Origin of the sequence: Methylobacterium sp. WL8, from assembly GCF_008040045.1 — a bacterium.
GTDB lineage: Bacteria > Pseudomonadota > Alphaproteobacteria > Rhizobiales > Beijerinckiaceae > Methylobacterium > Methylobacterium cerastii.
This window is the reverse complement of the sequence record NZ_VRVF01000001.1, coordinates 54,305-109,298: the sequence shown is the minus strand read 5'-3', so window position 1 is coordinate 109,298 and position 54,994 is coordinate 54,305. Positions and strand designations below refer to the sequence as shown.

The window sequence follows — 54,994 nt, the reverse complement described above, 5'->3', positions numbered from 1 at the left end:
GCACGGCACGCGGGGTCTCAGGGCCGGCGCCGGAGCACGGCGTAGGGAAGCGCGGAAAACAGCGCCCCGAAATCCGCGGACCCCTCGTAGTCGGCCCCCGTGACGATGTCGTGCCAGCGGGTGCCGGCGCCGAGGTCGACGGTCGTGCCGGCGAAGCCTGCGCCGGACCACGTTTCGTCCGTCACCAATCCGGCGACCAGACGCGGGACGGCGACGAACAGGTCGCCCTCCGTGCTCGCGTCGGACCGCAGGTAGGCGATCACGTTCTCGGCCCGCGGGCCGGCGGCCTCGATCGCGCGATAGTCGGCCTCGGCGTAGAAGGCCGGCCGCGCGGCGCGGTCGGCGAGCAGTCGCGCCAGGGTGGCCTGCTTGACGCGCCCGTCCGGCCAACGCGAAAGCAGCCCGAGCACGGCGTCCTCATCGGAGAGGGCGCGTTCGAGGGCCGCGTAGTCCACCGGCCGGCGGTTGTCGGGGTCGACGAACGAGAAGTCCCAGAACTCGGTGCCCTGGTACACGTCGGGAAGACCCGGCAGCGTGCATTTGAGGACCGTGCGGCCGAGGCCGGCAATCATGCCGAGATGGGCGAGGCGGCGGGCGAACGGCCGGAGCTGGGCCAGGAACGCGGAGCCCGGTGCGATCAGCGCCTCGAACAGCTTGGCGACCGCGCCCTCGTAGGCCTCGTCGACGTTGACCCAGCTCGACCGGCGCTTGCCCTCGCGCATCGCCTTCTCGCTGTAGGCGGTCAGGCGCTTGCGGAAGTCCTCGATCGCGTCTGGCGCGTCGGCGTCGAGTAACTCGAGCGGCCACGCCCCTAGGATCGCCTGGAAGAACATCCACTGGTCGTTGGCGTCCGGCGCTGGCTCGTCGTCGATGCTCGCGAGATGCGGGCCGGCGACCGTGCGCCAGAGGTCCCAGGCGCGGGCCCACTCCTCCGGCAGCTCGGACAAGGCGAGCAGGCGCGTCCGTGCATCCTCGCCGCGCTTGGTGTCGTGCGTCGCCGTGGTGATCATGGCGTTCGGCCAGTCGCGGGCGCGCGCCGCCTGCAGGCCGTGGAAGTGCTCGGCGTCCAGCCCGTACTCGCCCGGGTCGCCGCCGACCTCGTTGAGGCCGAGCAGCATCGCGTAGCGGTAGAACAGCGTGTCCTCCAGGCTCTTGGCCATCACCGGGCCGGTGAGCTGCTGGAAGCGGCGGCGGAAGCGCAGGATGACGCCCGGGTCTGGCCTGCCGGGACCCGCGGTCTCGATCCGTCCGATCAGGGCGGCGGCGGCGAAGTCGTGCACCGAGCGGTCCGGCAACGCAGACCAGCGCTTGGCCTTGGCGACCGCGCCCTCGATCAACCGGATGTCCTCGGCCTCGACGTCGCTTTCGTCGAGGTCCGGCGGCAGGTAGCTGCGATAGGTCGGGAAGCGGGCGATGATCTCGATCAGCGCCCGGCGGATCGCGTTGACCGAGAAGTCGCGCGTGCGCCGGTCGGCGTCGGCGATCTCCTTGAGGTCGCTGGTCAGCACCTCGAGCTCGCTCGCGAAGCTGATCTCAAGGATCTCGGCCTTCGCGGCGCGGAGCTGGAAGCCGTAGGGCTCGTCGTAGCCGGTGGCCCACTCGTAGAGACGCTTGATCTTCCCGCGCTTGCCCTGATCGACCAGAATGCCGTCGAGGTGGTTCAGCACGTCGTAGCCGGTGGTGCCGGCCACAGGCCAGGGCCGAAGCTTCTCGCCCGGCTCCAAAATCTTCTCTACGACGACGTAGAAGCCCGGCCCAACGGCGGCCTGCAGCGCCCGCGCGTAGCCCTGCGGGTCGGCCAGCCCGTCGATGTGGTCGATGCGCAGGCCGTCGATCCGCCCCTCGCGGACGTGCCGGAACACGGTCTCGTGCGAGCGGTGGAAGATGTCGTTCAGCTCGACGCGAAGGCCCGCAAGGGAGTTCACGTCGAAAAAGCGCCGATAGTTGATGTCGCTCGACGCGACGCGCCAATGCGCCAAGCGGTAGGCTTGACTTTCGAGCAGCCGATGGAGCGGGCCGAAGCTGTCGGGGCGGTCCTTGAAGCCGTTGAGCAGCTTCAAGCTGCGGTCGATGGCGGCGCGGATTTCAGGCGACACCGCGCAGACGGCGGCGAGACGCCGCTTCAGCCCCTCGGCCTCCTCGGGGAAGGCGTGACGCCGTTTCGGGTCGGTCTCGGCACCCATGGCGCGCAGGCGCTCGGAGATGGCGAGCAGCTCGCCCTGCGCCTCCTCGTCCACGTCGCCGAGCGCCGCGAGCACCCGGTTGAGGATCGTCGGGTAGTTGAGCGGGCGAATGGGGAACTGGTGTTCGTGGTGCCAGACGCTGAAGGCGCCGGCCTCCGCATCGAACTTGAGTTCGAGGTTACCGTTCTCCAGCGCCTCGCCGTAGCGCTCGCCGAGGAAGGGGATGACGAGGTTGCGGTTGGCGCCCAGGCGCTCCCAGTCGATGTCGAAGGCGTGGCCGAAGGGCGAGAGCGCGCCCCATTCGAGCACCGATAGCCACCACGGGTTGTCGGCGCCGCCGACGCCCATGTGGTTCGGGACGATGTCGAGGAGGAGCTTCAGCCCGTGCGCCCGCAGGGCGTCCGACAGGCGGACGAAGCCGGCCTCGCCGCCGAGTTCCGGGTTGATCGCCCCGTGGTCGACGATGTCGTAGCCGTGAGTCGAGCCGGGCCGCGCCTTCTGCAGCGGCGAGGCGTAGACGTGGCTGATGCCGAGCTTGGCGAGATACGGGACGATCCTCTCCGCGTCGGCGAAGGTGAAGTCCTTGTGGAATTGGAGCCGATAGGTCGCCCGCGGCGGCGCCGTCGCGAGACGCGCAGCGCCCGAGCGCGGGCCACGATCCTCGGCAGACAGCGAAGCGGCGAGCTTCGCCAGCGGGCCGCCGGGGGCGGCGATGGCGTTCAGGTCGCGGTCGAGCTTGCGCCGCCAGTTCGGATAGCCCTCGGTCGAGCCCGGAACGTTGGCCTGGCTCAGCTCGGACACCACGTCCTCGTACTGCACCGCCGTCAACATCGACGGGGCGCGGGCGAGGTAGCGCGCCGCGGCCTCGAACGGCGCGACGTCCGGCGGCTCGGCGCCGACGATGAGCTGCTGGCCGGCCAGCGCCTCCAACAGCCGGCGGCGCTCGGTGACCCGCTCGGTCCGCTCGGCCTCCGCCCGCTCGGCGTCGTAGAGGCCGAGCGACTGGCGGGTGTCGGTGTCGACCCCGCGCCACCAGCCGACGAAGGTCGGCAGGTCGTGGGTGGTGATCGCTGTGAGCGCGTCACGCGGGTAGGCGTCGGGGGCCTTGAACCGCCCATCCTGCTCGCGTTCGAAGGCGAGGATGCGGTAGCTCAGGATGCCGGCCTGCATCAGCGCGTCGGAGAAGCCCTCCGGCGCGGTGCCGAGATCCTCGGCGATGACGAGGCACTTGTTGCGATGGCTCTCCAGCCGCAGCACCGCGATCATCGGTTCGAACGGCATCGCCACGTAGGCGCCGTCCTTAGCGCCGCCGCCCAGCGGGATCAGGAACAGGCGAGCGAGCTGGAAGGCGTGGTCGATGCGGATCGCGCCGGCATGGCGCATGTTAGCGCGCACGAGCGCCCGGAAGGCGGCGAGGCCGTCGCGCTCCATCTCGAGCGGATCGAACGCCGGTAGGCCCCAATCCTGGCCCTTGGGCGCCAGCAGGTCGGGCGGCGCGCCGATCGAGACGCGGTCGGCGAAACGCTCGGGATGCGACCAAATCTCGGAGCCGCCGCGGTCGGCGCCGACCGCGAGGTCGCGATAGAGGCCGATCCGCATGCCGGTGGCGAGCGCCCGCGCCGACGCGTCGGCGAGTTGCCGGTCGGCGAGGTACTGCAACCACGCGTGATAAGAGACCGCGTCCCGGTGCTCCTCGGCGAAGGCGACGACGGCCTCGGTCCCGGCGCGCCGGTAGGCCTCGGGCCAGTCGCCGAGCCACTGGGCGCCCTGCCCCTTGAAGTGCTCCGACAGGGCCTCGAACGTGGCGTGAGATTGCAGGTCCTCGCCGCCCTCCGCGCGAAACGCCGTGAAGCCGGCATCCGCGCCGCGCTTGGCGTCGGACTCCTCCCACAGCGCCCGAAGCACCGGCGAGAGCACGGCCCACACGCCCTGGTGATCGACGAGCGCCGCGTCGCGAATGGCTTCCACACGGGGCGCCATCTCGAGGAGCAACGCCTCCGCCCGCGAGCCGGCAAAGCCCGGAAGGCTCCGCGGCGCGATGAACAGCGTGTCGAGGAACAGGCGCGAGGACGGCGAATAAGGCGAGATCTTCGTGCGGTCGGCGGAGAACAGCGCGTGGACCGGGCTGAGGCCGAGGAAAGAGGCGCCGCGCAGGCCCGCATCGTGCGCCGCGTGGCCGGCGTCGGCATAGGTGCCGATGCCGAGGTTGTCGTCCGAGCGCAGCCCGTAGAGCTGGGCGGCGAGACCCCAATCGCTCGCACCCTCGTCGGCGTAGGCGCGCGGACGCCAGCAGCGCTGCGGAGCGGAGATGATCCAGGCCTGCGCCGTGCGGTCGCCGAGCGTCACCGTGAGGTGGTGGTAGCCCGGCGTCAGCGGCGGAAGCTCGAAGCCGGCGGCGTCGCCCGACAGGGCGGCCCGGCCCTCGCGGGCGCTGCCGCGCTCGTCGACGAGGCGCCAGTTCACAGTCCCTTCGCCGCGGACCGGCACGCGGGCGGCGCGGCGCGCCTCGACCGGGAGCAACGGCGGGATCGGGCCGTTCCGCAACGCTTCGGCCTCGGCGAGGCTGCGGGCGACGGCGTCGTCGCTCTCGACCGCGAAGCCCAACGCGGCGAGCATGCCGCGGCGAACCTCGAGCGGGGTCTCGACCGGCTTGCCGAAGGCGTCGACGTAGCCGTCGGCGATGCCGGCCAGGTCGGCCAGGCGTTGCAGTGCGCTGCTCATCGGGCCGCTTTCGTCAGGAATACGCCCGTCCAAGCGGGCAAAATTGCACCGGTGCCGTCCGGCGCATTGGTCCAGACCAGCGTGTCGTCGCCGGCCTCGACGGAATACGGCCCGTTGCCGACGTTGGCGACGAAGCGCAGCGTCCCGCCGTCGTAGGACCAGGTGCAGTCTACGACGTCCGCACGGGGCAGGTTCGCCTTGGCCCCGCGATAGCCGGACTTGGCAAGCGGCACCACCACGTCCCGGCGCAGGGCCAGCAGGCGCGTCGTCTCGGCCAGGACCTCGCGATGGGGGGATCGCTCGCGCTCCGCCCAATCGAGCTTCGAGGCTTCGAAGGTCTCGGCCTCGGTCGGGTCGGGGATCACCGAGGTGTCGTCGGCGAAGGCCGCGAAGCTCTTGAACTCCTTGCGGCGTCCCTCGCGCACGGCCTTGTTCAGGTCCTCGTCCGGCGCGAAGTCGACGAAGAACAGGAACGGCGTCGAGGCCGACCACTCCTCGCCCATCCACAGCATCGGGATCTGGGGCGCGAGCAGCAAGCCGGCGCGGGCGAGGTCGAGCCTCGCCGGGTCGGCGAGGTGGCTCAGGCGCTCGCCGAGCGCCCGGTTGCCGACTTGGTCGTGGTTCTGCAGGAAGGTGACGAACGCGGTCGGTGGCAGGTGCGCCGAGGGCTCGCCGCGGGGATGGTCGCCCAGCGTCTTGAAGGGCTCGCCCTGGTAGGCGAAGCCCTCCGACAGGCAGCGGGCCAGACGCTCGACCGGCTTGTCGCTGAAGCTCTCGTAGTAGCCGGAATCCTCGCCCGTCAGCAGAACATGCCAGCAATGGTGCAAGTCGTCCGCCCACTGCGCGTCGTGCTGGACGGGCTTGCCGGCCGCATCGCGCTCGAGCCAGCGCGCTTGGTTGGCCTCGTTCTCCAGCATCAAGTGGATCTGTCGATCAGGGAAGGTCGACCGCACCGTCTCGCCGAGCTCGGCCAGGAAGTGCTTGGGCGAATCGTCGAGGATCGCGTGCACCGCGTCGAAGCGGATGCCGTCGAAATGGTATTCGCCGAGCCAGTACAGCGTGTTCTGGATGAAGAACTGCCGCACGGTGTGGCCGCTCTCCTTGCCGTCGAAGTTGATGCCGGCGCCCCACGGAGTCTGGTGACGTTCGGTGAAGAAGCTCTTGGCGTAGGCGTGGAGGTAGTTCCCGGCCGGCCCGAAGTGGTTGTAGACCGCGTCGAGGTAGACCATCAGCCCGAGGCCGTGGGCCGCGTCGATCAGGCGCTTGAGGTCGTCGGGGCGGCCGTAGGCGGCGTCCGGCGCGTAGGGCAGCACGCCGTCGTAGCCCCAGTTGCGGGTCCCCTTGAAGTCGGCGAGCGGCAGCAGCTCGATCGCTGTGACGCCGAGCGCCTTGAGGTCGGGAAGGCGCGCCTGAAGGCCGGCATAGGTGCCCTCAGGCGTCGCCGTGCCGACATGCGTCTCGTAGATCACCGCCTCCTCGAACGGACGGCCGGTCCAGGCGGCGTCGGTCCAGGCGAATGCCGACGGGTCGACCACCTCGGACAGCCCCGAGACGTCGTCCGGTTGGAAGCGCGAGGCGGGATCGGGCACCACGAGGTCGCCGTCGATTCGGAAGCCATAGCGCGCGCCGGCCGCCACCCCCGGCACGGTCGTCCGGCGCCAGCCCTCGTCGGCGTCGGGGATCGCGTGGTCGGCGCCGTCGACCACCAGGGTGACGTCCTCGGCGGTCGGTGCCCAGAGCGCGAAGCGGACGCCGTCGCCGGCGATCTCGGCGCCGAAGGGCATGTTGTGCGTGCGCCGCATCAGGCCAGCATCCTCATCGTTTCAGGGCTCGTGGCCGGTTCGAATCGCGCAGAGGCGATCCCCGACGCGGAGCCGGGTGTGAACAGCCACATCTGTCACAGAAGCTGCCGGCCCAGCTGTTGTTCCCCGCACCGCACCCAAACCTTGCGGATCGTTCGGCAGCGTTCCGGGGCGAGCTTGGCCGGTCTGTGGAGATGCACGCTCCGGCACGCGATCCTACGGTTGCGAGCGTCGTTGACGCTCTCGAAAAGAGCGCCGGACAGGGGTGGATCAGGTGCTTGCGCCGGTGCCGCGGGAGGAATAATTAACCGTCTGATATCATTCGTCTTCCCCCACGTCGTGCCGCCCGCGGCCTTTCGGCGTGCGCCGCACCAGACACCGGCTCCGGACGCGGGGCCTTCGCCACACGGATAAAGCCCTTGGCCGACAACGACGAGACAGGGGCCGGCACGCCGCCGCCCGCCAGCGACATCAAGCCCGTTTCCATCACCGACGAGATGCGCCGGTCCTACCTCGACTACGCGATGAGCGTGATCGTGAGCCGGGCGCTGCCGGATGCGCGCGACGGCCTCAAGCCGGTGCACCGGCGCATCCTGTTCGCGGCCTACGAGAGCGGGCACCTGCCCGAGCGCAAGTACGTCAAGTCGGCCCGCATCGTCGGCGACGTGATCGGCCTCTACCACCCGCACGGCGACCAATCGATCTACGACGCCTTGGTCCGCATGGCGCAGGACTTCTCGATGCGCCTGATGCTCATCGACGGGCAGGGCAACTTCGGCTCCGTCGACGGCGATCCGGCCGCCGCCATGCGCTACACGGAATCGCGCCTGGCCAAGCCCGCGACCGCGCTGCTCGCCGACATCGACAAGAACACCGTCGATTTCCAGCCGAACTACGACGAGTCGCGCGAAGAGCCCTCGGTGCTGCCGGCGCGCTTCCCGAACCTTCTCGTCAACGGCGCCGGCGGCATCGCCGTCGGCATGGCGACCAACATCCCGCCGCACAACCTCGGCGAACTCATCGACGCCTGCATCGCGCTGATCGACGATCCCAGCCTGACCATCGAGCAGCTGACCGAGATCGTGCCCGGGCCGGACTTCCCCACCGGCGGCTCGATCCTCGGGCGCGCCGGCACGCGGTTGGCCTACGCCACCGGACGCGGTTCGATCATCATGCGGGCCAAGTCCCACGTGGAGGAGCTGCGCAAGGAGCGCGAGGCGCTGATCTTCACCGAGATTCCGTACCAGGTGAACAAGGCCACGCTGGTCGAGAAGATCGCCGAGCTGGTCAAGGAGAAGCGCGTCGAGGGCATCTCGGACCTGCGCGACGAATCCGACCGCGACGGCATGCGCATCGTCGTCGAGATCAAGCGCGACGCGATGGCGGAGGTGGTGCTGAACCAGCTCTACCGGTTCACGCCGCTGCAATCCTCCTTCGGCTGCAACATGGTGGCGCTGAACGGCGGACGCCCCGAGCTGATGAGCCTAAAGGACCTGCTCCAGGCCTTCATCGACTTCCGCGAGGAGGTCGTCTCCCGCCGCACCAAGTTCCTGCTGAACAAGGCCCGCGAGCGCGCCCACGTCCTGTGCGGCCTCGCCATCGCGGTGGCCAACATCGACGAGGTGATCCGCCTGATCCGCACCTCGCCCGATCCGAACTCGGCGCGCGAGGCGCTGATGGCGCGCGACTGGCCGGCCCACGACATCGCCCCCCTGATCGCGCTGGTGGACGACCCGCGCCACCGCGTGAAGGACGACGGCACCTACCGGCTTTCGGAGGTGCAGGCCCGCGCGATCCTCGACCTGCGCCTGCAGCGCCTGACGGCTCTGGGCCGCGACGAGGTCGGCGACGAGCTGAAGTCGCTCGCCGACGAGATCGCCGACTACCTCGACATCCTGCGCTCGCGGTCACGCATCCAGACCATCGTCAAGGACGAGTTCGCCGAGGTGCGCACGCAGTTCGCCACCCCGCGGCGGACGGTGATCCTCGACTACGATTCCAGCGTCGACGACGAGGACCTGATCCAGCGCGAGGACATGGTCGTCACCGTGAGCCACGCCGGCTACGTCAAGCGCGTGCCGCTCTCGACCTATCGGGCCCAGCGCCGCGGCGGCAAGGGCCGCTCCGGCATGTCCACCCGCGAGGAGGATTTCGTCACCCGCCTGTTCGTGGCGAGCACGCACACGCCGGTGCTATTCTTCTCCAGCCAGGGCCAGGCCTACAAGGAGAAGGTCTGGCGCCTGCCGATGGCGGCGCCGAACGCCCGCGGCAAGGCGCTGGTCAACATCCTGCAGCTGCAGGACCAGGCCGAGCGCATCACCACGATCATGCCGTTGCCCGAGGACGAGAGCTCCTGGGAGACGCTGGACGTGATGTTCGCGACCGCCTCGGGCGGCGTCCGACGCAACAAGCTGTCCGACTTCGTGCAGGTGAACCGCAACGGCAAGATCGCGATGAAGCTCGATCCGGGCGACCACATCGTCCACGTCGAGATCTGCCGCCCCGAGCAGAACGTGCTGCTGACCACCGCGCTCGGCCAGTGCATCCGCTTCCCGGTCGAGGACGTCCGCGTGTTCAAGGGCCGCGATTCCACCGGCGTGCGAGGCATCAGCCTCGGCAAGGGCGACCGCGTCATCTCGATGACGATCCTGAACAGCTTCGAGGCGACACCCGAGGAGCGGGTCGGCTTCCTCAAGATGCAGCGCGCCGTCATCGGCGACACCGCGCCCGAAGCGAACGACGCCGACGCCGAGGAGGCCGCCACCGACGCGCCGCTGCTGTCGCAGGAGCGCTACGCCGAGATGGGCGCCAACCAACAGTTCGTGCTGACGCTCGCCGAGCGCGGCTACGGCAAGCGGACCTCGTCGTTCGAGTACCGGACCTCGGGCCGCGGCGGAAAGGGCATCAAGGCGATGGAGGTCAACGCCCGCAACGGCAACCTCGTCGCCTCCTTCCCGGTCGAGACCAGCGACCAGATCATGCTCGTGACCAATGCCGGGCAGCTGATCCGCGTGCCGGTGGACGACATCCGCGTCGTCGGCCGCGCCTCGCAGGGCGTTACGGTGTTCGACACCGCCAAAGACGAGCGCGTCGTCTCGGTCGAGCACATCGCCGGCGAGGACGAGGGCGGCGAGATCGCCGACGAGGCGGTGTGAGCGAGGCGCCCTGCAGGACGGCTCGGTCGTCCTGCAGGGCCGCGCCGCCGCGCGATGCGGTCGCGAAAAAGTTCAGATTCGACGGATGAATTTTCTGTAAGAAACGTAGGGTATTGATCTACGGCATGTCACGGAAATTCAGAAAACGCCTGTTTCCGAGTGTTGCCGTTAAGTCATATCATAGAGGAGGCCGTTGGGGTTACTGGTCGGCAACACCAGACACCAACCCCGGATGCCGCCCGTGCTGAAGTCCATCGCCCTCGCCGCCGTCGCATCGACGGCCCTCGCAGCCGCCGCCGGCGCCGCCGACCTTCCGCGCCGCGCGCCGCCGCCGGTGTTCACGCCCGTCCCGGTCTTCACCTGGACCGGCTTCTACCTCGGCGCGAACGCCGGCTACGCCTTCTCGGAGCGTGACAACGTCCGCACCGCCGGCATCGGCGCTCTGCAGCTCAACGTCGACCGCAACCTGCGCCGCCCGAGCGTGCCGCTGCCGCAGGACGGTTTCACCGGCGGCGGTCAGATCGGCTACAATTTCCAGTTCACGCCGGGCTCCGGCATCGTCGTCGGCGTCGAGGCCGACGCGCAGTACACCGATCTGCAGCGCCGCCGCACCGAGACGATCTTCAACCCCGTCTTCAACGCCAACGTCCTGACCAATAGCTACCGCACAGAGCTCAACTACCTCGGCACGGTGCGCGGCCGCGTCGGCTACGCCTTCGACCGGGTGTTCGTGTACGGCACCGGCGGCTTCGCCTACGGAGACGTGACACAGTCCGTCACCTTCCAGACCGGCGCGCCGGTGACCTATGCCGCCCGCCGCTCCAACATGGAAACCGGCTACGCCTACGGCGGCGGCATCGAGTACGCGCTGCCGACGGAGTCCTTCCTGAACGTCTTCCGAGCCAGCGCCGTGACGATCAAGGGCGAGTACATCCGCTACGACCTCGGAAGCCGCAACCTCGTCGTCGCCAACGTCGGCCCGGCCGGCACCCCGGGGATCGGCTACATCTCGCGCGTCTCGACCGAGGGCAGCCTCGCTCGCGCCGGCATCAACTACAAGTTCGGCACCTACTAGGATCTACCGCCAAGCGCCCAGGCGCCTGCATCGATCGGAACACGCGAGGAGGGCGGAGGCGGAAGCTTCCGCCCTTCTCGCGTTTCGGGCTCCCGGCCCATTCGGCCGGAGCGGCGGTTCCGTTCGTCATGAAAATCCTCTAGGGCGTTGCGGGCATGAACCGCATCGCGCTCTATGCCGGCTCCTTCGATCCGGTCACAAACGGCCATCTCGACGTCGTCCGCCAGGCCTGCCGGCTTGTGCCGCGCCTCGTCATCGCGATCGGCGTCCACCCCGGCAAGGCGCCGCTCTTCACCGCCGAAGAACGAGCCGAGCTGCTGAGCGAGACCTGCCGGCCCCTGGCCGAGGCCGAGGGGACGGAGCTTGAGATCGCCACCTTCGACGACCTCGCGGTGAGCGCGGCCCGCCGCTGCAAGGCTAGCCTGTTCATCCGCGGGCTGCGCGACGGCACCGACCTCGACTACGAGATGCAGCTCGCCGGCATGAACGGCGCGATGGCCCCCGAAATCCAGACCGTGTTCCTGCCGGCCTCGATCCAGGTCCGCCCGATCACCGCGACGCTCGTCCGCCAGATCGCGGCCATGGGCGGCGACGTGTCGCCCTTCGTGCCGCACCAGGTGGCCGAACGCCTCGCGGCCCGCTTCGCAAGCCGAAGCTAGGCCACCACCCCTTCCAAGGAGACGATTCCCCATGAACCGCCGCACCGCATTTTTCGCGCTCGCGATCTCCCTCGCGATGGGCACCTCCGCCGCCCGCGCGGCGGATGCCAACACCGTCTTCCTCGACACGAAGGACGGCCGCGTCACCATCGAGCTGCGCCCCGACATCGCGCCCAAGCACGTCAAGCAGCTCAAGACGCTGATCGCTCAGGGCTTCTACAACGGCCTTAAGTTCCACCGGGTCATGGACGGCTTCATGGCGCAGACCGGCGACCCGAAGGGCAACGGCACCGGCGGATCGAGCCTGCCCGACATCCCGGCCGAGTTCTCCTCGGCGCAGTTCCGCCGCGGCACCGTCGGCATGGCCCGCTCGTCGGACCCGAACTCGGCCAACTCGCAGTTCTTCATCTGCCTCGGCGATGCGTCGTTCCTGAACGGGCAGTACACCGTGGTCGGCCTCGTCTCCGACGGCATGGACGTCGTCGACAAGATCAAGAGGGCCGCCCCCGGCGCGGCCGGCGGCGCGGTCCAGAACCCGGACAAGATCGTCAAGATGCAGCTGGCCGAGAAGGCGAAGTAAGCCGCGATGCGAGGGCGGGGTGCGGCGGCGGCGCTGCTGGCCGCCCTCGCGCCCGCTTCGGCGGGTGCGTGGGACGGCCAGCCGTTCTACGGCTACGCCCTCGACGGCGAGGGGCCCGGCTACCCGCTGAGCCTCCCGCAGACCCTGCGGGCGACGATCGTGGTGCCGCTGGCGGCACGCCCCGTCCCCCGCGCGAACACGCTGGCCGAGTTCTATCCGGCGCTCGCGGCGTGCTGGCGCCCTCCGGCCTCGCTCGAGGACGCGCCCGACATCGAGATCACCGCCCGCCTGTCGCTCCGGCGGGACGGGAGCTTGATCGGGCCGCCGCGGATCACGTATGCGAGGGGCGTCGGGCCCAAGACGCGCCCGACCCTGGTGCATGCGACCCTCGAGGGCCTGAGCCGTTGCCTGCCGGCGCGCATCACGCCCGGCCTCGGCCGAGCGATCGCCGGGCGACCCGTCGCCCTACGTTTCGTCTACCGGAAGGTCGACGCGAACCGACCCGGATGACGGCACCCGAACACCCCGCCGCGCCGCCGACCGGCGCAGCGCCCCTTCCCCGACCAACCCGGAGACCGACATGGCCGACACCGAAAACCTCGTCCTCGAGACCACCAAGGGCCGCGTCGTCGTCGCGCTGCGCTCCGACCTCGCACCGAACCACGTCGAGCGCATCAAGACGCTGGCCGGCCAGGGCTTCTATGACGGCGTGCCGTTCCACCGCGTGATCGACGGCTTCATGGCCCAGACCGGCGACCCGACCGGCACCGGCTCGGGCGGCTCCGACCTGCCCGACCTGAACGCCGAGTTCAACGCCGAGCCGCACACCCGCGGCACCTGCTCGATGGCCCGCACCAACTTCCCGCACTCGGCGAACTCGCAGTTCTTCATCTGCTTCGACGACGCGCGCTTTCTGGACAAGCAGTACACCGTCTGGGGCAAGGTGACCGAAGGCATGGACGTGGTCGACACGATCAACAAGGGCGAGCCGCCGCGCTCCCCCGACAAGATCGTCAAGGCGACCATCGCCGCCGCCTGACCTCAACGAACGCCCGTCGCCTCCAAGCGTGAGGCGACGGGCGATCCCGGCCCCCCGAATGGGTCATCGAGCATTGGGCGTATCCCCGCAGGCGACGATGCGGGTGACGGCTCTCAGCGGACGTTGATCGAGCCGAAAGCGGCGTTTCGGTCGCAGGGTGACGCCACACGCCCGGTACCGCTCACCTAACATATGTTGGTGCTGTGCTGCGACCGCGCACCTAGCCTACAACTTGCGCGGATCATCCATCGGGCACGTGACGGTCCGGCGCGTCCTGCCTCTTCGCCGAAGTCTCTTCGAGTCGACGCCGTGGATCGCTTGGCGATGCGCGGATGGCCAGGATGTCTCCTCCGCCCCGCCTGGATGAGACCTCACCGGATGGCCGAGAAGCGGGATGCGGTCGCGAACGACGCCGAGCCCATCCGCGACGAAGTTTTGCAGCCGGGCGCCGACACCGCTCGCGCCCGAAAGGTGCCGGCGCAAGGGCCGCGCTACCACGCCATCGTCACCGGCGCCGACGGCGCGAAGAGCCTGCACGCACTCCCGGCCTACGGCGACGACGAGGCCATCGCCCATGCCCTCGCCCTGGCCGAAGGTCGCGCGATCGAGATCTGGGACGGCCCGCGATTGATCGACCACTTCGCGGCGGTCGCACGATAGAGGCGACGCCGCGACTGCGATCGATTCATGGGATTTGGGAGGTATGGAGCGGGTACCGGGAATCGAACCCGGGTATTCAGCTTGGAAGGCTGCTGCTCTACCATTGAGCTACACCCGCGATCCGCGCCGGATAGCATGGCGCGGGAGGCTTGAGAAGACCGGATGCGCCGCGCGGGTGGCACGTCCGAGGCTAGCTTTCAGTGCGCAGAGACTTGGCGCGTCGGCACGATGTCGTTGGCCATCACCTCGCCGAACGGGCCGTCGTTGCGGGCGTTGGTCGGTCCGATGCCGGTGGTGGCGCGGAGCGGCAGCTTCGGGAAGACCAGCTCGGCGAAGCGGTAGGCCTCCTCAAGATGCGGGTAGCCCGACAGGATGAAGCGGTCGATCCCGAGGTCGATGTACTCCTTCATCCGGTCGGCGACCTGGTCGGCGGAACCGACGAGCGCCGTGCCGGCGCCGCCGCGCACCAAGCCGACGCCGGCCCAGAGGTTCGGCGAGACCTGCAGCTTGTCGCGGCTGCCGCCGTGCAGCGCCATCATCCGGCTCTGCCCGATGGAATCCTGGCGCTTCAGCGTCGCCTGCGCCTTGGCGATGGTGGCGTCGTCGAGCTTCGAGATCAGGCTGTCGGCCGCCTCCCAGGCGGCGCCCTCGGTCTCCCGCACGATCACGTGCAGGCGGATGCCGTAGGAGAAGGACTTGCCGCGCTTTTCGGCGGCGGCGCGTGCGGTGGCGATCTTCTCGGCCACGCCCGCCGGGGGCTCGCCCCAGGTCAGGTACACGTCGCAATGCTCGGCCGCGACGTCGATGCCGGCCGGCGACGAACCGCCGAAGTAGAGCGGCGGGTAGGGTTTCTGCACCGGCGGGAAGATCAGCCGGCCGTTCTCGGCCGACAGGTGCTTGCCTTCGAACGTCACCGTCTCGCCGGCCATCAGCCCGCGCCAGATGTGAAGGAACTCGTCGGTCACCGCGTAGCGCGCGTCGTGATCGAGGAACACGCCGTCGCCGCGCAGCTCCACCGGGTCGCCGCCGGTGACGACGTTGATCAGCAGGCGCCCGCCGGAGATCCGGTCCAGGGTCGAGGCCATGCGGGCGGCGGCCGAGGGCTCCATCAGACCCGGGCGCACGGCGACGAGGAAGCGCAGGCGCTGCGTCAGCGGGGCGAGCGCGGACGCGACGACCCAGCTGTCCTCGCAGGAGCGGCCGGTCGGCAGCAGCACGCCGTAATAGCCGAGCGCGTCGGCGCCCTGCGCGATCTGGCGAAGGTAGGAGAGCGACACGTCGCGGGCGCCCTCGGACGCACCGAGGTAGCGGCCGTCGCCATGCGTCGGCAGGAACCAGAGGACGTCCGTCTTCCCGTCCTGAATCGTGCTGTCGGTCGAGGCGGTCATCGAAAGATCTCCGTGTCGGCTCAGGCGGCCTGGGGCGCGCCGAGCAGGTGTTCGAGGATGCGGCCTTCGAGGCGCGCGAGGTCGGGGTCGCCGCGGCGGCGCGGCCGGGGCACATCGACCCGCAGGTCGAGGGCGATGCGGCCGGAATCCACCACGAGGATGCGGTCGGCCATCGCCACCGCCTCGCCGACGTCGTGGGTGACGAGGAGCGCGGTGAACCCGTCCGCACGCCAGATCCGCTCGATCAGGTCCTGCATGCCGATGCGGGTGAGCGCATCGAGGGCGCCCAGCGGCTCGTCGAGGGCCAGCAGGCCGGGGCCGCTGACGAGCGCGCGCGCCAACGCCACGCGCTGACGCTGGCCGCCCGACAGGGTCGCGGGCCAAGCGCCGGCCTTGTCCGCGAGCCCGACTTGGTCGAGGGCCACGAGCGCGCGTTCGCGCCGTTCCGGCTTCGTGCCGATGCCCGACAGGCCGACGGCGACGTTGTCGACGACCCGCGCCCAGGGCAGCAGCCGCGGCTCCTGGAACATGATGCGCCGCGGCCGCTCGCTCCGCCGCAGGCCGGGTTCGCCGGCGTCGAGCGCGACGCGGCCGGCGGTCGGCGCCTCGAGCCCGAGGATCAGGCGCAGCAGGGTGCTCTTGCCGCAACCGGACCGGCCGACGACCGCGGTGAAGCCGCCCGCGGGCAGGAACAGGTCGAGCCCGGAGATGACGGCGTTGCCGTCGAAGCTCTTGTGCAGGTCGCGAACGGTGACGGCGATGCCGCGCGCTCCCCTCTCCCGGTCGGGAGAGGAATGGGGTGAGGGATCAAGCGTTTCCGAAGAGGTCACGCCCCTCTCCCTGTCGCCAAGGGCGAGGGCACTCGCGTTCGTGTCGGCGTCCGGCGGCTGCGGGGTGTCGCGAAGGTTGGCGTCGCGCAGCATCAGGCGCTCCTGTAGGCGGGGTTCCAGGCGAGGCAGCTGCGTTCCAGCTGCCGCGTCAGCGCGTCGGCAAGCTTGCCGAGCGCGGCGTAGATCAGGATCGCCAGCACCACGACGTCGACGAGCATGAACTCGCGCGCCTGCATCGCCATGTAGCCGAGACCGGACGAGGCCGAGATGGTCTCGGCGACGATGAGCGTCAGCCACATGATGCCCAGCGCGTAGCGCAGGCCGACGAAGATCGACGGGAGCGCCCCCGGCAGCACCACGCGGCGGAACAGCTCGGCGTTCGACATGCCGTAGACGCGGCCCATCTCGACCAGCGCCGGGTCGACCGAGCGGATGCCGTGCAGGGTGTTGGCGTAGATCGGGAAGAACACCCCGAGCGCCACCAGGAACAGCTTGGCCTCCTCGCCGATGCCGAACCACAGGATCACCAGCGGGATCAGCGACAGGTGGGGCACGTTGCGCACCATCTGCACCGAGGTGTCGGTGAGCCGCTCGGACAGGCGCGACAGGCCGTTGGCGAGGCCGAGGCCGAAGCCGATGCCGCCGCCGACCACGAAGCCGGCGAGCGCGCGCAGCGTGCTGACGCCGAGGTTGGTCCAGAGCTCGCCGGTGCGCCCCGCCTCGATCCCGGCCCGGACCACGTCGAGCGGGGCCGGCATGAAACGGTTCGAGACCAGGCCGGCCGAGACCGCCGCCTGCCAGCCGAGCACGATCGCGACGGGCAAGAGCCAGGGCAGCGCGGCGTCGCGGATGCGGGAGGGGGTGGTGCTCATCGGATCTCCGCCTTCCGTTCCGGATGGGTCCAGACCGCGTCGGCGACCCGGATGGCTTTGGGCAGGAGGCCGAGGGCGTGGAAGGCGTCGGCCACGGCCTGCTGGTCGGCGATCGCCTGCGTGTCGAGGGGGGCGACGCCGTAGGACAGGCGCTCGAGAGCCACCGCCAGCACGGGCGCCGGGATGCCGACCGAAGGCGCAAGCTCGGCCGCGACCGTGGCGCCGTTGCCGGCGGCCCAGGTGTCGACCTCGGCGACCGCCCGCAGGATCGCGACGACGACCTCCGGGCTCGCCTCGGTGAAGCCGCGGCGCGACAGGTAGAACTGCCGGTTCGGTGCGATCCCGCTGCCGTCGGCCAGCACGCGCGCGCCGGTGGAGCGCTCGGCCGCCGCGAGGTACGGGTCCCAGATCGCCCAGGCGTCGACGGCACCGCGCACGAAGGCAGCGTTGGCATCCGCCGGCGACAGGAAGACGAGCTTCACCGCGTCGTAGGGAACGCCGGCCTTCTCCAGGGCGCGCACCACGAGGAAGTGCACGTTGGAGCCCTTGTTGAGCGCGATGGTCTTGCCGCGCAGCTCCGCCACGGACCGGACCGGGCTGTCCTTGGGCACGAGGATCGCCTCGCCGCGCGGGGCCGGCGGCTCGGTGCCGACGTAGCGCAGGTCGGCGCTCGCGGCCTGCGCGAAGATCGGCGGGGCCTCGCCGGCCGAGCCGAGGTCGATCGCCCCGGCGTTCAGCGCCTCCAGCAAGGGCGGACCGGAGGGAAACTCCGACCATGCGACGTCGTAGCCAAGCGGCGCCAACGCCTTCGCGAGGCTGCCGCGGCCCTTCAGCAGGACGAGCGAGCCGTACTTCTGGTAGCCGATCCGCACGGTGGCGGCGGCGCGCGCCGGGCGCAGGGCGAAGGCGGCGGCGAGGCCGAGCCCGGCCGAGAGCACGGTGCGGCGGCGCATCGGCGCGCCGGCCTCCGTCAGGGTGTCGAGTGCGGCGCGCGGCGCGGGGGAAAGGGGGGCGTCGGTCATCGCGGATCAGCCGTTGCGTGCGGGTGGCGTCCAGACCGCGTCGGCGACGCGGATGAACTTCGGGATCAGCTTCAGGGCGTGGAAGCGGTCGGCGATCGCCTGCTGCTCGGCGGCGACGCGGTCGTTCATCGGGCCGATGAGGTAGTCGGTGCGGTCTACCGCGCGGCGCGTGGCGGCGAGCGGCACGCCGGTGCCCTTCGAGAGCAGGTCGGCGACCGCGCCGCGGTTCTCGCCGCACCAGCGCGCGACGCCCCCGAGCACGTCGATCACCTCGGAAAGCACCGCGCCGCGGCCCTCGGCGAAGGCGCGGCTCGCCAGGAAGAAGTTGTTCTGCCGGGCGATCTCCTTGGCGGTCGCGAGCACGCGGACGCCGTCGCCGCCTTCGGCGATGGCATAGTACGGGTCCCAGATCGTCCAAGCGTCGATGCTGCCGCGCGAGAACGCCGCCGCGGCGTCGGCCGGCGCCAACGTCACCGGCTCGATGTCGGCATAGGTGAGGCCGGCCTTCTCCAAGGCGGCGACGGTGAGATTGTGGGCGCTCGACGCCTTGGCGAAGGCGACGCGCTTGCCCTTCAGCTCGGCGAGCGTTTTGATCGCCGAGCCCTTCGGCAGCAGGATGCCCGAGCCGGAGCCGCCGGCCTCCTGCGCCGCGGCGTAGACGAGGCTCGATCGCGCGGCCTGCGCGAAGATCGGCGGGGCGTCGCCGGTCTGCCCGAAATCGATGCCATCGAGGGAGAGCGCCTCCAGCAACGGCGGCCCGAACGAGAACTCGACCCAGCGCACCGAATGGCCGAGTGGCGCCAGCCGCTCCTCGATGACGCCGCGCTGCTTGGCGACGACGAGGATGCCGTTCTTCTGGTAGCCGATGCGCAGGACGCCGGGCTCCGCGGCGCGCGCGGCACGGGACAGGGGCAGCGCCGCGGCGAAAGCCGTGGCGAGCAGGCGGCGACGGTCGAGCATCGCCGGCCTCAGCGTGCGACCGCGCGGGCCGCGGGGGCGGCGGCCTCCGCTGCTCCCGCGGCGCGGACGAGGGCGGCAAGCTGGGCGCCGGCCTGGGCGATGCGGTCGCGCACGCCGGGATCGGTCGGGAGCCCGTCGGTGAAGTCGGGGTCGGAGCCGTAGACGGTGGTCGGCACCTGCAGGGCGCCGAAGAACCCGAACAGCGGCCGGAAGGAATGCTCGACCACCAGCGCGTGGCGGGCGCCGCCGCCTGTGGCGACGATCGCGACCGGCTTGTTGGCCAAGGCCAGCGGGTCGATCAGGTCGAAGAGGTGCTTGAACAAGCCGGTGAAGCTGCCCTTGTAGACCGGCGAGCCGACGACGAGCGCATCCGCCCCCTCGATCGCCTCGACCACGCGGCGGGCCGGCAGCGACAGCGCATCCCGCGACCAGGCCGCGCCGAGGCCTGTGCCGGCGTCGACGAGGTCGAACAGGCGCAGGTCCAAGCCGCCATCCGCCGCGGCGGACTCGCCCACGGCCTCGACCAGGGCGCGGGTCTTGGACGGGCGCTGGAGGTTGGCGCTGAAGCCCACGAGTTTTGGTCGCGTCATCGTCAAGGTCTCGTCTCGAATTTAGGGTGTCGCGGGACAAAGACGGGGCTGGAGGGCGAAGGCCGCCCCCATCGTTCCGGACCCTGCCGCGATGTCCTCCTGAAGGTGAGGCGTACCGCCTGCGCGGTCAATGAAACGTTCTTGCAAAAGAACGCGGCGAACGAGGCGAACGTCTTCTCAAGCGATCGGATCGAGGGGTTTTGTTCTCTCGGACGTGAGTACGAGGCGAAATTTGCAATCATCCCGCGCATCAGCGGACTGAAACGTTCTTTAAGAAGAACGAAGTGGGTGCGATGCCGTTTCTCCACGGGCGGCCCCGCCTCCTGGATGCCCACGATGGAAGGTTTCTCCCGCCGGACCTGCGGCCAGTGGAACGTCCTTGCCTGATCCAGCAAAAATTTGCGCTTTGCTTCCTTTGACCTGGATCAGGACTTTGGAAATACTTTGAAGGTACGCCTACAGGGCGCATCTGTTCGGCCGATCGGCGCGTAACCCATCAGGGACATGCGCTGGACGATCGTATCGCACCGACAAGTGACGACGGACGAGGAGGGGGACATCCGATGACCAACCGCAACGCGACCGAGGAGCCGATCCGCTTCGCCTATTGGGTGCCGAACGTGTCTGGCGGGCTCGTGATCAGCACGATCCCGCAGCGCACGAGCTGGGATGCCGACTACAACCGAAAGCTCGCGCGGATCGCCGAGGAGGCCGGCTTCGACTACGCGCTGACCCAGATCCGCTTCACCGCCGGCTACGGCGCCGAGTTCCAGCACGAATCGGTGGCGTTCAGCCACGCGCTGCTCGCTGCCACCACGAAGTTGAAGGTGATCGCCGCGCTGCTGCCCGGGCCGTGGAACCCGACCATCGCCGCCAAGCAGATCGCCACGATCAGCGAGCTGACCGAGAACCGCATCGCGATCAACCTGGTCTCCGGCTGGTTCTCGGGCGAGTTCCGCGCCATCGGCGAGCCGTGGCTCGACCACGACGAGCGCTATCGCCGCTCCGAGGAGTTCATCACCGCGCTGCGCGGGATCTGGACCCAGGAGAACTATACGTTCCGCGGCGATTTCTATCGCTACACCAACTACAACCTCAAGCCCAAGCCTGCGGTGACGCCGGAGATCTTCCAGGGCGGGTCGTCGCGGGCGGCGCGCGACATGGCGGCCCGCGTCTCCGATTGGTACTTCACCAACGGCAACACGCCGGCGGGCGTCCGCGCGCAGGTGGACGACCTCCAAGCGAAGGCCGCCGCCAACGGCCACACGGTGAAGGTCGGCGTGAACGCCTTCGTCATCGCGCGCGACACCGAGCAAGAGGCGCGCGCTGTGCTGCAGGAGATCATCGACCACGCCAACGCAGACGCGGTGAAGGCGTTCGGCCACGAGGCGAAGAATGCCGGCAAGGCCTCGCCCGAGGGCGAGGGCAACTGGGCGAAGTCCACCTTCGAGGACCTCGTCCAGTACAACGACGGCTTCAAGACCAACCTGATCGGCACCCCGGACCAGATCGCCGAGCGCATCCTCGCCCTGAAGGATGCCGGCACCGACCTGGCGCTCCTCGCCTTCCTGCACTTCCAGGAAGAGGTCGCGTATTTCGGCGAGCACATCATCCCGCGGGTGCGCGCGCTCGAGGCGGCGCGGGCCGAGCGCGCCGAGGCGGCGTAGGCGCCGAGCCGGTCCCTGCCCCCTCCCCTCGCAGTGAGGGGAGGAAAGGCGCGAGCGAGCACTCTCACTCTGGAGACACCGATGAACATCGCCGTCGACACCCGCGCCCTCGCCGGGACCCTGCCCGCGCAGGGCACCCCCGGCCCCGCCCAGCCGTCCGAGCCCGCCCACGTCATCCGCGACGACGCCGAGGCGATCCGAGTCGCGCATGACTTCGCCGCCTCGATCCGCGCCGGCGCGTCCGAACGCGACCTGGCGCATGCCCGGCCGCTGGCGGAGCTCGACCGGTTCTCGCAGAGCGGATTGTGGTCGATCAACGTGCCCAGCGCCTACGGCGGCCCGGAGGTCTCGTACCGGACGCTGGCACAGGTCGTCGCCATCGTCGCGGCGGCCGACCCCTCCATCGCGCAGATCGCGCAGAACCATCTCGGCATCGTCGCGGCGATCCGTACGGTGTCGGACCCGGACCAGCAGGCGCTGCTCTTCGCCGAGGTGCTGCGCGGCACCCGCTTCGGCAACGCGTTCTCGGAGAAGGGTACGCCGCGTGCCGCCGAGTTCGCCACCCACTTCACCGATCACGGCGACCACGTGATCGTGCAGGGCCAGAAGTTCTACGCAACGGGCGCGCTGCTCGCCCACCTCGTGCCGATCGTCGCCGTCGACGATGCCGGCCGCGCCTGGTACGCGATCGCCGACCGCAACGCGCCCGGGCTCACGGTGATCGACGACTGGTCGGCCTTCGGCCAGCGCGGCACGGCGAGCGGCACGGTGCTGATCGAGAATGTGCGCGTCGAGAAGAGCCACCTCGTCCCGGCCTGGAAGGCCTACCAGGAGCTGCCGCGCCTCGACGGGGCGATCTTCCAGATCATCCAGGCGGCGATCGACGCCGGCATCGGCCGCGCGGCGCTCGACGACACCATCGCCTTCGTGCGCGAGAAGGCGCGGCCCTGGATCGACGCCGACCAGGCGCGGGCGTCCGACGACCCCTACACCATCCAGGCGGTCGGCGACCTCACCATCCGCCTGCACGCGGCCGAGGCGATCCTCGACCGGGCCGGCCTCGCGATCGACGCCGCCCTCCCCGACCACGACGCGGCCTTGGTGGACGCGGCCAAGATCGCGGTGGCGGAATCGAAGGTGCTCACCACCGAGATTGCGCTCGCGGCCTCGAACAAGCTGTTCGAGCTCGCCGGCACGCGCTCGACGCTCGCCGAGCACAACCTCGACCGCCACTGGCGCAACGCGCGGACGCACACGCTGCACGACCCCGTCCGCTGGAAGGTGGCGATCGTTGGCAACCACGCGCTGAACGGCGTAGCGCCGCCGTCGCACGCCTGGAGCTGAGCGGTTTGTTCGACGCCATCTCTGCCGGAGCGATCGATCGCCACGTCGCCCTGGACGATTGTTGAGCGCGCATCCCCTCTCCCGACCTGCGGGGAGAGGGGGACTCAGGCTGCGCGGATCGCCTCGGCGATTTCGTCCGGGTATTCCTCGTGCGGGCTCAGGGCACCCGGCACCGGTCGGCCCTCGACGCGGCCGGAGGCGACGAGCGCGTCCATCTCGGCAGCGGACCGGCGCGGGGCGCGGCTCGGGCGCAGCACCCGGACCGGCGGCAGGCCGTCGCCGAACAGGCCGAGGAACGCGTCGCGCGTCGGCACCGGATCGAGCCCGCCGGTGACGAAGGCCGCCGTGCCGAAGCGCGCGCCCCGCTGCCGGGTGATCGCGGTCTTCTCCGCGATCAGCGAATCGGTGACATGCGCGGCGTCGCCGTAGACGTGGGCGCGCATCATCCGGCCGATCACCTTCGGGCGGATATTGAGGCCGTAGAGGGCGTCGCCCAGGAGTGGCGCCTCGACGGCGCGGCGGATCGCGGTGAACAGGCCCTGTCGCTCCGGCCCCATCACGGTGGGAAGCGGGCCGCGCCATGTCGGGGCCACCAGCACCAGCCGCGCGAACGCCTTCGGATGCCGTCGCGCGGCGGCGACGAGGTAGGCCGCCGCGTGCCCCGCGCCGACCCCGATCGCGTAGGGGCCGGGGGCCGCGGCCAGCAGGGCGTCGAGGTAGGCGTGGAACGTCGCCGGGTTCAGCGGCAGCCGTGCCCGCGGATGCGCGCCGAAGCCGGGCCAATCCGGGATCAGGCAGCGATGGTCCGCGGCGAGACGCGCGGCGAGCCCGGCCATCTCGGCCCGCGACGCGATCGTCGAGAGCGCCGGCAGCAGCAGCACGTCGGCGCCGGACCCGACCCGTTCGCAGGGGGTCGGCACGGCGTGGCCGGCCACCATGAGGTCGAGGGTCAGGGTCCCGTGCATCGGGTCGTGCCCTGCCCGGATCAGGTGCGCAGCAGTTCGTTGATCGCGGTCTTGGAGCGGGTGCCGGCGTCGACGCGCTTGACGATGACGGCGCAGTACAGGCCCGGGCCGGGCGAGCCGTCCGGCAGCGGCTTGCCGGGCATCGTCCCGGAGACGACCACCGAATAGGGCGGCACGCGGCCGTAGAAGACCTCGCCGGTGGTGCGATCGACGATGCGGGTCGAGGCGCCGATGTAGACGCCCATCGAGAGCACGCTGCCCTCGCCGACGATCACGCCCTCGGCGACCTCGGCGCGGGCGCCGATGAAGCAGTTGTCCTCGATGATCACCGGGTTGGCCTGCAGCGGCTCGAGCACGCCGGCGATGCCGGCGCCGCCCGAGATGTGGCAGTTGTCGCCGACCTGGGCGCACGAGCCGATCGTCACCCAGGTGTCGACCATGGTGCCCTTGCCGACCCGCGCACCGAGGTTGATGAACGAGGGCATCAGCACTGCGCCGGGGGCGATGTAGGAGCCGCGGCGCACGAAGCAGCCGGGCACGGCGCGGAAGCCGGCGGCCCGGAACTCGGCCTCGCTCCAACCCTCGAACTTCGAGGGCACCTTGTCCCACCACGGCGCCGCGCCGGGGCCGCCGGAGATCGGCGCCATGTCGTTGAGGCGGAAGGAGAGCAGCACCGCCTTCTTCAGCCACTGGTTGACCACCCAATCCTGGTTGCCGCTCTTCTCGGCGACCCGGGCCTCACCGGAGTCGAGCAGCGCCAGCGCCGCCTCGACGGCTTCGCGAACGGCGCCGCGCGTGTTCGTGTCGACGCCGGCGCGGTCCTCCCAGGCGGCTTCGATGGTCTGGGCGAGGGCAGCGTGCGACATGGGGCTTCCGGGCAGATTTTCAGCGAACGCCCGTGCTTACAAGCGGCCGTCCGCTCTGTCACCTGAGGGCGCCGACGGAGCGATCGCGCACCTGCGTGCAACCGACGCGGACGGAATCGGGCCGCGCTCCGGCAACATCTCGGCGCCTCGTGGGTAGGTCCCGGACATTGCGGCGCCGCGCCGACCGGTGCGCGGAGCGTTGGCGGGAAACAGGGCCATGAAACACAAGGCATTGCGCGACCAGGTCGTCGTCATCACCGGCGCGTCGAGCGGCATCGGGCTCGCGACCGCCCGGATGGCCGCGGAGCGCGGGGCGACCGTCGTGCTCGCCGCCCGCAGCGCAGACGTGCTGGCGACGGTGCAGGCGGAAATCGAGGCGGCCGGCGGCCGCGCCTTGGCCGTCCCCTGCGATGTCGGCGACCGCGCCGATGTCCAGGCCGTGGCCGACCGGGCGATCGCCGCGTTCGGCGGTTTCGACACCTGGGTCAACGTCGCCGGCCTCACCATCTACGGTCCGCTGCGCGAGGTCTCGGACGCGGACAACGCGCGCCTGATCCAGACCAACCTCTGGGGCACGGTGTTCGGCTCGCTCGTCGCGGTCGAGCACCTGCGCCGGCGCGGCGGTGCGCTGATCAACCTCGGCAGCGTCGCCTCCGACCTCGCCTTCCCTTTCCAGGGCATGTACGTGGCGAGCAAGCACGCGGTGAAGGGTTTCACCGACGCCCTGCGGATGGAGCTGCTGGCCGAGGATGCGCCGGTCTCGGTGACGCTGGTCAAGCCGACCTCGATCGATACGCCGCTGCCGCAGCGGGCGCGCAACTACATGGACCGGGAGCCGATGCTGCCGCCTCCGATCTACCCGCCCGAGGAGGTGGCGAACGCCATCCTGCATGCCGCCGTGCATCCGCAGCGCGACATCGTCGTCGGCGGCGGCGGCAAGCTGATGGTGGCCGGCAAGGAGTTCGCGCCGGGCGCCTACGATCTCTTGGCCCCCGCGATCATCGCCATGCAGAAGCGCGGCGAGGACCCGCGCGACCCGGCCGGCGCGCTGCACGCGCCGAAGGACGCGGGCGAGGTCCGGGGCACGCAGCCGGGCTACGTGATGCGCACCAGCGCCTACACCCGCGCGACCTTGCACCCCGTCGCCGCCACGGCGGGGCTGATCGGCCTCGGCCTTGCAGCCCTGACCCTCGCGGGCGTCGGCACCGGAAAGCCGGGCTCTTCGCGCGGACGCGGGCGCTCGGCCTGAGATGGCGGCTTTGTTGCTCGACGCCTCCGGGCCGCCCGGTCCCGCCGCGGTGACCGAGCGGATCGTCCGGCGCAAGGTCGTCGACCTGCCGGGCGGGCGCACCATCGCCTACGCCGAGACAGGGACCGGGCCGGACCTCGTCGCGATCCACGGCACGCTGATGACGCTGGAGGACATGTGGTTCGGCCCGGTGCCGGCGCTGGCCCGGCATTTCCGGGTCGTCGCCGTCGACCGGCCGGGGCATGGCGACAGCGCCCGCGTGCGCGGCGCCGACGCGTCGCCCTGGCGACAGGCCGAGCTGATCCACGCAGCCGTGCAGGCGTTGGGGCTGCATCGCCCGGTCATCCTCGGGCATTCCTACGGCGGCGCCGTCGCCCTCGCCTACGGGATGCTCTACCCGGATTCCGTCGCGGGCATCGTGGCGCTCGCCCCGGTCTGCTTCCCGGAACTCCGCCTCGAGCAGGTGCTGTTCGGCCCGCGCGCCGCGCCCGTCTCGGGGCCGATGCTGTCGGACGCGCTCGGCGCCTCCGCCGACCCGACGCTGCTGCCGTTGCTGTGGAACGCGATGTTCCTGCCCCAGACCATGCCGCGCGCCTTCGCCGAAGCGTTCCCGTTCGGCTTCGCCGGGCGCCCGGGCCAGATCGTCGCCGAGGCCGAGGACGCGCTCTCGCTCTGGGCGGCGCTGAGCCGGAGTGCGGCTGCCTACGCCACCTGCCGGGTGCCGGTTCGGATTCTGGCGGGCGACGCCGACATCGTGGTCAACCCGATGATGCACGGTGCCCTGGCCGCCCGCATGATCCCGGGCGCGCGCTTCGAGCGCCTCGCGGGAATCGGCCACATGCTTCATCACATCCGCGGCGACGCCGTGGTCGAGGCAGCCCGCGCATTGCTTCCGCAAACCTGACCAGGCGTCGAGCCCGATCAATCCGCGTCGAGCATGGCGCGCACGCGCGCGAAATCCTGGTTCAGCGCGGACAGGTCGTCGGCCAGCGCGTCGTGGATCACGGCGGCGGCATCGGGAAACTCCTCCAGCACGCGGCGCATCAGGGTCGGGGTGATGCGCGTGACCTCGGCCGCACCTTGCGCGGCGGCGTCGCCCGGGCGTTCGCCGCGGACGAACAACGCGAGGCGCCCGATCAGCGCCGAACGGCCGGCCAGCACCGTGTCGCCGCCGGCGACACGGGGCGCGAGGGCGATCGTGCCGGACAAGACGACGAAGCCGCCATCGGCCGGATCGCCGCGGCTGAACAGAGTCTCTCGCGGTTCCAGCGATCGGCGCTCGGCGGCGAAGGTGAGCAGGCGCAGGGCGTCGCGCCCGAACGCTTCGAAGACCGGCGCGGCGGCGAGGATCGCGATGTCGTCTTCGATGCCCAACCCGCAGAGATCCTTTGCGTCCGATCGACGATGCTTAGAGCATTTTGGAGCCGGGTGGGTACCGGCGCCCATGAAGTAAATGCGACCACGCAGCGGGTTGGATTCGTCCGTGATCCGGTCGTCACGGGCGAGCGGATGCGGCCGGGTGCCGGGTCAGCGGAGCAGGGCCGCCCCGAACAAGTCGGTGGGCGGTTTTCTGTCGCCGACGCCGGCATGGCGCGCCTCGTGGTCGAGGAGCCAGCGCTTGCGGTCCAATCCGCCGCCGTAGCCGGTGAGCGTGCCGTTCGCACCGACGACGCGGTGGCACGGCACCACGATGCAGATCGGGTTCGCGCCGTTGGCCGCGCCGACAGGGCGCACCGCGCGGGGATGGCCGATCCGCGCCGCAAGCGCGCCGTAGCTCTCGGTGGTGCCGGCGGGCACGGTCCGCAGGGCCGCCCAGACCGCGCGCTGAAGCACTGTGCCGCCCGTTGCAGTCTCGACCTCGTCGACCGCCGTGAGGTCGCCGTCGAAGTAGCGCGTCAATGCGCGGAGTGCCCGGCTGAGATGCCGGGATGCGGAGACCGACCTGCCGCCGCGTCCGTAGGCGCGGTCGAGAAGCGCCTCCATCCGGTCCTGGTCCTCGTCGAAGTCGGCGACGCGCAGGCGCCCGTCGGCATCGGTCAGGAGCACGAGCGTCCCGATCGGGCTTGCCAGGGTCTCGCGGAGCAGGGCGAACGGGGTGGCGCTCATGCCGGGATCACGGCAGCAGCTTGTAGCCGCCGCCCTCGGTGACGAGGATCGCGGCGAGCCCGGGATTCGGCTCGATCTTCTGCCGCAGCCGGTAGATGTGGGTTTCCAGCGTGTGGGTCGTGACCTGGGCGTTGTAGCCCCAGACCTCGGCGAGCAGCGTGTCGCGGCCGACCACCTCGCGCCCGGCGCGGTAGAGGAAGCGCAGGATCGCGGTCTCCTTCTCGGTGAGCTTCAGCTTCGAGCCGCGCTCGCCGACCAGGAGCTTCGCCCCCGGCTTGAAGGTGTAGGGACCGATCTGGAAGACCGCGTCCTCGGAGGCCTCGTGGCTGCGCAGGTGCGCGCGGATGCGGGCGAGCAGGATCGCGAACTTGAACGGCTTGGTGACGTAGTCGTTGGCCCCCGCCTCGAGGCCCTCGACGGTGTCGGCCTCGGAATCCTGGGCGGTCAGCATGATGACTGGGCCCTTGAAGCCGTTCTTGCGCATCAGGCGGACGGCCTCTCGGCCGTCCATGTCGGGCAGGCCGACATCCATCACCGCGAGGTCGATCCGGTCGGAGGCGACGCGGGCGATGGCGCGGCCCGCATCGATCTCGGCGACCACCGTGAACTCCTCGCAGAGGTCGAGCTGTTCGGTCAGGGTCTCGCGCAGGATCGCGTCGTCGTCGCAGATGAGGAGGCGGTAGGCGTTGGACATCGTCCGTGGAACTCTTCGACTGGGCACGACCGGAACGGATCGCGCCCCGGAGTTCCGGTGCTCGGACGATCTCGCTCCCAAAGGACCCGAGGGTTCTTCGACCCGGGTAGACGCCTTAGAATAACGTGCTTTTCGCGGCGGGGAATTGGCTTGTGCACAATTATACGACCCTTTTCGTGACAGCCAACCCGCCGCCGCCACGCTTCACTGCGCAGGGACGCCACGTTCCCGCCCTCCAGCCGCCCGCACCTCCGGTTCACCCAGCATCATGACGAAGCGTCCCCGTCCTCATGAACGCCACCGCGATTCCGGCACGGCACGAACCTTGGCGACGCTCAAGGTGCATCCGCGGGTCGGCGACCGGCGCAAGGGCCTGCTGCAGGCGGGCGCCGCGATCATCCCCTGCGCGCTCGGCGCCGGCGGTATCGTGCAGGTGAAGCGCGAGGGCGACGGCGGCTCGCCGCGCGGCCGGTTTCGCCTGCGCGGCGGTAGCTACAGGCCGGACAACCTCGCCCGCCCCGTCACCGCCCTACCCTTGCGCCGGACCGCCCCCGGCGACGGCTGGTGCGACGACGTCCGCGACCGGCGCTACAACCGCCCGATCGCCCTCCCCGCGCCCGGCGTGAGCGCGGAGCGGATGTGGCGCGACGACGGCCTCTACGACGTGGTGATCGACCTCGACCACAACCGGGGCCCGATCCGCCCCGGCCGCGGCTCCGCGATCTTCCTGCACGTCGCCCGCCCGGGCTACACGCCGACGGAGGGCTGCGTCGCGCTGAAGCGCGCGGACCTGTTGCGGCTGCTGCGGCGGCTGGGGCCGCGGACGCGGATCGTGATCGGGTGACCTGGCGGGGGACGGTTCCAGACGAGACAGCGAATCGTCGTGTCTGCGATGGGCGGATCTCCACCCGCCCGCACCTTCTCACCCGCCATCCCGGCCGATACGCTCGCGTGTGACATCACTACCGCGAAAGGATGCACCGTGCCGGACGCAATCACGCCCGCGACGACGGATGTGCCGGACTACGACCGCCTGCTCCGCGCGAACCTGGAACGGGTGTTCAACGAACGTAACGGCAGCATGCGTGCGCGTGCTCTGGACGAGCTCTATGGCGCCGACCCCGTCATGTACGAGCCCGCGAACGTCGTCAGGGGTCGTGCGGCGATCTCCGAGGTCGCCGGCAAGCTTCTCGAACAGTTCGGGCCGGACTTCCGCTTCGTGCCCGACGGCGCCGCGGTCGGGCATCACGGTTTCGGCGTCCTGCGCTGGCGTGCCGGCCCCAGCGGCGGACCCGTCGTCGTCACCGGCTCGGACGTGGCGGACGTCGTCGACGGCCGGATCGAGCGACTGTGGGTCATGCTGGACCCGCAGAAGACCTAGGCGTTACCGGCTTCGGCTCGCGAAGCAGACGTTGGGCCGAAGCCGGCCCCCTGCCGAAGACCGCGACGAACCTCGCAGCACCCGCGTAACCCGTCCTTCATCGTCGCGGGGCAAGGATGGGGCATGACCAGCCTCGTTGCCCAAGCCGTCCAGATGCAGGGCGGCGCCCTGTCTCAGTCGATCGGCACCGCGGTCGCGCGTCAGCAGGTCGACGCGCAGAAGGCGGTCGCCGCCCTGGTCGCGGAGACGGCGGCGTCCGCCTCGCCGCCGGCACCCGCCGGCCAGGGACGGCTCGTCGACCGGACGGTGTAGCCGCCGGCCGCGTCAGCCCGGGAAACGGTAGAACGCGCAGAGCTTGTTGCCGTCCGGATCGCGCAGGTACGCGAGGTACATCCTGCCGGCGGACCCCGTGCGCTCGCCCGGCGGGTCTTCGACCGACGTGCCGCCGTTCGCGACGCCGGCGTCGTGCCAAGCCTTGGCCTCGTCCGGGCTTTCCATCGTGAACCCGATGGTGCCGCCGTTGGCGCCGGTCGCGGCCTTCCCGTCGACCGGCTTGGTGACGATCAGTCGGCCGCCGCGGTGCGCGTAGATCAGGCGTCTCTTCGCATCCTCGAAGCCGGGCTCTCCGCCGGTCGCGGCGAAGAGCGCGTCGTAGAACGCCTTCGTCCGGGCGAGGTCGTTGCTGCCGATCGTGATGTGGCTGAACACCGTGCTGCGTCCTCCATTGTGGGCCGCAGCGGCGACGGGGGTCGATGCCCGGTCGCGGCGGCGCGGAGGCCGGTATGAGGCTTCAGCCGGCGGCGGGCAACGCGCCCGGCACGCCCTCCCGCCGCGGCGGGCTCAGGGTGAGGATCAGCGCCGAGGCGACGAGGCAGAGCGCGCCGGCGGCGAAGAAGGCCGGGAGGTAGCTCTGCAGCTCCGTGCGCGACAGGCCGGCGCCGAAGGCCGCCGTCGCCGCGCCGAGCTGGTGCCCGGCGAAGACCCAGCCGAAGACCACGTTGGCGCGCTCGCGCCCGAACCGCTGCGCGGCGAGCTTCACGGTCGGCGGCACTGTGGCGATCCAGTCGAGGCCGTAGAGCACCGCGAAGAGGGACAGCCCGGTGAACGAGAAGTCCGAGAACGGCAGGCACAGCAGCGAGAGCCCGCGAAGGCCGTAGTACCAGAACAGCAGCCAGCGGTTGTCGTAGCGGTCCGACAGCCAGCCCGAGGCGACGGTGCCGACGAAATCGAAAACGCCCATGCCGGCGAGCACGCTCGCCGCCTGGACCGGGCGCAGCCCATAGTCGGCACAGAGCGGGATGAAGTGGGTCTGGATCAGCCCGTTGGTGCTCGCGCCGCAGATGAAGAAGGTGATGAACAGCACCCAGAACACCTTTGTCCGCGCCGCCCCGCGCAGGGCTGCGATGGCGCCCACGGCCAGCCCGCGCGTCGGGGCGGCGTTCGCGGTGGTCTCGCCATAGGGCAGCAGGCCGACATCTTCCGGTCGGTCGCGCAGAAGCAGGAACACGAAGGTCGCCGCCAGCCCGAGCAGGCCGCAGATCGTGAGCAGGGCCGCACGCCAGCCCATCGCCTCGGTGAGCGCCGCGAGGACCGGCAGAACGATCAGCTGTCCCGTGGCCGAGCTCGCGGTGAGCAGGCCGACGACGAGGCCGCGGCGGTGCGAGAACCAGCGCGTCGCCACCGTCGCCCCGAGCACCAGCGCGGTGAGCCCGGTGCCGACGCCGACGACGACGCCCCAGAGCAGGATCAGCTGCCAGAGCTGGGTCATGGCGAGCGAGGCCAGCAGGCCGGAGGCGATCAGCGCCAGCGCCAAGAGCACGATCCGACGCGGGCCGTAGCGGTTCATCAGGGCGGCAGCGAACGGGCCCATCAAGCCGAACAGCACGAGGCGGATCGCCAGCGCCGACGAGATCGAGGCCGTGTCCCAGCCGAATTCCCGTTGCAACGGCAGGATCAGCACCCCGGGGGCGCCGACCGCGCCGGCCGTCACCAGCATGGTCAGGAAGGTGACCGCGGCCGAGACCCAGCCGTAATGCACCCCGCGGCGCGCCAGAACGCAGGCGAGCGATCCCGACAGGGCATGGGACGGACTGGCCACGATCATATCACCCTCGCGCGAATCGGTGCGCCTCACCCGAAACAGGCATATGCATGTATTTTCTTCGGGCGCCAAGCGTGGACTCGATGAGAGGCGCGAGTCGTGGAAAGGCGGCGGCCGGCATCAAGGCCGCTCGGTCATCGCCCCGGCGTTCATCAGCCCGTCCGGATCGAGGCCGTGCTTGATCGTCTCGATCAAGGTCAGACGGGTCGGGTCGGCGTAGCGATGGAGCAGGTCGCGCTTGAAGCGGCCGATTCCGTACTCGGCGCTGAAGCTGCCGCCGAGGTCGATCGCCACCGCGTAGATCTCGTGGGCGATGCCGTCCTCGACCCGGCGGGTGAAGGCGAGCCGGTCCTCGCCCGCCGGCACCATCAGGTTGTAGTGCACGTTGCCGTCGCCGACATGGCCGTAGAACGACAGGCGCACGCCCGGCATCCGTTCCGCCAGCACGGCGCCGGCCCGGACCAGGAAGACGCCGAGCTGCGAGAGCGGCACGGCGATGTCGAGCTTCACCGAGCCGCCTGCGTGCTTCTCGCCCTCAGGGATGGTCTCGCGCACGGCCCACATCGCCCGGCGCTGCGCCTCGGAGCTCGCCAACGCCGCATCGGTGATCCACCCCCGCTCCATCAGCGATTCGAGGGCGGCCATCAGCACGTCGTCAAGGCGGATGTGCCGAGACGAGGACGAGAGCTCGAGCAGCACCGCTCCGCCCTCCCCGGTGGCGAACCCGGTCGGGGCGCCGCGCATCTCGGCGACCAGCGCGAGCGAGGAGGCCGAGATCAGCTCGAAGGTCGTGACCAGGTCCGAGGTCTCGCGACGGAGGAACGCGGCGATCTCGGGGATCGGCGCGTCGGCGGCGAGCTGCAGCCATGCGGTGGCGCGGTGGTTTTGCGCCGGCCACAGCTTCAGCACCACGCCGGTGACGATGCCGAGCGTGCCTTCGGCGCCGACGAAGAGCTGCTTGAGGTCGTAGCCGATGTTGTTCTTGCGCAAACGCTTCATGTCGGAAAATAACGAGCCGTCCGGCAGCACCGCCTCCAGGCCGAGGACGAGGTCGCGGGTCATGCCGTAGCGCAGAACCTGCAGGCCGCCGGCATTGGTGCCGAGGTTGCCGCCGAGGCGGCAGCTTCCCTCCGCGCCGAGGCTCAGCGGCAGCAGCAGGTCGTGCGCGGCCGCCGCAGCCTGCGCGTCGGCGAGGATCGCGCCGGCATCGCAGGTTAGCGTGAAGTCGAGCGGGTCGACGGAGCGGATGCGCGCCATCCGCTCCAGGCTCACCACCAGTTGCCGCCGGCCGGCCTGCGGCGTCGCCCCGCCGACGTAGCCGGTGTTGCCGCCCTGGGGCACCAGCCCAAAACCCTCGGCCTTCGCCAGGCAAACGAGCGCCTGCACCTCCGCCACCGATCTCGGCCGCAGGACGGCGTCGGCCTCGCCCTGCATCAAATCGCGCTGGTCGCGGGTGTAGCGTGCGGTGTCGGAGCCGGTGAGCACGCCGCCCTCGCCGAGGGCGGTGCGGAAGGCGGCGACGGGGTCGGACGGGGTCATCGGCAGCTCGCGCGGGATCGGACCTGCGCGGACCATGTCGCCATGGACGCCGGATGGGAAGCCGCGGAGGCGCAAACGAAGGCGGCGGGGCTCGCACCCCGCCGCTCGAACCTGACGCTCAGTGTCGCGCGACCGATCAGCAGCGGTTGCCGCCGGAGGTCTGGCCGTACTGCTTCACCGGGAAGTTCTGCTGGTTGGCGTTGCCCTCGGCCGCCGAGCTCATGCGGCAGTTGGCCGGGTCGCGGTCGAAGCGCGGGCCGTATCCGCCGAACGAACCCGTCGTCTCGACGGCGTAGGGCGAATAGCCGGTGTAGCGGGAAGGGGTCTCGTAGGCCATCGCGGACGAGATCGAGGCAACGCCGAGAATAGCAGCGGCGGCGAAGGCGGCGATACGGGTCTTCATGGTGACGGCGTGGCTCCTGTGCAGGTCAAACCCGGATTTGGGTTCGTTTCTCTCTGCCTGAACCCAAGATGGGGAGCCGCTTTCCGTCTCGACGTGCCGACGCGCACGCAGCATTCGGGATTAAAACCTTTCCGATGATAGAGCACAGAAGCCGTGGCGATGGACGAGCATCGCATCGACGCTTGGCCCGAGTTCGAAGAAGGCCGGGGACTGAGGCGGGCCGCCATCCGACGCAAGCCGCCTCAGCCTTCGATCTACGACACGGTCACTTGTTCGTCCGGCCCCGATGGTTCGGATCGATGCCACCGTCGAGCTTGGTCTCGTTGGCGGTGTCGCCCTCGACAGTCGAGTCCGCCTCGATGTCCGCGATGTCGTGGCCGGTCAGGCCCTTCGACTGCCCGATCCCCGGGTTCCCCTTCAGGTCGGCATCGGTCGGCACGTCGGTCTTGAGATGCTTGTTGGACATCGTGTCTTCCCATCGATCGGGCGGCGCGTCCTGCGTGCCGCGCTCGGTCGGTGGCAAACCCGGCGTTCAGGGGCGCCGTTCCGGACATCGTCGGCGCAGCGACCCTCGGCCGCGCCGCGTGCGTTTCCGAAGGGAGCCGCGCCTTCTGAAACTCGAGATCAGACCTGAGAACAACCAGTCGCCGCGCGCTCCAGCATCCGCTCCGTCACGCCGAAACGCGTGCTCCGCCTCAGCCGACTGTCCGCCGGTCAGCGGAGCGGCTGCCCATCTCTTGGCGTGATGCCTTGGGATCTCAGCTCGTCGTTCTGCTGGTTGATGATCACGGTGTCGGGCCGACGCTGCGGTGCACCGGGGGGCGCGACCGAAGGCCCGGAGATAGACTGCGTGGCGACGGATGGCGGGCACAGCACCTGGCAGATCGGGATGTTGTCCGCCGTCGAGGAGCATCGCGCCACAGCGTTGCCATTCACGCACGCGCAGTTGCAAATCGCGAACGCGGGGAATGGCGCGCTCGCGATCGCCAGAGCGAGGATGAAGCTTCGCATATCGAGGGTCCTGTACGCCGCGCAGGCACCTTAGCGCCGCCTTGTGCGTCGCGCCATCGACTCGAATATTCCAGCGAAATCCGACGAACGGTTCCGTGGAGCTCGCTCAGCCTTCGCCGGCCTGCGATCGTCTTAGGGAAACGAGGAAAGCACTAAGTAGTGGTGCCGCTTGAGGGATTCGAACCCCCGACCCCCTCATTACGAATGAGGTGCTCTACCAGCTGAGCTAAAGCGGCATCCGTCGGCGGCCGCGTCGAAGGCGGATGCCGAGGCCACGGTGCATAGCCGTCCGGTCCCCGCTTGGCAAGGCGAGACTGTGCAGCGCGCGCTCGGCGATGCAGGCGGGACACGCCGGGACGGGGAAGCGCATGAGCGGCCCCGCGCGTCCTTGACGGGCGCGGATGTGGCGGGAAGGGTCCGGTCGTACCGGGCGCGCCGGTTGCCGGAACATCGCCATGTCGTTGATCGCACGCCTGCGGGCCTATGCCGCCGAGGCCCTCGGCGTCGCCGCGCACGAGGCGCCGGGCGACGACACCCATCTGGCCGCCACCGCGCTCCTCGTCCACGTGGCGCGGGCCGACGGCATCCTGGCGCCGGCGGAATCGGAGCGCCTCGCGCGGCTGGTGCGCGGGCGCTACGCCGTGAGCGCCGAATCCGCCGACGCCCTGATCGCACGCGCCGCCGCCTTCGATTCGGAGACCCGCGACGTGGCGAGCCTCGTCGAGATGCTGCCGCACGAGGCCGATGCCGGCGAGCGCGGGCGCATCCTGGCGATGGCGTGGTCGGTGGCCGCCGCCGACGGCACCATCGACGAGTTCGAGGAGGCCTTGGTCTGGCGCCTCGGCAAGCTCCTGGGCTTCGACGAGGCCGGGATCGCGCGGGCCCGCGGCGAGGGTGTTCCCGGCATCGCCCTCGATCCGGCCTGAGCGGCGGCGATCGATGATCGCGAGCCTCACCCTGATCCTGCTGGCGCAGCTGCTGGGCGAAGGCCTCGCTCGCAGCGCCGGCCTGCCCGTCCCCGGCCCGGTCCTCGGCATGGCGCTGATGCTGGCCTTCCTCGTGCTGCGCGACCGGCGCTCGCTGCGCCTCGCGCAAATCCTGCCGAAGCCGCTCACCGATGGAACGCTGGAGACGACGGCGCGCGGGCTGCTTTCCAACCTGTCGCTGATGTTCGTGCCGGCCGGCGCCGGGATCGTCGGGCGCCTCGACGTGGTCCAGGCGCAGGGCCTGCGCCTTGCCGTCGTGGTGGTGGTCTCCACCGCCGCTGCGCTGGTCGCCACCGTCCTGGTCTTCCTCTGGGTCGCGCGGTTGACGGCGCGGACGGGGAGCGAGCGGTGAGCGGCGAGTTCGCGGTCTGGGTCTACCTCGCGCGCACGCCGCTGCTTTGGCTGACGGTGACGCTCGTCGCCTACCTCGTGGCCGACCGGATCTCGGCGGCGAGCGGGCGGCACCCAGTGGTAAACCCGGTGCTCATCGCCATCGCGATCACCAGCACGGTGCTGACGCTCACAGGCACCCCCTACGCCACCTATTTCGACGGCGCGCAATTCGTCCACTTCCTGCTCGGGCCGGCGACGGTGGTGCTGGCGATGCCGCTCTATGAGCACCGCGCCACGGTGATGCGCGCGCTCCTGCCGATGCTGGCGGCGCTGGTCTCCGGTTGCACGGTCGCCCTGGGAAGCGCGATCCTGCTCGGGCGCGCCCTCGGCATCCCGGAAGCGGTGATCGTCTCGCTCAGCCCGAAATCCGTCACCTCCGGCGTCGCCATGGGCATCTCGGAGGCGCTCGGCGGAGACCCAACGCTCACCGCGGTGCTGGTGATGCTGACGGGCATCACCGGCGCGATCCTGGTGACGCCGCTGATGCAGGCCCTCGGCATCCGGGACATGCGGGCGCGCGGCTTCGCGGTAGGGCTCGCGGCCCACGGGGTCGGCACCGCGCGGGCGTTCCAGGTCAGCGAGGTCGCCGGCACCTTCGCCGGCATCGCCATGGGTCTGAACGCTTTCCTCACCGCGATCTTCGTGCCGCTGGCCCTGCGCATCCTGTCCTGACGGTTCGCGGGCCTTCCGAGCCCGTGCGCGTCACGCCGCCAGCCGGTCGGCCACGTCCTCGGCGAGCGACAGGCTCGCGGTCAGGCCTGGGCTCTCGATCCCGAACAGGTGGACGAGGCCGGGCAGGCCGTGCTCCGCCGGCCCGTCCACGCGGAAGTCGGCGGCCGGCTCGCCGGGGCCGGTGAGCTTCGGCCGGATGCCGGCATAATCCGCGACCAGCGATCCGTCGGGCAGGCCCGGCCAGTAGCGCCGGATCGCGGCGTAGAAGGCGTCGCCGCGGGACGGGTCGACCCGGTAGTCGATCGCATCGATCCACTCGACGTCGGGCCCGAAGCGCATGCGGCCGGCGAGATCCAGGGTGAGATGGGTGCCGAGCCCGCCCTCGACCGGCGCGGGGTAGATCAGGCGTCCGAAGGCCGCCTTGCCGGTGAAGCCGAAATAGTTGCCCCGGGCCAGGACGCGACGCGGCACCCGCTCGGCCGGGTACCCGTCCGTGTGGGCGGCGAGCGTCTGCGCGTCGAGGCTGGCGGCGTTGACGACGGCATCGCACGGGTACTCGCCCGCCGTCGCGCCACCGAAGGTCGCGACCCAGCGGCCAGCCTTGCGCGCCAAACCCGTGACGGGAGTATGGAGCGCGATCGCCCCACCGCGATCCTCGAGCTCGCCCTGCAGGGCGAGCATCAGGCCGTGGCTGTCGACGATGCCGGTCTGCGGCGACAGCAGCGCTGCGGTGCAGGAGATGTTGGGTTCCAGGCGCCGGGCCTGGGCGGCGTCCAGCAGCTCCAGGCCTTCGACGCCGTTCTCGACGCCACGATCGCGAATCGCGGCGATCGTCCCGGCCTCGGCGTCCGTCGTGGCGACGATCAGCTTGCCGCAGGCGCGGTGGCCGATGCCGTGGCTCGCGCAGAGACGGTAGAGCATCCGCGCGCCGGCGACGCAGTGCTTCGCCCGGAGCGAGCCCGCCGGGTAGTACATCCCGCCGTGGATCACCTCCGAGTTGCGCGCGGACACGCCGGTGCCGATCGCCTCGGCCGCTTCCGCCACGACCACCTCGTGTCCCCGCAGTGCAAGGGCGCGCGCCACCGCGAGACCGACGACGCCCGCACCGACGACCAGGACTTCCATGATGCGCTCCTCCGCATCCGGTTCTCGGCGACGATCGCCCAGCGGTAAAGACCTGAGCCGCGCCCAAACCGCCGCACTCGGCCGATGACCGCAAATGCAACCGGGAATTGTATAGCTTGGACTGTCGAGGCGTCGACGCGTCGGTGGTGGCCAACCTCATGCTCCCAAACGCGAAACCGCAGGGCGACGACCTCAGAGGCGTCTTATTGCAACCGACTTGAGCCTGTTAATCAATTCTAAGTAGATTTAAATCACTGATTGAGTCGCGCAGAAGTTGTGTTTCGGCCTTCCGCGCGCATAATCGTGCCGCGGCAGGCCGACCTGCCGCGACCGTTCCGGGTGATCGACGACGCCGACATCGAGTTCCCGGCGACAGCACGTTTGGACACGCACCGACCCGACAGCCTTCGGAAGGAGACGAACCGTGCAGACCACGACGGACCCCATCGCCCTCGCCGCGAAGATCCTCACCGCCTACGTCGCGCGCAACTCCGTACCGGCGACAGGCCTGCCGGACCTGATCCGCACGGTCCACGGCTCGCTCACGGGCCTGGCGACCCCGCCGAAGCCGGTGCTGGCCAAGCCGACCGATGCGCAGATCCGCGCCTCGATCCGCCAGGACACGATCGTCAGCTTCGAGGACGGCAAGCCCTACAAGGCGCTGCGCCGGCACCTCACGCTGCGCGGCCTGTCGCCCGAGGCCTACCGCACCAAGTGGGGCCTGCCGGTGGACTATCCCCTGGTCTCGGCCAGCTACAGCGCGCGCCGCTCCCTGATCTCCCGCACCATCGGACAGAACCAGCGCCTGCGGATGCAGCAGGCGGCGGAGTGATCCAGCGGGCTCTCGCTCGGACGCGCCTGCCGGAGGCGCGGGCGGCACGCCGCCTCGGTAAGCGAACGCGGCGAACGCTCAATCCTTGACCGGTCAGGCTGCGCCGGCACCGTCGCGATACAGGCCGGCGTGCTGGTCGCGCAGGATGTTCTTCTGGACCTTGCCCATGGCGTTGCGCGGCAGGTCGTCGGCGAATAGCACCCGCTTCGGGCACTTGAAGCGGGCGAGGCGCCCTTCGAGGTAGGCAAGCACCGCCTTCTCGTCGGGGGCGTCCTCGGCGCCGACCACGATTGCGGTGACGCCCTCGCCGAAGTCGGCGTGCGGCAGGCCGATCACCGCCGATTCGACGACGCCCGGCATCGCGTCGATCTCGGTCTCGACCTCCTTCGGGTAGACGTTGAAGCCGCCGGTGATGATGAGGTCCTTGCCGCGGCCGACGATGTGGACGTACCCACGCCCGTCCACCTTGCCGAGGTCGCCGGTGACGAAGTAGCCGTCCACCTTGAACTCGGCCGCGGTCTTCTCGGGCATGCGCCAGTAGCCCTTGAACACGTTCGGACCCTTCATCTCGATCATCCCGACCTGTTCGGGACCGAGCGCGGACCCCGTGTCCGGATCCACGACGCGTAGCTCGACGCCCGGCAACGGGAACCCGACCGTGCCGGCGATGCGCTCGCCGCCATAGGGGTTCGAGGTGCTCATGTTGGTCTCGGTCATGCCGTAGCGCTCGAGGATGGCGTGGCCGGTGCGGGCCTGCCATTCGGCGTGGGTCTCGGCGAGCAACGGCGCCGAGCCGGAGGTGAACAGCCGCATATGCGCGGTCGCCGCCTGGGTCAGGCCGGGATCCTTGAGCAGGCGGGTGTAGAAGGTCGGCACGCCCATCATGCTGGTCGCCCGCGGCATCAGCTTGAGGATCAGGCCGGCGTCGAGCCGCGGCAGGAACAGCATGCTGCCGCCCGAGGCCAACACGGTGTTGATCGCCACGAACAGCCCGTGGGTGTGGAACACCGGAAGCGCGTGGATCAGCATGTCGTCGGCGGTGAAGCGCCAGGCCTCGACCAGCGTGCGCGCGTTCGAGGCGAGGTTATCGTGGCTGAGCATGGCGCCCTTCGAGCGCCCCGTGGTGCCGGAGGTGTAGAGGATCGCGGCGAGATCCTCCGGCCCCCGCGCCACGTCCGCGAAGTCCGCCCCTTGCGCGTCAGCCGCCTCGGCGATGGTGCCTCGGCCGGCGGCGTCGAGGGTGAGCACGCGGGTGGTACCCGCATTCTCGGCGACCGGCGCCAAAGCCGCGCGCTTGGCCGGGTCGCAGACGAACAGGGCGGGCTCGGCGTCGCCGAGGAAGTAGGCGACCTCGGCCGCCGTGTAGGCGGTGTTCAGCGGTAGGAAGACCGCGCCGGCCCGGACCGCGCCGAGATAGAGGAACACCACCTCGGCGCTCTTCTCGACCTGCACCGCGACCCGGTCGCCAGGGCGGACGCCGGCGGCAACGAGGGCGTTCGCGTAGGCGCCGCTGCGCGCGAGCATGTCGGCGTAGCTGTGGCGGCGCCCGTCCGGAGTCTCGATGAAGGTCTTGGCCGCGGCCTCCGCCGGCAAGGCCTCGCGGATCAGCGCGAAGAGATGATTCGTCATGACACAACGCCCAGCGGAACGGATGATCGACTTCGGCCCACCCGCCTCACGCCTCGGCGAGGGCGACGGAGCGCGGCGGCGGCAGGTTGGCGCGCAACTCGCGCGAAACGGCGCCGGAGGCCGACACCGTGCCGAGGTTGGCATAGGTCTCGTGGTTCTTCTCGATCGCCGACAGGTCGTAGAGGTAGTTGACCATCAGCCCGTAGGACTGCTTCAGCCCCTTCTCCGAGACGTCGCCGAGGAAGTTGATCCGCTCGAGCCGGGCACCGTTGCCGAGGTGGAAGCGGGCCACCGGATCGAGCGGTCGGCCCCGTTCGTTCTTGGCGCGCAGGAAGTAGGCGGCGGCGGCCGGCAGCAGCGCCTTGCGCACGGCGTCGGACTTCGCCTTATCGGTCGCCCAATCCGGTTCGTCGAGTTGGCGCAACGCCTCGATGTCGTCGCGGGTCAGGCCCTGCGGGGCGTCCGCGCGCCGCTCGCGGTCGAGCCAGCGCGCGAAGCCCGGGACTGGTGAGAGCGTGACGAAGGTCTTCAGGGTCGGGATCTCGCGGGCGAGGTCCTCCACCACCTGCTTGATCAGGAAGTTGCCGAAGGTGACGCCGGCCAAGCCCTTCTGGCAGTTCGAGATCGAGTAGAAGATCGCCGTGGTCGCCGACTTCAGCGGCAGCGGGTCGCGCGCCTGCGACAGGATCGGCGCGATCGCCGGCGCGATCGCGCTCGTCAGGGCGACCTCGACGAAGATCAGCGGTTCGTCGACCAGCGCCGGGTGGAAGAAGGCGAAGCAGCGCCGGTCCACCGGCTGGATGCGGCGGCGCAGGTCGTCCCATCCGGCGATCTCGTGGACCGCCTCGTAGCGGATGATCTTTTCGAGGATGTGGGCCGGCGTCGTCCAGTCGATGTGGCGCAGCACCAGGAAGCCGCGATTGAACCACGAGGCGAACAGGTGCTCGAAATCCGAATCGAGGCTGTCGGCGGCGTCGATCAGGTTGGGCTCGCCCTCGTCGCGCAGGATTCGGCGCAGGTCGAACAGGTCCTCGCGCATGCGCACGAGGCTGAGCGTCCCGTCGCGGGCGAGATTGAGGCGGCGGATCAGCTCCTGGGAGCGCGGCTCGGCCGATTCGTGCAGGCTTCCGAGGCGCGCGCGGGTCGGGTCGGCGCGGTAGGCCTCGATCGCGGCGTCCACCGCGTCGTGATCCGCGTCGAACTCGATGGCGATGAGCCGCAGGAAGGCGTGGCGCTCGTCGGTGCCCAGCGTCGCGTAACGGTCGAGGATCAGCCGCGCCAGGGCGACGCCGGAGGCTTCGCCGCGCCGCGAGATCAGGTCGTCGCAGAGTTTGACCAGTTCGGCGGCGTTGGCCCGGGCGGCGAGGTCGCCGCGGCCGATGCCGATGAGGTCGCGACCGCGATCGCTGATGGTCTGGAGGAGGTCGCCGAAGAAAGAGATCGCCGCCATGGATCGCCGTCCGCGTCTCGCCTCGAAACCGGCCGCCGCGGAGGCCCCGGTCGTCCCGGACGGCGATGCCGTCGGCCACACCGTTTACGGCGTGACGGCGCGCGGGACCAGACCCTCCGGGCGAGGTACGACGCCCTATCGGCGCTCGTCGCCGGCCTGCGCCACCACGGCGCTGTCGGCGCGCTCGCGCCAGTCGCCCAGGCCGTACTGGCGGGCGAACTTCAGCTCGGCGGCCCGCCGGGCGCGGTCGGGGTCGCGCGCGCGATGGATCTCCACCGATCCGATGGTGAAGGGAAGCCCGAAGATCTGCTTCTCGAAATCCACCCGGTAGTTCGGCATGAAAATCCTCTCCTTCTCGAAGCGTCGGATGCGCTCCGCGGCACGAATCGGTGTCATCCGTCGCATGAACGGCATCAGAACCCGGAACGCCTCGATCGACAAATCGATTGCGAGCGATCGGGCCGTGCGCGGAACAACGTTCCGCAAAGGAACATAGGGAGGCGGGTCCGGAATCGACACCGGGTGCGCCACTCCTACGCGGCCGTGCCCTGCGCCACCCGCCGTTGCCATGGCACCGGACCCCGCCTAGGCGACTTTCGATCACCCACCATGCGAGAGCCGACCGACATGCTCACAGCGCCGAACCGCTCGCGCGATCCGAAAGCCCGCTCGTGAGCGACGTCTCGACGGTTTCGCCGCATCCGGCTCTGAGCACGACCGCGCGGATCGGGCTGACGCTGATCGCCGGCGGTGCGGTCGCCAACATCTATTACAACCAGCCGTTGCTCGGGCTGCTCGTGGCCGATTTCGGGCCGCGCGCCGCCCTGTGGGTGCCGACCGCGTGCCTCGTCGGCTACGGGCTCGGCATCGTCGGCCTCGTGCCGCTCGGCGACGCCTGGCCCCGGCGCCAGCTGATCATCGCGCAGTTGCTCGCGCTGAGCGTGGTGTTGGTGGTCGCGGCACTCAGCCCGAATCTATCCGTCCTGGTGCTCGCGAGCCTGCTGATCGGCTTCCTCTCGTCGGCGGCGCAGCAGGCGGTGCCCTTCGCGGCGGAACTCGCGCCGGATGCCAGCCGCGGGCGCGTCGTCGGGCAGGTGATGACCGGGCTGCTCTCGGGCATCCTGCTCGCCCGGACGGTCAGCGGCTTCGTCGGCGCGCATCTCGGCTGGCGGGCGGTGTTCTTCGCGGCCGCCGCGGTCTCGCTCGGGATGGCGGCGATCGCGGCGGCGACCCTGCCGCGCACGGAGGCCAAGCGTCTGCGCTACCGCGCGCTGATGCTGTCGATCCTGCACCTGGCGAAGACGCAGCCCGTGCTGCGCAACGCCAGCCTGTCGCAGGCGCTGTTGTTTGCCGCCTTCAATGCGTTCTGGGTGACGCTCGCGCTCCTCGTGGAGGCCGAGCCGTTCAACCTGACCGCGGCCGGCGCCGGGCTGTTCGGGGTGATCGGCGTCTGCGGCGCGCTGGTGGCACCGGTCTCGGGCCGGTTCACCGACCTGCGCGGGGCGCGGCCCGTGGTGGTCGGCGGCAGCCTCCTCGTCGTCGCGGCCTTCGCGGTGCTCTGGGCCGGCGGCACGTGGTCGCTCGGCGCCGTGGCCGTCGGCGTGCTGCTGATCGACATCGGCATGAACGGGGCACTGATCGCCAACCAGACCCGCGCCTACGCCCTCGTCCCCGGCGCCCGCGGGCGGATCAACACAGTGCTGTTCACGGCGATGTTCGTGTTCGGGGCGATCGGCGCCTACGCCGGATCGCAGGCCTTCCTGCTCGCCGGCTGGGCCGGGGTCTGCTTGGTGGGCATCGCCTTCGCCGTCGCCGCCCTCCTCGTCGCCGTGTTCGATCGGCGCCCCACCCTGACCTGAGGATCCGCCCTCACCGGAGGATCCGCGACAGGCGGCACCAGGCGTCCTTGTCCGCGGGAAGCCCGAAGCGCAGGCGCGCCGACGCCTCCGTGAAGCGCCGGACATGGATGCCGGCCTGGCCGAGCCGTCGGAACAGGCCCGGCGCATCGGGGAAGTCGGCGGTGCGAAACAGGACGGTCCCGCCGACCGACGTACCGCCTGCCCGCGCGATCATGCGGTCAAGCCGTCCCGCGTCGGCGGCGCGCGCGGCTGCGGCCTCGCTGCGCCACGTCGCGTCGCCGAGGGCGGCTCGGCCGATCGCCAGCGCCGGCCCGGCGACGGCCCACGGCCCGAGCGCGGCGGCGATCCGGCGCGCGTGGCCCGCCTCGGCGACGGCGAAGCCCAGCCGCAGGCCCGCGAGCCCGTAGGTCTTGCCGAAGGAGCGCAGCACCACGAGTCCCGGGCGGAGATAGGGACACAGGCTCACGACGGACTCGAAGTCGGCGAAGGCTTCGTCGACGAGGAGCATCCCGCCGCGGGCGGACAGGTCGTCGGCCGCCGCCAGCAGGGTCGACGCCGGCCAGGTCCGGCCGTCGGGATTGTTCGGGTTGACCACGACGACGACCTGCGCGTCCCCGGCCTCGCCGAGGTCGCGCACCGCCGAGACCGCATGCCCGGCCCGCGCCCAGGCCGCCGCGTGCTCGGCATAGGTCGGCCCGACGACGGCGGCCGCGCTCGGCGCGACGAGGCGCGGGATCGTCTCGATCAGGATCTGCGTGCCCGGCGCCGGCACGATGCAGGAAGCCGCCGCGCCGTAGGCCCGCGCCGCCGCCGCGCGCAGGGCCGCGTGGTCGGCCACCGAGGGCAGCCGGTGGAACAGGGTGGCGTCGAGCGGCGGGCAGGGATAGGGGACCGGATTGATCCCGGTCGAGAGGTCGAGCCACGGCTCCGGCGCCTGCGGGAACATCCGGCGCGCCGCGTCGAGGTCGCCGCCATGGGCGATCGGCTCCCCCTCGGGCACACCGAAATCCCAGACGCCATGTCCTCCGCGCTCGCTCATCCGCCCGACACGCTCGCCATCCTCGCCCTCGCCCTCGCGATCGAGGCGGCCTTCGGTTATCCGGACGCGCTCTACAGGGCGCTCGGCCACCCTGTCACCTGGATCGGCCGGCTGATCGCCGCGCTCGACCGCGGGCTGAACCGAGGGGCTGCCCGGGCGCGGCGGCTCGGCGGGGTGCTCGCCCTCCTGATCCTCGTCGCCGTCGTCGGCGCCGTCGCGCTCGGCCTCACGGCGCTGGCGGGACTGGCCGGCACGCTTCCCGCGATCGCGCTGCTCGCCTTCGCCAGTGCCAGCCTGCCGGCGCAGCGCAGCCTCGACGAGCACGTCGCCCGCGTGGCGGAGGGCCTGCGGGCCGAGGGCCTCGTCGGCGGTCGCCGTGCGGTCGCGATGATCGTCGGGCGCGATCCGGAGACTCTGGACGAGGCCGCGATCTGTCGCGCCGCGATCGAGAGCCTGTCGGAGAACTTTTCCGACGGCATCGTCGCGCCGGCGTTCTGGATCGGGCTCGGCGGCCTGCCGGGCGGTGCGCTCTACAAGGCGATCAACACCGCCGACAGCATGGTCGGCCATCGCACCCCGCGTCACGAAGCGTTCGGCTGGGCCTCGGCCCGCCTCGACGACCTCGTGAATCTGCCGGCCTCGCGGCTCACCGCCGTGCTGATCGTCACCGCCGCCGGGCTCCATCGCGGCGCCTCGCCGGCCGGCGCCTGGCGCGCGATCCGCCGCGACGCACGCCGCCACCGGTCGCCGAACGCCGGCTGGCCGGAGGCGGCGATGGCGGGCGCGCTCGGCCTGCGGCTCGCCGGCCCGCGGGTCTACGCCGGCGTCGCGGTCGAGGATGCCTGGATGGGCGACGGCCGCGCGGCGGCCACCGCCGAGGACATCGCGCGGGCGCTGCGCCTCTACCGCACCGCCTGCGCACTGCTGTGGGGGCTCGCGACCGTCGGCGCCTTGCTCGTTACGCTCTGAACCGCGGCGCGGCGGCCGGCGTCGCGCTGCAGGGCGCCGAGCACCACGAAGACGAGGCACGAGCCGACCACGAGGCAGGCCGAGAGGAAGATCATCGGCACGAGGTCGCTGCCGCTGCGGTCTCGGATCATCGGCACCGCGTTCTGTGCGATGAAGCCGCCGAGGTTGCCTACCGAGTTGATCGCCGCGATGCCGGCCGCGGCCGAGGCGCCCTTCAGGAAGGTCGGCGGCAGCGACCAGAACACCGGCTGCGCCGAGAAGATGCCGGCGGCGGCCACGCACAGGCAGGCGAACTTCAGGCCCGACCCCGGCACAACCACGCTCAGCGCCAGCGCCGCGGCCGCGACGAGCCCCGGCCCGACCACGTGCCAGGTCTGCTCGCCCGTCCGCGAGGAATGCCGCGGCACCCACCACAGGGCGAACCCGGTGACCACCCACGGGATGATGTTGATGAAGCCGTTGACGGTGTTGGTGACGCCGAAGCTCCACACCACCGTCGGCAGCCAGTAGCTCAGGCCGTAGGCGCCAAGCGGGAACGCGACGTAGACGCTGGCGAGCATCCACACCCGCCGGTCGAGGAGCGCCGCGAACGGGTTGCCGTGCTCGACCTTGCCGCCGGCCTCGCGCTCCTGTTCCAGCGTCCGGCTGAGCCAGTCGCGGCCGGCGCGATCGAGCCAGGGCGCCTTCTCCGGTCCCTCCGGCAGGACGAGCAGGACGATCACCGCAAGGAACAGCGCCGGCACGCCGGTGCTGACGAAGACCCACTGCCAGCCCTTGAGCCCGAGCGCGCCGTCGAGGTCGAGCAGCGCCCCGCCGACCGCCGCGCCGACGGCGTTGGCCACCGCGCTCGCGATCATGAACCAGCCGATCATCGCGGCGCGGTGCTTCTGCGGGAACCACAGGGTCAGCACGAACAGCACGCCGGGGAAGAAGCCGGCCTCGGCGACGCCCAGCAGAAAGCGCAGCACGTAGAACATCAGCGTGTTCTGGGTGAAGCCGAGCAGCACCGTGATCAGGCCCCAGGTCGCCATGATCCGGGCGAACCACAGCCGCGCGCCGACCCGCTCCAGGATGACGTTGGCGGGCACCTCGCATAGGAAGTAGCCGAGGAAGAACAGCGACGCGCCGAGCCCGTAGACGCTCTCGCTCAATCCCAGATCCCCGACCATCTGCAGCTTGGCGTAGGAGATGTTCTGCCGGTCGATGTAGGCGACCAGGTACATCACCCCGAGCAGCGGCATCAGCCGCCACGTCACCGTCGCGATCGTGCGCCGGGCGAGCGCGTCGTCGGCCGCGGTGTCAATGGGCGTCATAGGGCGTTCCTCGGCGTCCGGCGGTCCCTTCGCGAAGGACCGCGCTTTCGGCGGAGCCTAGGCCGGGACGCGGCGCCTGCCTATCGGGCGGTGGCGCGGTTCGGAGCGCGTATCACCCGCGACGGGAACAGGACCCGCTCGCCTGTCACGCGCGCGAGTCCCTACCGGGCCAGCGCCAGCAGCCGGTCGCAGTCGACGTGGCGTTCGAGGTGCAGGGCGAGCGCGTCGAGCACCCGCTCGATGCCGGCCTCGTAGGAGGCGCCGTCGGATCGCGCGCCGAGGCGGGCGAGCCAGGCGGCCCGCTGCCGGTCGTCGGAAAACAGTCCGTGAACGTAGGTGCCGCAGACCAGCCCGTCGGCCGACACCGCCCCGTCGGCGCGTCCGTCGGCCAGGCGCAGCAGCGGCCGGCTCGAATCGGCGCCGGTCGTGTCGCCGACATGCATCTCGTAGCCGGAGAACGGGATGCCGTCGGGCAGGCTCGTGCCGGAAACCGCCTCGAGGCGCTTCAGGGGCGTCATCACCGTGTCGACCTCGAGCAGCCCGAGCCCCGGAACGGTGCGCGGCGCGCCCTCGATGCCGTCTGGGTCGGACAGCGTCCGCCCGAGCATCTGGTAGCCGCCGCACAGCCCCAGGACCCGCCCGCCGCGGCGTAGATGCGCCCGCAGATCCCCGTCCCATCCCTCCGCGCGGAAGAAATCGAGGTCGTCGATCGTGGTCTTGGATCCCGGCAGCAGCACCAGGGCCGCGTCGCCCGGGATCGGCTCGCCGGAACGCACCAGCACCACCTCCACCGCCGGCTCGGCGCGAAGCGGATCGAGGTCGTCGAAGTTGGCGATCCGGGGCAGGACCGGCACGGCGATGCGGGTCGCGGCCGGGCCGGCCGACCCAACGAGCCCGAGCACGTCCTCGGCCGGCAGGCGCGCGGCCTGCGGAAAATGCGGGATCAGGCCGAGGCTCGGCCAGCCGGTGTGGCGCGCGATCAGGTCCATCCCGTCGGAAAACAGGGTCGGGTCGCCCCGGAAGCGGTTGACCAGGAAGCCGACGATCATCGCGGCGTCGTCCGGGTCGATCACCGCCTTGGTGCCGACGAGGCTGGCGATGACCCCGCCGCGGTCGATGTCCCCGAGCAGCACCACGGGCGTGTCGGTGGCGCGGGCGAAGCCCATGTTGGCGATGTCGCCGGCGCGCAGGTTCACCTCGGAGGCCGAGCCAGCACCCTCGACGAGGATGAGGTCGGCCTCGGCCTTCAGCCGCGAGAAGCTGTCGAGCACCGCTTCCAGCAACCTCGGCTTCCAGGCCTGGTAGTCGCGTGCCTTCACGGTCGCGACCATGCGGCCCTGCACCACAACCTGCGAGCCGACCTCGCTCTGCGGCTTGAGCAGCACCGGGTTCATGTGGATCGACGGCGCGACGCCGGCCGCCCGCGCCTGCAGCGCCTGCGCCCGCCCGATCTCGCCGCCGTCGGCGGTGACGGCGGCGTTGTTCGACATGTTCTGCGGCTTGAACGGGCGCACGCGCAGCCCGCGCCGGGTGAAGGCCCGCGCGAGCCCGGCGACGATCAGCGACTTGCCGACGTCGGAGCCGGTGCCCTGGATCATCAGGGCGCGGGTCATGCCGTCACCGAAGGCATGGCGAAGGAAGAAAGATGTCCTTCCTCCTTCCGCGCGGCATAAGCTCGCCAGAAAGCGGAGCGATCGGATGCAATGAAGCGAACGATCAGAGTGCTTCCTGAAAATCGGAACCACGCCGTCATGCAAAGCGACGGCGACCATTTCGCCATTGATACGATCGTGCACCCGACCCTGATCGCCCCGCTCGACGGGCTTCCATCGCTCGATCGCGAAGGCGATATCGAGCCTGTCGATCGGGCAGAGCCGGACCCAGTGGATTTGTAGGCCGATGCTTGCGCGGCGCTCGCACATTGCCCGCATTCGCGGACAACGGCCGCGAGTTCGACCGCGTCGAAAATTTGCGCATCGAGGACTGGCTGGCCTGGAAGGCGCACCACGCCGCGCCGACGACCGATCAAAACTCGATGCCCTCCTGCGCCTTCACGCCCGCTGCGAAGTGGTGCTTCACGCTGCCCATCTCGGTGACCAGGTCGGCGGCTTCGATCAGCGCGGGCTTGGCGTTGCGGCCGGTGACGACGACGTGGAGGTCCGGGCGGCGGGCCTTGAGCGTCGCGACCACCGCATCGAGGTCGAGGTAGTCGTAGCGCAGCGCGATGTTGAGCTCGTCGAGGATGAGCAGGCGGATGCCGGGGTCGGCCATCAGGTCGGTCGCCTGGTTCCAGGCGTTGAGGCAGGCGGCGATGTCGCGAGCCTTGTCTTGCGTCTCCCAGGTGAAGCCCTCGCCCATGGCGTGCCACGCGACCCGGTCGCCGAAGACCTTGAGCGCATGCGCCTCGCCGGTGTCCCAGGCGCCCTTGATGAACTGCACGATGCCGACCCGGTGCCCGCGTCCGAGCATGCGGAGCGCAAGGCCGAGCGCCGCCGTGGTCTTGCCCTTGCCGGGGCCGGTGTTGACGATGAGGAGCCCCTTCTCGATCGTCTTGGCCGCCACCTCGGCGTCCTGAACCGCCTTGCGCTTCTCCATCTTCTCGCGATGGCGCGTCGCGTCGTCAGGCTTGGCGTCGTCAGGCTTGGCGTCGTCAGGCTTGGCGTCGTCGGGCTTGGCGTCGTCGGTCATGACGTTCCCTGCGGTTTCACGGTCAGCGGCAACCCGGCGACCGTCAGCACGACGCGGTCGCATTCGGCCGCGAGGGCCTGGTGGAGGCGCCCGGCCGCATCGCGGAAGCGGCGGGCGAGCGCGTTGTCCGGGACGATCCCGAGGCCGACCTCGTTCGAGACCAGAACGAGGGGGCCCCGCGCCGCCCGGCAGGCGATGACCAGGGCCTGCGTCTCGGCGTCGAGGTCTGCGTCGGCGAGGATCAGGTTCGTGAGCCACAGCGTGAGGCAGTCGACCAGCACCGGTCCCGGCGCGTCGGCGATCGCCGCGGCCAGCGCCGTCGGCACGTCCCGCGTGATCCAGTCGCCGGACCGGCGGGACCGGTGGAGGGCGATCCGCGCGCGCATCTCGTCGTCCCAGGCCTGCGCCGTTGCGAGGTAGAACCAGGGGCCGGGCTCCGCCTCGATCAGCCTCTCGGCGTAGGCGCTCTTGCCCGAGCGCGCACCGCCGAGCACGAGGGTCGTCCGAGGCGCGGCCTGCTGCATGGCGAAGACCCATGCCCCAACCGTGGCGTGCCCGTCAAAGCCTCCGTTGTGCGGGTGCGCCGGACAGGCTATGGCTGGTGGAGACGGTGCCCCGGAGACGGGGTGAAAAGGGAATGCGGTGAGGGGAAACCCGATTCCGCGGCTGCCCCCGCAACTGTGAGCGGTTAGCTCCTGCCCTCGGCCACCGATGTTTCGGGAAGGCGGCAGGCGCGGCGATCCGCGAGCCAGGAGACCTGCCGTCCCCCGCGCTTTCTCGAACGCCGCCGGCGGGGCGGCCGGAGATGTTGTCGACATGACCACCCAGACCCTCACCCAAACCGGCACCCGCGCGAACGAAGGCTTCGTCGCCATCGCCGTCGCCGCCATGCTCGGCCTCGGGCTCGTGTTCCTCGCCGGCTTCTCGCCCGCCTCGGCGCTGCACAACGCGGCGCACGACTTCCGGCACACGCAGAACTTCCCCTGCCATTGACCGCCTGAACCCAGGCGCTCCCATGCTCATCCGGCTCCTGTCGGCGGCGCTCGCCGCCGGCTTCCTCGCGGCCGTCCTGGTGACGGGCCTCGAACTCGCGCTCACCTCGCCGCTGATCATCGCGGCCGAGCGCTACGAGACCCAGGCCACCCCCGGCTCCGCAGCCGCCGTCGCCCCGATGCCCGATCGCCTGCCGATCGTGCTGGCGCATGCCGGGCACGACCACGATTCCAAGGCCGCGCCCGAGTGGCAGCCGGGCGCGGGCCTGCCGCGCATGCTGTTCACCGGGCTCGCGACCCTCGTCGGCGGGATCGGCTACGCGCTGCTGCTCGGCGCGGTGATGCTGGCGACCGGCCGCGAGCCGTCGCCCGAACGCGGCCTCGCCTTCGCGGTGGCCGGCTTCCTCGCCGTGGCGCTCGCGCCGGCGCTGGGCCTGCCGCCGGAGCTGCCCGGTAGCGAGGCGGCTCCTCTGGTCGCGCGCCAGGTCTGGTGGCTGATGACCGCCGCCGCCACCGCGATGGGGATCTACCTCATCGCGATCCGCCGGGTGCCGATCACGATCCTCGGCGGACTTGTGCTCATCGTCGCGCCGCATCTGGCCGGCGCGCCGGAGGTGGCGGCGACGCCCTCCGAGCTTCCCGCCGGCCTCGCCGCGCAGTTCGCCGCGCGCTCGCTCGCCATCGCCTTCGTGTTCTGGGCGGTGATCGGGCTGGCGTTCGGCCGCGCGTGGCAGACCTTCGGGCCGAAGACCGCGGCAGGCGCCCGTGGCTGACACGGTCCTCTACGTCTGCACCACCTGCCGCATGGAAGGCGACGCACCGGACGGCCCGCGTGCCGGCGCCCGCCTGCTCGACGCGCTGCGCGCGCTGCCGGCGCCCGACGGGGTGACGATCGAGGCGGTCGAGTGCCTCTCCGTCTGCAAGCGGCCCTGCACCGTCGCGGTGGCGGCGGAGGATCGCTGGACCTACGTCTACGGCGACCTCGACCCCGCGGCGTCGGCACGCATCATCCTCGACGGCGTCGGGCTCTACGCCGGCACGCCCGACGGGATCGTGCCGTGGAAGCAGCGCCCGCAAGAGTTCCGCAAGGGCGTCGTCGCCCGCATCCCCCCGTTTCCGCCGCGCGCGGCCTGAGCCATCGGCGAGATCCCCATGACCATCGTTGCGAAGATCCCCTGCACCATCGTCACCGGCTTCCTCGGTGCCGGAAAGACGACGCTGGTGCGCCACGTGGTCGAGAACGCCGGCGGGCGCCGGCTCGCGATCCTGGTCAACGAGTTCGGCGACGTCGGCTTCGACAAGTCGTTCCTGGCCGCCTGCGGCATCGAGGGCTGCACCGAGGATTCGATCGTCGAGCTGCCCAACGGCTGCATCTGCTGCACCGTCGCGGACGACTTCGTGCCGGCGATGACGGCGCTCCTCGACCGCCCGAACCCGCCCGAGCACATCCTGATCGAGACCTCCGGCCTCGCCCTGCCGAAGCCCCTGGTCCAGGCCTTCCAGTGGCCGGCGATCCGCTCGCGGGTGACCGTGGACGGCGTCGTCGCGGTGGTGGACGGGCCGGCGGTGGCGTCCGGCGCCTTCGCCGAGGACCCCGAGGCGCTGGCGAACCAGCGCGCCGCCGACACGGCCGTGGACCACGACAACCCGCTGGAAGAGGTGTTCGAGGACCAGCTCCTTTGCGCCGACCTCGTCGTGCTCAACAAGGCCGACATGATGGACGCCGCCGGCCTCGCCGCAGTCCGGGTCGAGGTGGAGCGCCAGCTTCCCCGCGCGGTGAAGGTGGTCGAGACCGCCCACGGGCGGATCGACCCGCGCGTGCTGCTCGGCCTCCAGGCCGCCGCCGAGGACGACCTCGACGCGCGCCCGTCGCATCACGGCGAGGGCGAGGACCACGACCACGACGACTTCGAGACCGTGGCGCTCCCGGTCCGCACCGCGATCACCGCCGCCGACCTCGCCGCCCGCGTCGAGAAGGCGGCGGAGACCAAGGGCGTCCTGCGGATCAAGGGCTTCTGCGCCGTCGAGGGCAAGCCGATGCGCCTCGTGGTGCAGGGCGTCGGCCGCCGCATCACCCATCATTTCGACCGGCCCTGGACCGCGAGCGAGCCGCGCGACGGCACCCTGGTGGTGATCGGCCTCAAGGGTTTCGACCAGGGTGCGGTCGCGGAAGCGCTGGCCGGCTAGGGCTTGTCCGCCGCCCGCGCTACACTGCCCGTTTTCACGACCACCGCAGATCCCGGGATGCTGGACCGCCGCGAGAGCCCGATGAGCCTGGATGCGTTCTTCGCCTGGCAGGAAGCCCAGGCGGAGCGCTACGAGCTCGTCGGCGGAGTGCCGGTACGGATGATGGCGGGTGCTCGCAACGTCCACGACGACATCGTCGTGAACGTCCTTGCTTGGCTGCGCACGGCCTTGCGCGGCAGCGGATGCCGCCCGTTCACCGGTGACGGCAGCGTCGAGACGCTGCCCGGCCAGATCCGCCGCGCCGACATCGGCGTCGATTGTGGGCCGCGCGATCCGAACGCTCTCAAGGCGGCGCAGCCGCGGGTCGTCGTCGAAGTGCTGTCGCCGAGCGCGCGGGACTTCGACGCGTTCGAAAAGCTCGCCGAGTACCGCACGATGGCCGACCTCGAGCACATCGTGCTGGTCGAGCCCAACGCGGCGGAAGTTCGCCTGTGGACGCGCGAGCCCGACCGGACTTGGGCCGAGACACGGCTGCTCGGCCTCGCCGCGACGGTCTCTATCTCAGCGCTCGGGATCGTCCTGCCGGCCTCGGAAATCTACGACGGCGTGACCTTCCCGAACCGGCCTCGCCTCATCGCCGACGAGCCCGACGAATCGGCAGGCTGACTCAGCGCATGCACCTGATCCGCATCGATACGGTGAGCCTCGACGACGGCGAGGCGGCGGTCGACCTCGGGCAGCAGCCCGGCGACGTCGTCTTCCTGTCGTTCACCGATTCCGACCTGCTCGGCATGGCAAACGCCCACGCCGCCTGCGGGCCGGACTTCCCGTCTCTGCGGCTGGCCAAGCTGTCGCGGCTGCGCCACCCGATGTCGGTCGACCTCTACGTCGAAACGGTGGTGGCGAAGGCGAAGGTCGTCGTCATCCGCTGCCTCGGCGGGCTCGACTACTGGCGCTACGGCGTCGAACGCTGCGCCGCCGCGGCCCGGGCCGCCGGCATCCCGCTCGCGATCCTTCCCGGCTGCGACCGGCCGGACCCGCGCCTCGTCGAGCTCTCGACCGCGCCCGACCTCGCCCCGATCCTCGACGCCTATTTCCGCGCGGGCGGCCCCGAGAACCTGCGCCGGATGCTCGGGCGGATCGCGGCCGAGATCGGTTTCGCGACACCCGTCGAGCCGCCCGAGACCCTGCCGCGCGGGTTCGCCTGGTGCCCGGGCTGCGGGCCGCTGCCACTGGAGACCGCCCTGTCCGTCGGCGCCTCCCCGCTCGGGTTGACGGCACCCGACGCGCCCGCCCCGCACGCGCTGATCCTGGCCTACCGCTCGGCGGCGCTCGGCGGCGACGGCGCGCCGGCCGACGCGCTGGCCGCGGCGCTGCGCCAGCGGGGCATCGCGACGCTGACCGTCGCGGTGGCGAGCCTGAAGGACCCGGAGGCGGTCGAGGTCGTCCGCGCGGCGATCCGCGCGCGAAAGCCCGACCTGATCGTCGCCGCCACCGCCTTCTCGGCGCGCGAGGACGCCGGCTTCGTCCTCGACGCAGCCGACTGCCCGGTGCTGCAGGCCTTCACGGTCGGCAGCCCGCAGGAGGCCTGGGAGGCCTCGGCGCGCGGCATGAACGCGGCCGACCTCGCCATGCAGGTGGCGCTACCCGAGTTCGACGGCCGGCTCTCCGGGTTTCCGATCTCGTTCAAGCAGGAGGCTGAAGCCGTCGACGGGCACGCCGAGCGCCGCGCGGTCCCCTACGCCCCGGGGATCGCCGCACTCGCCGACCGCGCCGCCGCCTGGTTGCGCCTCGCCGCGACGCCCGCGCCGGAACGCCGGATCGCCGTGGTGCTGTCCGACTACCCGTCCCGCGGCGGCCGCGCCGGCTTCGCCGTCGGGCTCGACACGCCCGAGAGCGCCCGTGCGATCGTGTCGGACCTCGCCGACGCCGGCTACGCGGGCGGATCGCTGCCGGAGGCCGCCGCGCTCATGCACGCGCTGACGGACGGCGTGCAGG

General features: G+C 70.9%; 55 protein-coding genes, 2 tRNA genes and 1 riboswitch (1 of these 58 only partly in view). Of the genes, 27 read left to right on the top strand and 30 right to left on the bottom strand.

The window, feature by feature from the left end; genetic code table 11:
• Nucleotides 1-17: 17 nt before the first annotated feature.
• Both FV234_RS00555 and treZ read right to left on the bottom strand, forming a co-directional pair.
• A complete protein-coding gene (locus tag FV234_RS00555) occupies nt 18-4,904 on the bottom strand; it encodes a malto-oligosyltrehalose synthase (RefSeq protein ID WP_147827799.1) in 4,887 nt (1,628 codons plus the stop codon).
• Complete coding sequence (gene treZ, locus FV234_RS00550) at nt 4,901-6,706, bottom strand: malto-oligosyltrehalose trehalohydrolase (protein ID WP_147827798.1); 1,806 nt, start codon at nt 6,704-6,706, stop codon at nt 4,901-4,903. The genes FV234_RS00555 and treZ overlap by 4 nt, the downstream gene beginning before the upstream one ends.
• Nucleotides 6,707-7,125: 419 nt before the next feature.
• On the opposite strand from treZ, the gene gyrA reads away from it, so the two are divergent.
• The 7 genes from gyrA to FV234_RS00515 all read left to right on the top strand — a co-directional run bounded on the left by gyrA (nt 7,126) and on the right by FV234_RS00515 (nt 13,874).
• Entirely contained in the window at nt 7,126-9,861 is a 2,736-nt protein-coding gene (gyrA, locus tag FV234_RS00545) for a DNA gyrase subunit A (protein ID WP_147827797.1), read from the top strand.
• 241 nt (nt 9,862-10,102) lie between these two features.
• Nucleotides 10,103-10,936: a porin family protein gene (locus tag FV234_RS00540; RefSeq protein WP_147750109.1), complete on the top strand. Its 834-nt coding sequence runs from the start codon at nt 10,103-10,105 to the stop codon at nt 10,934-10,936.
• Between the two features lie 155 nt (nt 10,937-11,091).
• A complete protein-coding gene (coaD, locus tag FV234_RS00535; RefSeq protein WP_147827796.1) occupies nt 11,092-11,595 on the top strand; it encodes a pantetheine-phosphate adenylyltransferase in 504 nt (167 codons plus the stop codon).
• A gap of 31 nt (nt 11,596-11,626) precedes the next feature.
• The gene (locus FV234_RS00530) at nt 11,627-12,175 is read left to right on the top strand and encodes a peptidylprolyl isomerase (protein WP_147827795.1); all 549 of its coding nucleotides are present in this window, start codon (nt 11,627-11,629) and stop codon (nt 12,173-12,175) included.
• A 6-nt stretch (nt 12,176-12,181) separates the two neighbouring features.
• Nucleotides 12,182-12,685, top strand: coding sequence for a hypothetical protein (locus tag FV234_RS00525; protein WP_147827794.1), 504 nt, complete (start codon nt 12,182-12,184; stop codon nt 12,683-12,685).
• Between the two features lie 70 nt (nt 12,686-12,755).
• Nucleotides 12,756-13,214, top strand: coding sequence for a peptidylprolyl isomerase (locus FV234_RS00520; RefSeq protein ID WP_147750105.1), 459 nt, complete (start codon nt 12,756-12,758; stop codon nt 13,212-13,214).
• A gap of 378 nt (nt 13,215-13,592) precedes the next feature.
• Complete coding sequence (locus tag FV234_RS00515) at nt 13,593-13,874, top strand: hypothetical protein (RefSeq protein ID WP_147827793.1); 282 nt, start codon at nt 13,593-13,595, stop codon at nt 13,872-13,874.
• A 44-nt stretch (nt 13,875-13,918) separates the two neighbouring features.
• Here FV234_RS00515 and FV234_RS00510 read toward each other — a convergent pair.
• The 7 genes from FV234_RS00510 to FV234_RS00480 form a co-directional block, all read right to left on the bottom strand.
• A tRNA-Gly gene (locus FV234_RS00510) sits at nt 13,919-13,992 on the bottom strand.
• Nucleotides 13,993-14,071: 79 nt separating this feature from the next.
• Nucleotides 14,072-15,262, bottom strand: a complete 1,191-nt coding sequence (ssuD, locus tag FV234_RS00505; RefSeq protein ID WP_147761338.1) for an FMNH2-dependent alkanesulfonate monooxygenase — start codon at nt 15,260-15,262, stop codon at nt 14,072-14,074.
• Between the two features lie 20 nt (nt 15,263-15,282).
• Nucleotides 15,283-16,185 (bottom strand): ATP-binding cassette domain-containing protein, encoded by a 903-nt coding sequence (locus FV234_RS00500; RefSeq protein WP_147827792.1) that lies wholly within the window; start codon nt 16,183-16,185, stop codon nt 15,283-15,285.
• Complete coding sequence (gene ssuC, locus FV234_RS00495) at nt 16,185-16,964, bottom strand: aliphatic sulfonate ABC transporter permease SsuC (protein ID WP_147750101.1); 780 nt, start codon at nt 16,962-16,964, stop codon at nt 16,185-16,187. The genes FV234_RS00500 and ssuC overlap by 1 nt, the downstream gene beginning before the upstream one ends.
• On the bottom strand, nt 16,961-17,986 hold the full coding sequence (locus tag FV234_RS00490; RefSeq protein WP_147827791.1) for a sulfonate ABC transporter substrate-binding protein: 1,026 nt from the start codon (nt 17,984-17,986) through the stop codon (nt 16,961-16,963). The genes ssuC and FV234_RS00490 overlap by 4 nt, the downstream gene beginning before the upstream one ends.
• 6 nt (nt 17,987-17,992) lie before the next feature.
• Complete coding sequence (locus tag FV234_RS00485) at nt 17,993-18,946, bottom strand: aliphatic sulfonate ABC transporter substrate-binding protein (protein ID WP_147827790.1); 954 nt, start codon at nt 18,944-18,946, stop codon at nt 17,993-17,995.
• An 8-nt stretch (nt 18,947-18,954) separates the two neighbouring features.
• The gene (locus FV234_RS00480; RefSeq protein WP_147750098.1) at nt 18,955-19,536 is read right to left on the bottom strand and encodes an NAD(P)H-dependent oxidoreductase; all 582 of its coding nucleotides are present in this window, start codon (nt 19,534-19,536) and stop codon (nt 18,955-18,957) included.
• Nucleotides 19,537-20,099: 563 nt separating this feature from the next.
• On the opposite strand from FV234_RS00480, the gene sfnG reads away from it, so the two are divergent.
• Together sfnG and FV234_RS00470 are read left to right on the top strand one after the other, a co-directional pair.
• Nucleotides 20,100-21,203 (top strand): dimethylsulfone monooxygenase SfnG, encoded by a 1,104-nt coding sequence (gene sfnG / locus FV234_RS00475; RefSeq protein ID WP_147827789.1) that lies wholly within the window; start codon nt 20,100-20,102, stop codon nt 21,201-21,203.
• 81 nt (nt 21,204-21,284) lie between these two features.
• The gene (locus tag FV234_RS00470) at nt 21,285-22,547 is read left to right on the top strand and encodes an SfnB family sulfur acquisition oxidoreductase (RefSeq protein WP_147827788.1); all 1,263 of its coding nucleotides are present in this window, start codon (nt 21,285-21,287) and stop codon (nt 22,545-22,547) included.
• 104 nt (nt 22,548-22,651) lie between these two features.
• Here the strand turns inward: FV234_RS00470 and FV234_RS00465 are convergent, their stop codons facing one another.
• On the bottom strand, nt 22,652-23,512 hold the full coding sequence (locus tag FV234_RS00465) for an alpha/beta fold hydrolase (protein ID WP_147827787.1): 861 nt from the start codon (nt 23,510-23,512) through the stop codon (nt 22,652-22,654).
• Between the two features lie 20 nt (nt 23,513-23,532).
• The gene (dapD, locus tag FV234_RS00460) at nt 23,533-24,378 is read right to left on the bottom strand and encodes a 2,3,4,5-tetrahydropyridine-2,6-dicarboxylate N-succinyltransferase (protein WP_147750094.1); all 846 of its coding nucleotides are present in this window, start codon (nt 24,376-24,378) and stop codon (nt 23,533-23,535) included.
• A 217-nt stretch (nt 24,379-24,595) separates the two neighbouring features.
• Here dapD and FV234_RS00455 point away from each other — a divergent pair, with 217 nt between their 5' ends.
• On the top strand, nt 24,596-25,627 hold the full coding sequence (locus FV234_RS00455; RefSeq protein WP_147827786.1) for an SDR family oxidoreductase: 1,032 nt from the start codon (nt 24,596-24,598) through the stop codon (nt 25,625-25,627).
• A 1-nt stretch (nt 25,628) separates the two neighbouring features.
• The gene (locus FV234_RS00450; protein ID WP_147827785.1) at nt 25,629-26,531 is read left to right on the top strand and encodes an alpha/beta hydrolase; all 903 of its coding nucleotides are present in this window, start codon (nt 25,629-25,631) and stop codon (nt 26,529-26,531) included.
• Between the two features lie 17 nt (nt 26,532-26,548).
• Here the strand turns inward: FV234_RS00450 and FV234_RS00445 are convergent, their stop codons facing one another.
• From FV234_RS00445 to FV234_RS00435, 3 genes are all read right to left on the bottom strand, one after another.
• Entirely contained in the window at nt 26,549-27,001 is a 453-nt protein-coding gene (locus FV234_RS00445; protein ID WP_147827784.1) for a Crp/Fnr family transcriptional regulator, read from the bottom strand.
• Between the two features lie 153 nt (nt 27,002-27,154).
• Nucleotides 27,155-27,733, bottom strand: coding sequence for a methylated-DNA--[protein]-cysteine S-methyltransferase (locus tag FV234_RS00440; protein ID WP_147827783.1), 579 nt, complete (start codon nt 27,731-27,733; stop codon nt 27,155-27,157).
• A 7-nt stretch (nt 27,734-27,740) separates the two neighbouring features.
• Entirely contained in the window at nt 27,741-28,427 is a 687-nt protein-coding gene (locus FV234_RS00435; protein ID WP_147750089.1) for a response regulator transcription factor, read from the bottom strand.
• A 268-nt stretch (nt 28,428-28,695) separates the two neighbouring features.
• On the opposite strand from FV234_RS00435, the gene FV234_RS00430 reads away from it, so the two are divergent.
• The 3 genes from FV234_RS00430 to FV234_RS00420 all read left to right on the top strand — a co-directional run bounded on the left by FV234_RS00430 (nt 28,696) and on the right by FV234_RS00420 (nt 30,120).
• On the top strand, nt 28,696-29,271 hold the full coding sequence (locus tag FV234_RS00430; protein ID WP_147827782.1) for a L,D-transpeptidase family protein: 576 nt from the start codon (nt 28,696-28,698) through the stop codon (nt 29,269-29,271).
• Between the two features lie 138 nt (nt 29,272-29,409).
• A complete protein-coding gene (locus FV234_RS00425; protein ID WP_238270793.1) occupies nt 29,410-29,808 on the top strand; it encodes a nuclear transport factor 2 family protein in 399 nt (132 codons plus the stop codon).
• A gap of 123 nt (nt 29,809-29,931) precedes the next feature.
• Nucleotides 29,932-30,120 carry a hypothetical protein gene (locus FV234_RS00420; RefSeq protein ID WP_147827781.1) on the top strand — a complete coding sequence of 63 codons (189 nt, stop codon included), beginning with the start codon at nt 29,932-29,934 and terminating at the stop codon, nt 30,118-30,120.
• Between the two features lie 12 nt (nt 30,121-30,132).
• Here the strand turns inward: FV234_RS00420 and FV234_RS00415 are convergent, their stop codons facing one another.
• The 7 genes from FV234_RS00415 to FV234_RS00385 form a co-directional block, all read right to left on the bottom strand.
• Nucleotides 30,133-30,516 (bottom strand): VOC family protein, encoded by a 384-nt coding sequence (locus FV234_RS00415; RefSeq protein WP_147750085.1) that lies wholly within the window; start codon nt 30,514-30,516, stop codon nt 30,133-30,135.
• 82 nt (nt 30,517-30,598) lie between these two features.
• Nucleotides 30,599-31,912: an MFS transporter gene (locus tag FV234_RS00410; RefSeq protein WP_147827780.1), complete on the bottom strand. Its 1,314-nt coding sequence runs from the start codon at nt 31,910-31,912 to the stop codon at nt 30,599-30,601.
• 117 nt (nt 31,913-32,029) lie between these two features.
• Nucleotides 32,030-33,448, bottom strand: coding sequence for an FAD-binding oxidoreductase (locus tag FV234_RS00405; protein WP_187273540.1), 1,419 nt, complete (start codon nt 33,446-33,448; stop codon nt 32,030-32,032).
• A 136-nt stretch (nt 33,449-33,584) separates the two neighbouring features.
• The gene (locus tag FV234_RS00400; RefSeq protein WP_147761354.1) at nt 33,585-33,851 is read right to left on the bottom strand and encodes a hypothetical protein; all 267 of its coding nucleotides are present in this window, start codon (nt 33,849-33,851) and stop codon (nt 33,585-33,587) included.
• Nucleotides 33,852-34,116: 265 nt separating this feature from the next.
• Entirely contained in the window at nt 34,117-34,317 is a 201-nt protein-coding gene (locus FV234_RS00395; protein WP_147761355.1) for a hypothetical protein, read from the bottom strand.
• 248 nt (nt 34,318-34,565) lie between these two features.
• Nucleotides 34,566-34,862: a hypothetical protein gene (locus tag FV234_RS00390; protein WP_147761356.1), complete on the bottom strand. Its 297-nt coding sequence runs from the start codon at nt 34,860-34,862 to the stop codon at nt 34,566-34,568.
• 160 nt (nt 34,863-35,022) lie between these two features.
• Nucleotides 35,023-35,098 (bottom strand) — tRNA-Thr (locus tag FV234_RS00385).
• Between the two features lie 219 nt (nt 35,099-35,317).
• Here FV234_RS00385 and FV234_RS00380 point away from each other — a divergent pair.
• The 3 genes from FV234_RS00380 to FV234_RS00370 are packed head-to-tail and all read left to right on the top strand — an operon-like array spanning nt 35,318 to nt 36,913.
• A complete protein-coding gene (locus tag FV234_RS00380; protein WP_147761357.1) occupies nt 35,318-35,788 on the top strand; it encodes a TerB family tellurite resistance protein in 471 nt (156 codons plus the stop codon).
• A gap of 13 nt (nt 35,789-35,801) precedes the next feature.
• Complete coding sequence (locus FV234_RS00375; protein ID WP_147761358.1) at nt 35,802-36,200, top strand: CidA/LrgA family protein; 399 nt, start codon at nt 35,802-35,804, stop codon at nt 36,198-36,200.
• Complete coding sequence (locus FV234_RS00370) at nt 36,197-36,913, top strand: LrgB family protein (protein ID WP_147761359.1); 717 nt, start codon at nt 36,197-36,199, stop codon at nt 36,911-36,913. The genes FV234_RS00375 and FV234_RS00370 overlap by 4 nt, the downstream gene beginning before the upstream one ends.
• A gap of 30 nt (nt 36,914-36,943) precedes the next feature.
• Here FV234_RS00370 and FV234_RS00365 read toward each other — a convergent pair whose 3' ends face one another.
• A complete protein-coding gene (locus tag FV234_RS00365) occupies nt 36,944-38,038 on the bottom strand; it encodes an NAD(P)/FAD-dependent oxidoreductase (RefSeq protein WP_147761360.1) in 1,095 nt (364 codons plus the stop codon).
• Nucleotides 38,039-38,462: 424 nt separating this feature from the next.
• Between FV234_RS00365 and FV234_RS00360 the strand changes: the two genes are divergently transcribed.
• Entirely contained in the window at nt 38,463-38,870 is a 408-nt protein-coding gene (locus FV234_RS00360; RefSeq protein ID WP_147761361.1) for a MucR family transcriptional regulator, read from the top strand.
• Nucleotides 38,871-38,963: 93 nt separating this feature from the next.
• Here the strand turns inward: FV234_RS00360 and FV234_RS00355 are convergent, their stop codons facing one another.
• From FV234_RS00355 to FV234_RS00345, 3 genes are all read right to left on the bottom strand, one after another.
• Nucleotides 38,964-40,499, bottom strand: a complete 1,536-nt coding sequence (locus FV234_RS00355) for a malonyl-CoA synthase (RefSeq protein ID WP_147827779.1) — start codon at nt 40,497-40,499, stop codon at nt 38,964-38,966.
• A 46-nt stretch (nt 40,500-40,545) separates the two neighbouring features.
• Nucleotides 40,546-41,949 (bottom strand): malonyl-CoA decarboxylase, encoded by a 1,404-nt coding sequence (locus FV234_RS00350; RefSeq protein WP_147761363.1) that lies wholly within the window; start codon nt 41,947-41,949, stop codon nt 40,546-40,548.
• Nucleotides 41,950-42,084: 135 nt separating this feature from the next.
• On the bottom strand, nt 42,085-42,288 hold the full coding sequence (locus tag FV234_RS00345) for a hypothetical protein (RefSeq protein ID WP_147750156.1): 204 nt from the start codon (nt 42,286-42,288) through the stop codon (nt 42,085-42,087).
• A gap of 332 nt (nt 42,289-42,620) precedes the next feature.
• Here FV234_RS00345 and FV234_RS00340 point away from each other — a divergent pair, with 332 nt between their 5' ends.
• Nucleotides 42,621-43,808: an MFS transporter gene (locus tag FV234_RS00340; RefSeq protein WP_147761364.1), complete on the top strand. Its 1,188-nt coding sequence runs from the start codon at nt 42,621-42,623 to the stop codon at nt 43,806-43,808.
• 10 nt (nt 43,809-43,818) lie between these two features.
• Here FV234_RS00340 and cobD read toward each other — a convergent pair whose 3' ends face one another.
• Nucleotides 43,819-44,847, bottom strand: coding sequence for a threonine-phosphate decarboxylase CobD (gene cobD, locus FV234_RS00335; RefSeq protein WP_147827778.1), 1,029 nt, complete (start codon nt 44,845-44,847; stop codon nt 43,819-43,821).
• On the opposite strand from cobD, the gene cbiB reads away from it, so the two are divergent.
• A complete protein-coding gene (gene cbiB, locus FV234_RS00330) occupies nt 44,827-45,816 on the top strand; it encodes an adenosylcobinamide-phosphate synthase CbiB (protein WP_147761366.1) in 990 nt (329 codons plus the stop codon). The genes cobD and cbiB overlap by 21 nt on opposite strands.
• Here the strand turns inward: cbiB and FV234_RS00325 are convergent.
• Both FV234_RS00325 and FV234_RS00320 read right to left on the bottom strand, forming a co-directional pair.
• On the bottom strand, nt 45,750-47,129 hold the full coding sequence (locus FV234_RS00325; protein WP_147827777.1) for an MFS transporter: 1,380 nt from the start codon (nt 47,127-47,129) through the stop codon (nt 45,750-45,752). The genes cbiB and FV234_RS00325 overlap by 67 nt on opposite strands.
• Before the next feature lie 161 nt (nt 47,130-47,290).
• Nucleotides 47,291-48,742, bottom strand: a complete 1,452-nt coding sequence (locus FV234_RS00320) for a cobyric acid synthase (protein ID WP_187273539.1) — start codon at nt 48,740-48,742, stop codon at nt 47,291-47,293.
• A gap of 90 nt (nt 48,743-48,832) precedes the next feature.
• On the opposite strand from FV234_RS00320, the gene FV234_RS00315 reads away from it, so the two are divergent.
• The gene (locus tag FV234_RS00315; protein ID WP_147761368.1) at nt 48,833-49,024 is read left to right on the top strand and encodes a hypothetical protein; all 192 of its coding nucleotides are present in this window, start codon (nt 48,833-48,835) and stop codon (nt 49,022-49,024) included.
• Nucleotides 49,025-49,154: 130 nt separating this feature from the next.
• On the opposite strand, the gene cobO is transcribed toward FV234_RS00315, so the two are convergent.
• Together cobO and cobU are read right to left on the bottom strand one after the other, a co-directional pair.
• Nucleotides 49,155-49,817 (bottom strand): cob(I)yrinic acid a,c-diamide adenosyltransferase, encoded by a 663-nt coding sequence (cobO, locus tag FV234_RS00310; protein WP_147827776.1) that lies wholly within the window; start codon nt 49,815-49,817, stop codon nt 49,155-49,157.
• On the bottom strand, nt 49,814-50,341 hold the full coding sequence (gene cobU, locus FV234_RS00305; protein WP_147761370.1) for a bifunctional adenosylcobinamide kinase/adenosylcobinamide-phosphate guanylyltransferase: 528 nt from the start codon (nt 50,339-50,341) through the stop codon (nt 49,814-49,816). Before cobU ends, cobO begins: the two co-directional genes overlap by 4 nt.
• A gap of 67 nt (nt 50,342-50,408) precedes the next feature.
• Nucleotides 50,409-50,597: riboswitch (cobalamin riboswitch) on the top strand.
• 36 nt (nt 50,598-50,633) lie between these two features.
• Here cobU and FV234_RS00300 point away from each other — a divergent pair.
• The 6 genes in view from FV234_RS00300 to cobN are tightly spaced (at most 57 nt apart) and all read left to right on the top strand, a layout consistent with a single transcriptional unit that may run on beyond the window.
• Nucleotides 50,634-50,810 (top strand): CbtB-domain containing protein, encoded by a 177-nt coding sequence (locus tag FV234_RS00300; RefSeq protein ID WP_147761371.1) that lies wholly within the window; start codon nt 50,634-50,636, stop codon nt 50,808-50,810.
• Between the two features lie 22 nt (nt 50,811-50,832).
• Entirely contained in the window at nt 50,833-51,582 is a 750-nt protein-coding gene (locus FV234_RS00295) for a CbtA family protein (RefSeq protein WP_147761372.1), read from the top strand.
• Nucleotides 51,575-51,943, top strand: coding sequence for a DUF1636 domain-containing protein (locus FV234_RS00290; RefSeq protein ID WP_147761373.1), 369 nt, complete (start codon nt 51,575-51,577; stop codon nt 51,941-51,943). The genes FV234_RS00295 and FV234_RS00290 overlap by 8 nt, the downstream gene beginning before the upstream one ends.
• Nucleotides 51,944-51,961: 18 nt before the next feature.
• Nucleotides 51,962-52,996, top strand: a complete 1,035-nt coding sequence (gene cobW, locus FV234_RS00285) for a cobalamin biosynthesis protein CobW (protein WP_147761374.1) — start codon at nt 51,962-51,964, stop codon at nt 52,994-52,996.
• A gap of 57 nt (nt 52,997-53,053) precedes the next feature.
• Nucleotides 53,054-53,662 carry a Uma2 family endonuclease gene (locus FV234_RS00280; RefSeq protein ID WP_147827775.1) on the top strand — a complete coding sequence of 203 codons (609 nt, stop codon included), beginning with the start codon at nt 53,054-53,056 and terminating at the stop codon, nt 53,660-53,662.
• Between the two features lie 8 nt (nt 53,663-53,670).
• On the top strand, nt 53,671-54,994 hold the start of the coding sequence (gene cobN, locus FV234_RS00275; RefSeq protein WP_147827774.1) for a cobaltochelatase subunit CobN. 2,057 nt of this gene lie beyond the right edge of the window; 1,324 of the gene's 3,381 nt are visible here — the first part of the coding sequence; its start codon is at nt 53,671-53,673; the stop codon falls past the right edge of the window.

Excerpts from the sequence above, each read along its gene's own strand:
- FV234_RS00470 (WP_147827788.1), top strand. The coding sequence starts at position 21,285 with ATGAACATCGCCGTCGACACCCGCGCCCTCGCCGGGACCCTGCCCGCG.
- FV234_RS00405 (WP_187273540.1), bottom strand. The coding sequence starts at position 33,448 with ATGACCCCGTCCGACCCCGTCGCCGCCTTCCGCACCGCCCTCGGCGAG.
- FV234_RS00520 (WP_147750105.1), top strand. The coding sequence starts at position 12,756 with ATGGCCGACACCGAAAACCTCGTCCTCGAGACCACCAAGGGCCGCGTC.
- sfnG (WP_147827789.1), top strand. The coding sequence starts at position 20,100 with ATGACCAACCGCAACGCGACCGAGGAGCCGATCCGCTTCGCCTATTGG.
- FV234_RS00480 (WP_147750098.1), bottom strand. The coding sequence starts at position 19,536 with ATGACGCGACCAAAACTCGTGGGCTTCAGCGCCAACCTCCAGCGCCCG.
- FV234_RS00450 (WP_147827785.1), top strand. The coding sequence starts at position 25,629 with ATGGCGGCTTTGTTGCTCGACGCCTCCGGGCCGCCCGGTCCCGCCGCG.
- FV234_RS00530 (WP_147827795.1), top strand. The coding sequence starts at position 11,627 with ATGAACCGCCGCACCGCATTTTTCGCGCTCGCGATCTCCCTCGCGATG.
- FV234_RS00315 (WP_147761368.1), top strand. The coding sequence starts at position 48,833 with ATGAAGCGAACGATCAGAGTGCTTCCTGAAAATCGGAACCACGCCGTC.
- FV234_RS00525 (WP_147827794.1), top strand. The coding sequence starts at position 12,182 with ATGCGAGGGCGGGGTGCGGCGGCGGCGCTGCTGGCCGCCCTCGCGCCC.
- FV234_RS00400 (WP_147761354.1), bottom strand. The coding sequence starts at position 33,851 with ATGAAGACCCGTATCGCCGCCTTCGCCGCCGCTGCTATTCTCGGCGTT.
- cobU (WP_147761370.1), bottom strand. The coding sequence starts at position 50,341 with ATGCAGCAGGCCGCGCCTCGGACGACCCTCGTGCTCGGCGGTGCGCGC.
- FV234_RS00300 (WP_147761371.1), top strand. The coding sequence starts at position 50,634 with ATGACCACCCAGACCCTCACCCAAACCGGCACCCGCGCGAACGAAGGC.
- FV234_RS00380 (WP_147761357.1), top strand. The coding sequence starts at position 35,318 with ATGTCGTTGATCGCACGCCTGCGGGCCTATGCCGCCGAGGCCCTCGGC.
- FV234_RS00485 (WP_147827790.1), bottom strand. The coding sequence starts at position 18,946 with ATGCTCGACCGTCGCCGCCTGCTCGCCACGGCTTTCGCCGCGGCGCTG.
- cbiB (WP_147761366.1), top strand. The coding sequence starts at position 44,827 with ATGTCCTCCGCGCTCGCTCATCCGCCCGACACGCTCGCCATCCTCGCC.
- FV234_RS00365 (WP_147761360.1), bottom strand. The coding sequence starts at position 38,038 with ATGGAAGTCCTGGTCGTCGGTGCGGGCGTCGTCGGTCTCGCGGTGGCG.
- FV234_RS00395 (WP_147761355.1), bottom strand. The coding sequence starts at position 34,317 with ATGTCCAACAAGCATCTCAAGACCGACGTGCCGACCGATGCCGACCTG.
- FV234_RS00455 (WP_147827786.1), top strand. The coding sequence starts at position 24,596 with ATGAAACACAAGGCATTGCGCGACCAGGTCGTCGTCATCACCGGCGCG.
- FV234_RS00390 (WP_147761356.1), bottom strand. The coding sequence starts at position 34,862 with ATGCGAAGCTTCATCCTCGCTCTGGCGATCGCGAGCGCGCCATTCCCC.
- cobW (WP_147761374.1), top strand. The coding sequence starts at position 51,962 with ATGACCATCGTTGCGAAGATCCCCTGCACCATCGTCACCGGCTTCCTC.
- FV234_RS00435 (WP_147750089.1), bottom strand. The coding sequence starts at position 28,427 with ATGTCCAACGCCTACCGCCTCCTCATCTGCGACGACGACGCGATCCTG.
- FV234_RS00515 (WP_147827793.1), top strand. The coding sequence starts at position 13,593 with ATGGCCGAGAAGCGGGATGCGGTCGCGAACGACGCCGAGCCCATCCGC.
- FV234_RS00465 (WP_147827787.1), bottom strand. The coding sequence starts at position 23,512 with ATGCACGGGACCCTGACCCTCGACCTCATGGTGGCCGGCCACGCCGTG.
- FV234_RS00320 (WP_187273539.1), bottom strand. The coding sequence starts at position 48,742 with ATGACCCGCGCCCTGATGATCCAGGGCACCGGCTCCGACGTCGGCAAG.
- ssuC (WP_147750101.1), bottom strand. The coding sequence starts at position 16,964 with ATGAGCACCACCCCCTCCCGCATCCGCGACGCCGCGCTGCCCTGGCTC.
- FV234_RS00490 (WP_147827791.1), bottom strand. The coding sequence starts at position 17,986 with ATGACCGACGCCCCCCTTTCCCCCGCGCCGCGCGCCGCACTCGACACC.
- FV234_RS00375 (WP_147761358.1), top strand. The coding sequence starts at position 35,802 with ATGATCGCGAGCCTCACCCTGATCCTGCTGGCGCAGCTGCTGGGCGAA.
- FV234_RS00410 (WP_147827780.1), bottom strand. The coding sequence starts at position 31,912 with ATGATCGTGGCCAGTCCGTCCCATGCCCTGTCGGGATCGCTCGCCTGC.
- cobO (WP_147827776.1), bottom strand. The coding sequence starts at position 49,817 with ATGACCGACGACGCCAAGCCCGACGACGCCAAGCCTGACGACGCCAAG.
- FV234_RS00295 (WP_147761372.1), top strand. The coding sequence starts at position 50,833 with ATGCTCATCCGGCTCCTGTCGGCGGCGCTCGCCGCCGGCTTCCTCGCG.
- FV234_RS00345 (WP_147750156.1), bottom strand. The coding sequence starts at position 42,288 with ATGCCGAACTACCGGGTGGATTTCGAGAAGCAGATCTTCGGGCTTCCC.
- FV234_RS00420 (WP_147827781.1), top strand. The coding sequence starts at position 29,932 with ATGACCAGCCTCGTTGCCCAAGCCGTCCAGATGCAGGGCGGCGCCCTG.
- FV234_RS00430 (WP_147827782.1), top strand. The coding sequence starts at position 28,696 with ATGACGAAGCGTCCCCGTCCTCATGAACGCCACCGCGATTCCGGCACG.
- dapD (WP_147750094.1), bottom strand. The coding sequence starts at position 24,378 with ATGTCGCACGCTGCCCTCGCCCAGACCATCGAAGCCGCCTGGGAGGAC.
- FV234_RS00280 (WP_147827775.1), top strand. The coding sequence starts at position 53,054 with ATGCTGGACCGCCGCGAGAGCCCGATGAGCCTGGATGCGTTCTTCGCC.
- FV234_RS00325 (WP_147827777.1), bottom strand. The coding sequence starts at position 47,129 with ATGACGCCCATTGACACCGCGGCCGACGACGCGCTCGCCCGGCGCACG.
- cobD (WP_147827778.1), bottom strand. The coding sequence starts at position 44,847 with ATGAGCGAGCGCGGAGGACATGGCGTCTGGGATTTCGGTGTGCCCGAG.
- FV234_RS00350 (WP_147761363.1), bottom strand. The coding sequence starts at position 41,949 with ATGGCGGCGATCTCTTTCTTCGGCGACCTCCTCCAGACCATCAGCGAT.
- ssuD (WP_147761338.1), bottom strand. The coding sequence starts at position 15,262 with ATGACCGCCTCGACCGACAGCACGATTCAGGACGGGAAGACGGACGTC.
- coaD (WP_147827796.1), top strand. The coding sequence starts at position 11,092 with ATGAACCGCATCGCGCTCTATGCCGGCTCCTTCGATCCGGTCACAAAC.
- FV234_RS00355 (WP_147827779.1), bottom strand. The coding sequence starts at position 40,499 with ATGACGAATCATCTCTTCGCGCTGATCCGCGAGGCCTTGCCGGCGGAG.
- FV234_RS00555 (WP_147827799.1), bottom strand. The coding sequence starts at position 4,904 with ATGAGCAGCGCACTGCAACGCCTGGCCGACCTGGCCGGCATCGCCGAC.
- treZ (WP_147827798.1), bottom strand. The coding sequence starts at position 6,706 with ATGCGGCGCACGCACAACATGCCCTTCGGCGCCGAGATCGCCGGCGAC.
- FV234_RS00500 (WP_147827792.1), bottom strand. The coding sequence starts at position 16,185 with ATGCTGCGCGACGCCAACCTTCGCGACACCCCGCAGCCGCCGGACGCC.
- FV234_RS00440 (WP_147827783.1), bottom strand. The coding sequence starts at position 27,733 with ATGAGCGCCACCCCGTTCGCCCTGCTCCGCGAGACCCTGGCAAGCCCG.